At 37.2% G+C, this 57,671-nt stretch carries 49 protein-coding genes (1 of these 49 running past the window's edge); 28 read left to right on the top strand and 21 right to left on the bottom strand.

The genetic code is table 11. The features are described 5' to 3' along the window. Positions 1–27: 27 nt before the first annotated feature. The gene (locus tag FD31_RS07215) at positions 28–639 is read right to left on the bottom strand and encodes an ECF transporter S component (RefSeq protein ID WP_057892099.1); all 612 of its coding nucleotides are present in this window, start codon (positions 637–639) and stop codon (positions 28–30) included. 167 nt (positions 640–806) lie between these two features. Further along, positions 807–1,574, bottom strand: a complete 768-nt coding sequence (gene proC / locus FD31_RS07220) for a pyrroline-5-carboxylate reductase (protein ID WP_083483616.1) — start codon at positions 1,572–1,574, stop codon at positions 807–809. 129 nt (positions 1,575–1,703) lie between these two features. On the opposite strand from proC, the gene FD31_RS07225 reads away from it, so the two are divergent. Beyond that, a complete protein-coding gene (locus FD31_RS07225; protein WP_057892100.1) occupies positions 1,704–2,417 on the top strand; it encodes a DUF975 family protein in 714 nt (237 codons plus the stop codon). A 162-nt stretch (positions 2,418–2,579) separates the two neighbouring features. Here FD31_RS07225 and FD31_RS07230 read toward each other — a convergent pair whose 3' ends face one another. Together FD31_RS07230 and FD31_RS07235 are read right to left on the bottom strand one after the other, a co-directional pair. Next, a complete protein-coding gene (locus FD31_RS07230; RefSeq protein ID WP_057892101.1) occupies positions 2,580–3,107 on the bottom strand; it encodes a GNAT family N-acetyltransferase in 528 nt (175 codons plus the stop codon). 18 nt (positions 3,108–3,125) lie between these two features. After that, positions 3,126–3,884 (bottom strand): MerR family transcriptional regulator, encoded by a 759-nt coding sequence (locus FD31_RS07235; RefSeq protein ID WP_057892102.1) that lies wholly within the window; start codon positions 3,882–3,884, stop codon positions 3,126–3,128. A 131-nt stretch (positions 3,885–4,015) separates the two neighbouring features. Here FD31_RS07235 and thiD point away from each other — a divergent pair, with 131 nt between their 5' ends. The 6 genes from thiD (at position 4,016) to cydC (ending at position 12,313) form a co-directional block, all read left to right on the top strand. Next, positions 4,016–4,828, top strand: a complete 813-nt coding sequence (gene thiD, locus FD31_RS07240; protein WP_057892159.1) for a bifunctional hydroxymethylpyrimidine kinase/phosphomethylpyrimidine kinase — start codon at positions 4,016–4,018, stop codon at positions 4,826–4,828. A 29-nt stretch (positions 4,829–4,857) separates the two neighbouring features. After that, positions 4,858–5,907, top strand: a complete 1,050-nt coding sequence (locus FD31_RS07245; protein ID WP_057892103.1) for a hypothetical protein — start codon at positions 4,858–4,860, stop codon at positions 5,905–5,907. A 484-nt stretch (positions 5,908–6,391) separates the two neighbouring features. After that, entirely contained in the window at positions 6,392–7,834 is a 1,443-nt protein-coding gene (locus FD31_RS07250) for a cytochrome ubiquinol oxidase subunit I (protein WP_057892104.1), read from the top strand. Continuing rightward, the gene (gene cydB, locus FD31_RS07255; protein ID WP_057892105.1) at positions 7,831–8,844 is read left to right on the top strand and encodes a cytochrome d ubiquinol oxidase subunit II; all 1,014 of its coding nucleotides are present in this window, start codon (positions 7,831–7,833) and stop codon (positions 8,842–8,844) included. The genes FD31_RS07250 and cydB overlap by 4 nt, the downstream gene beginning before the upstream one ends. Beyond that, positions 8,844–10,577 carry a thiol reductant ABC exporter subunit CydD gene (gene cydD, locus FD31_RS07260; RefSeq protein ID WP_057892106.1) on the top strand — a complete coding sequence of 578 codons (1,734 nt, stop codon included), beginning with the start codon at positions 8,844–8,846 and terminating at the stop codon, positions 10,575–10,577. The genes cydB and cydD overlap by 1 nt, the downstream gene beginning before the upstream one ends. Beyond that, positions 10,574–12,313 carry a thiol reductant ABC exporter subunit CydC gene (gene cydC, locus FD31_RS07265; RefSeq protein WP_057892107.1) on the top strand — a complete coding sequence of 580 codons (1,740 nt, stop codon included), beginning with the start codon at positions 10,574–10,576 and terminating at the stop codon, positions 12,311–12,313. Before cydD ends, cydC begins: the two co-directional genes overlap by 4 nt. A 94-nt stretch (positions 12,314–12,407) precedes the next feature. On the opposite strand, the gene FD31_RS07270 is transcribed toward cydC, so the two are convergent. Further along, positions 12,408–12,740 (bottom strand): hypothetical protein, encoded by a 333-nt coding sequence (locus tag FD31_RS07270; protein ID WP_057892108.1) that lies wholly within the window; start codon positions 12,738–12,740, stop codon positions 12,408–12,410. Between the two features lie 15 nt (positions 12,741–12,755). Beyond that, positions 12,756–13,727, bottom strand: a complete 972-nt coding sequence (locus tag FD31_RS07275; protein ID WP_057892109.1) for a polyprenyl synthetase family protein — start codon at positions 13,725–13,727, stop codon at positions 12,756–12,758. A gap of 713 nt (positions 13,728–14,440) precedes the next feature. Here FD31_RS07275 and FD31_RS07280 point away from each other — a divergent pair. Beyond that, positions 14,441–15,355, top strand: coding sequence for a 1,4-dihydroxy-2-naphthoate polyprenyltransferase (locus FD31_RS07280; RefSeq protein ID WP_147007341.1), 915 nt, complete (start codon positions 14,441–14,443; stop codon positions 15,353–15,355). On the opposite strand, the gene FD31_RS07285 is transcribed toward FD31_RS07280, so the two are convergent. After that, positions 15,345–16,550, bottom strand: a complete 1,206-nt coding sequence (locus FD31_RS07285) for an acetate/propionate family kinase (protein WP_057892111.1) — start codon at positions 16,548–16,550, stop codon at positions 15,345–15,347. The two genes, FD31_RS07280 and FD31_RS07285, sit on opposite strands and share 11 nt — an antisense overlap. A 126-nt stretch (positions 16,551–16,676) precedes the next feature. Here FD31_RS07285 and FD31_RS07290 point away from each other — a divergent pair, with 126 nt between their 5' ends. From FD31_RS07290 to FD31_RS07315, 6 genes are all read left to right on the top strand, one after another. Next, the gene (locus FD31_RS07290) at positions 16,677–18,593 is read left to right on the top strand and encodes a hypothetical protein (protein WP_057892112.1); all 1,917 of its coding nucleotides are present in this window, start codon (positions 16,677–16,679) and stop codon (positions 18,591–18,593) included. Positions 18,594–18,650: 57 nt separating this feature from the next. Then, positions 18,651–19,583 (top strand): glycosyltransferase family 2 protein, encoded by a 933-nt coding sequence (locus tag FD31_RS07295; protein ID WP_057892113.1) that lies wholly within the window; start codon positions 18,651–18,653, stop codon positions 19,581–19,583. Positions 19,584–20,213: 630 nt separating this feature from the next. Continuing rightward, the gene (locus FD31_RS07300) at positions 20,214–20,801 is read left to right on the top strand and encodes a TetR/AcrR family transcriptional regulator (protein WP_057892114.1); all 588 of its coding nucleotides are present in this window, start codon (positions 20,214–20,216) and stop codon (positions 20,799–20,801) included. A gap of 9 nt (positions 20,802–20,810) precedes the next feature. After that, positions 20,811–21,959 carry a cation:proton antiporter gene (locus tag FD31_RS07305; protein ID WP_057892115.1) on the top strand — a complete coding sequence of 383 codons (1,149 nt, stop codon included), beginning with the start codon at positions 20,811–20,813 and terminating at the stop codon, positions 21,957–21,959. Between the two features lie 85 nt (positions 21,960–22,044). Beyond that, a complete protein-coding gene (locus FD31_RS07310) occupies positions 22,045–23,232 on the top strand; it encodes an NAD(P)/FAD-dependent oxidoreductase (protein WP_057892116.1) in 1,188 nt (395 codons plus the stop codon). A 118-nt stretch (positions 23,233–23,350) separates the two neighbouring features. After that, positions 23,351–24,112, top strand: coding sequence for a DUF1003 domain-containing protein (locus FD31_RS07315; protein ID WP_057892117.1), 762 nt, complete (start codon positions 23,351–23,353; stop codon positions 24,110–24,112). A 70-nt stretch (positions 24,113–24,182) separates the two neighbouring features. On the opposite strand, the gene FD31_RS07320 is transcribed toward FD31_RS07315, so the two are convergent. Further along, positions 24,183–25,358 (bottom strand): ammonium transporter, encoded by a 1,176-nt coding sequence (locus FD31_RS07320; protein ID WP_057892118.1) that lies wholly within the window; start codon positions 25,356–25,358, stop codon positions 24,183–24,185. 173 nt (positions 25,359–25,531) lie between these two features. On the opposite strand from FD31_RS07320, the gene FD31_RS07325 reads away from it, so the two are divergent. Both FD31_RS07325 and FD31_RS07330 read left to right on the top strand, forming a co-directional pair. Continuing rightward, on the top strand, positions 25,532–27,562 hold the full coding sequence (locus FD31_RS07325) for a KUP/HAK/KT family potassium transporter (RefSeq protein ID WP_057892119.1): 2,031 nt from the start codon (positions 25,532–25,534) through the stop codon (positions 27,560–27,562). 148 nt (positions 27,563–27,710) lie between these two features. Continuing rightward, entirely contained in the window at positions 27,711–29,777 is a 2,067-nt protein-coding gene (locus FD31_RS07330) for a HelD family protein (protein WP_057892120.1), read from the top strand. A 33-nt stretch (positions 29,778–29,810) separates the two neighbouring features. Here the strand turns inward: FD31_RS07330 and FD31_RS07335 are convergent, their stop codons facing one another. Beyond that, positions 29,811–30,368 (bottom strand): cysteine hydrolase family protein, encoded by a 558-nt coding sequence (locus FD31_RS07335; protein ID WP_057892121.1) that lies wholly within the window; start codon positions 30,366–30,368, stop codon positions 29,811–29,813. A 210-nt stretch (positions 30,369–30,578) separates the two neighbouring features. On the opposite strand from FD31_RS07335, the gene FD31_RS07340 reads away from it, so the two are divergent. Further along, a complete protein-coding gene (locus tag FD31_RS07340; protein ID WP_057892122.1) occupies positions 30,579–31,121 on the top strand; it encodes a hypothetical protein in 543 nt (180 codons plus the stop codon). Between the two features lie 9 nt (positions 31,122–31,130). Here the strand turns inward: FD31_RS07340 and FD31_RS07345 are convergent, their stop codons facing one another. Further along, positions 31,131–31,448 carry a MazG nucleotide pyrophosphohydrolase domain-containing protein gene (locus FD31_RS07345; RefSeq protein WP_057892123.1) on the bottom strand — a complete coding sequence of 106 codons (318 nt, stop codon included), beginning with the start codon at positions 31,446–31,448 and terminating at the stop codon, positions 31,131–31,133. 67 nt (positions 31,449–31,515) lie between these two features. Further along, a complete protein-coding gene (locus FD31_RS07350; RefSeq protein WP_057892124.1) occupies positions 31,516–32,370 on the bottom strand; it encodes an alpha/beta fold hydrolase in 855 nt (284 codons plus the stop codon). 178 nt (positions 32,371–32,548) lie between these two features. On the opposite strand from FD31_RS07350, the gene FD31_RS07355 reads away from it, so the two are divergent. Beyond that, complete coding sequence (locus tag FD31_RS07355) at positions 32,549–33,253, top strand: glucosamine-6-phosphate deaminase (protein WP_057892125.1); 705 nt, start codon at positions 32,549–32,551, stop codon at positions 33,251–33,253. A 52-nt stretch (positions 33,254–33,305) separates the two neighbouring features. On the opposite strand, the gene FD31_RS07360 is transcribed toward FD31_RS07355, so the two are convergent. Further along, complete coding sequence (locus tag FD31_RS07360) at positions 33,306–34,652, bottom strand: Na+/H+ antiporter NhaC family protein (protein ID WP_057892126.1); 1,347 nt, start codon at positions 34,650–34,652, stop codon at positions 33,306–33,308. Positions 34,653–34,821: 169 nt separating this feature from the next. Between FD31_RS07360 and FD31_RS07365 the strand changes: the two genes are divergently transcribed. Together FD31_RS07365 and FD31_RS07370 are read left to right on the top strand one after the other, a co-directional pair. Then, positions 34,822–35,655, top strand: coding sequence for a hypothetical protein (locus FD31_RS07365; RefSeq protein WP_057892127.1), 834 nt, complete (start codon positions 34,822–34,824; stop codon positions 35,653–35,655). Between the two features lie 215 nt (positions 35,656–35,870). Beyond that, entirely contained in the window at positions 35,871–36,689 is an 819-nt protein-coding gene (locus FD31_RS07370) for a hypothetical protein (RefSeq protein WP_057892128.1), read from the top strand. 23 nt (positions 36,690–36,712) lie between these two features. On the opposite strand, the gene FD31_RS07375 is transcribed toward FD31_RS07370, so the two are convergent. The 9 genes from FD31_RS07375 to rpmH all read right to left on the bottom strand — a co-directional run bounded on the left by FD31_RS07375 (position 36,713) and on the right by rpmH (position 47,268). Then, positions 36,713–37,573: a chloride channel protein gene (locus FD31_RS07375; RefSeq protein ID WP_057892129.1), complete on the bottom strand. Its 861-nt coding sequence runs from the start codon at positions 37,571–37,573 to the stop codon at positions 36,713–36,715. After that, positions 37,545–37,835 (bottom strand): hypothetical protein, encoded by a 291-nt coding sequence (locus FD31_RS07380; RefSeq protein WP_057892130.1) that lies wholly within the window; start codon positions 37,833–37,835, stop codon positions 37,545–37,547. Before FD31_RS07380 ends, FD31_RS07375 begins: the two co-directional genes overlap by 29 nt. Before the next feature lie 389 nt (positions 37,836–38,224). Then, positions 38,225–39,133 (bottom strand): Gfo/Idh/MocA family protein, encoded by a 909-nt coding sequence (locus tag FD31_RS07385; RefSeq protein ID WP_057892131.1) that lies wholly within the window; start codon positions 39,131–39,133, stop codon positions 38,225–38,227. Positions 39,134–39,147: 14 nt separating this feature from the next. Next, the gene (locus tag FD31_RS07390) at positions 39,148–41,682 is read right to left on the bottom strand and encodes an excinuclease ABC subunit UvrA (protein WP_057892132.1); all 2,535 of its coding nucleotides are present in this window, start codon (positions 41,680–41,682) and stop codon (positions 39,148–39,150) included. A 377-nt stretch (positions 41,683–42,059) separates the two neighbouring features. Continuing rightward, complete coding sequence (mnmG, locus tag FD31_RS07395) at positions 42,060–43,955, bottom strand: tRNA uridine-5-carboxymethylaminomethyl(34) synthesis enzyme MnmG (protein ID WP_057892133.1); 1,896 nt, start codon at positions 43,953–43,955, stop codon at positions 42,060–42,062. A 349-nt stretch (positions 43,956–44,304) separates the two neighbouring features. After that, positions 44,305–45,696 carry a tRNA uridine-5-carboxymethylaminomethyl(34) synthesis GTPase MnmE gene (mnmE, locus tag FD31_RS07400; RefSeq protein WP_057892134.1) on the bottom strand — a complete coding sequence of 464 codons (1,392 nt, stop codon included), beginning with the start codon at positions 45,694–45,696 and terminating at the stop codon, positions 44,305–44,307. 146 nt (positions 45,697–45,842) lie between these two features. Next, a complete protein-coding gene (gene yidC / locus FD31_RS07405; RefSeq protein ID WP_057892135.1) occupies positions 45,843–46,685 on the bottom strand; it encodes a membrane protein insertase YidC in 843 nt (280 codons plus the stop codon). Between the two features lie 33 nt (positions 46,686–46,718). Continuing rightward, complete coding sequence (gene rnpA, locus FD31_RS07410) at positions 46,719–47,060, bottom strand: ribonuclease P protein component (RefSeq protein WP_057892136.1); 342 nt, start codon at positions 47,058–47,060, stop codon at positions 46,719–46,721. A gap of 67 nt (positions 47,061–47,127) precedes the next feature. Next, positions 47,128–47,268, bottom strand: coding sequence for a 50S ribosomal protein L34 (gene rpmH / locus FD31_RS07415; protein ID WP_025085419.1), 141 nt, complete (start codon positions 47,266–47,268; stop codon positions 47,128–47,130). Positions 47,269–47,770: 502 nt separating this feature from the next. Between rpmH and dnaA the strand changes: the two genes are divergently transcribed. From dnaA to ssb, 8 genes are all read left to right on the top strand, one after another. Further along, positions 47,771–49,147 carry a chromosomal replication initiator protein DnaA gene (gene dnaA / locus FD31_RS07420; RefSeq protein WP_083483617.1) on the top strand — a complete coding sequence of 459 codons (1,377 nt, stop codon included), beginning with the start codon at positions 47,771–47,773 and terminating at the stop codon, positions 49,145–49,147. A 158-nt stretch (positions 49,148–49,305) separates the two neighbouring features. Then, the gene (gene dnaN / locus FD31_RS07425) at positions 49,306–50,442 is read left to right on the top strand and encodes a DNA polymerase III subunit beta (protein WP_057892137.1); all 1,137 of its coding nucleotides are present in this window, start codon (positions 49,306–49,308) and stop codon (positions 50,440–50,442) included. A 239-nt stretch (positions 50,443–50,681) separates the two neighbouring features. Further along, positions 50,682–50,891 (top strand): S4 domain-containing protein YaaA, encoded by a 210-nt coding sequence (gene yaaA, locus FD31_RS07430; RefSeq protein ID WP_057892138.1) that lies wholly within the window; start codon positions 50,682–50,684, stop codon positions 50,889–50,891. Beyond that, positions 50,892–52,013 carry a DNA replication/repair protein RecF gene (recF, locus tag FD31_RS07435; RefSeq protein ID WP_057892139.1) on the top strand — a complete coding sequence of 374 codons (1,122 nt, stop codon included), beginning with the start codon at positions 50,892–50,894 and terminating at the stop codon, positions 52,011–52,013. After that, a complete protein-coding gene (gene gyrB / locus FD31_RS07440; protein WP_057892140.1) occupies positions 52,013–53,962 on the top strand; it encodes a DNA topoisomerase (ATP-hydrolyzing) subunit B in 1,950 nt (649 codons plus the stop codon). Before recF ends, gyrB begins: the two co-directional genes overlap by 1 nt. Before the next feature lie 16 nt (positions 53,963–53,978). Further along, a complete protein-coding gene (gyrA, locus tag FD31_RS07445) occupies positions 53,979–56,534 on the top strand; it encodes a DNA gyrase subunit A (RefSeq protein ID WP_057892141.1) in 2,556 nt (851 codons plus the stop codon). 758 nt (positions 56,535–57,292) lie between these two features. After that, a complete protein-coding gene (gene rpsF, locus FD31_RS07450) occupies positions 57,293–57,589 on the top strand; it encodes a 30S ribosomal protein S6 (protein ID WP_057892142.1) in 297 nt (98 codons plus the stop codon). A gap of 36 nt (positions 57,590–57,625) precedes the next feature. Then, a protein-coding gene (gene ssb / locus FD31_RS07455; protein ID WP_057892143.1) for a single-stranded DNA-binding protein crosses the window boundary here: on the top strand, positions 57,626–57,671 show its 5' end (the start). 575 nt of this gene lie beyond the right edge of the window; only the first 46 of its 621 coding nucleotides appear in the window; it begins with the start codon at positions 57,626–57,628; the stop codon falls past the right edge of the window.

The following is a 57,671-nucleotide window of genomic DNA, read 5'->3' on the forward strand; positions in this document are numbered from 1 at the left end:
TTCTTGTTCCTGGAGGCGGAACCCCCACTAATTATCCAAAAACTTATTAGACTTCAAAATTGCTGTAGAAATTGCTGGTGCAATAATAATTGCTACGATCATTTCAGGTACCCCGTTTGTCCCGACGATAACCAACAATAATTTATTCAATAAGTCTGTTTGAGTAGCGTAAGCTTGTGCCATAGCACTGGCATACATTATTCTCATTAAACCTAAAACTAAGACAGTATTCGTTAATGACCCTGCTCCTGAGGCAATAGCCATTCCGAGTACTTTTTTATTTGTATGATTTTTGAACCATAAATAAATCCAGCCAGCAATCAAACCGACAATAATTCTAGGTAAAATTGCCACGATTGGATTTGTGAAAACTGTTGTATCAATAATTGATGTTGGACTAGTAAAAGCACGGATAACCGTCCCTATTCCCCAAACTAAACCAACAATTGCCCCATCTTTTGGACCTAACACGATTGCGGCGACAATTACCGTAATATGGATAATTGTGATATTTATAAAGCCAGTTGGAATATATCCCAAAAACGGTACCATTGACTGTACAAAAATTATCGCAATCAACACGCCTAAAATCGCTGTCCGATATGCCTTTCTTCTCTGCAAAATACTTGTACCCCTCATTATGAATTTTCCTTAATTTTAACCGATTGATCATTAAAGAACAAAAAAAAATCTATGAAATAAATTTAGGGTTTGTCTTAGTTTTGGTTATAGGACCAATAAACGACAAAAGGATTAGATAAACTTTTCAGCAAAATTTATCTAACCCTTCTATTTTCAATACCTAACTAGTCATTTTCAGCAGCATCAACGGCTTTGATTACTGCATTTCTAAAGCCATATTCTTCCAAAGCAGCCACGCCACGAATTGTTGAACCACCTGGTGAAGTAACTTCATCTTTTAAGGCTGAGACATTCAAATCTGATTGTTTAGCTAATTTACTTGCGCCAATAGCCATTCCAATCGCTGCATCATAAGCCAATTTACGACTCAAGCCATGCTTTACACCGGCATCACTTAAAGCTTCAATGAAGACATCTAAGAATGCAGGTGAACAGCCAGCAACTGTACCCAAGATACCTAATTCGTTTTCAGGCACTTCAACTAATTGACCTGTATAGCCAAGGACTGAACCAATTTTCTTCTTATCTTCTGGTGTAAAATCATCTGAATAAGTAATTCCGGTGAACCCAGCACCCACTTTAACTGGGGTATTAGGAATAGCATGCGCTACTTTAACATCACCTAAAATTTGCTTGAGATGAGTAACTGAAGCACTTCCGGTAAAGGCAACGATTAGTTTACCAGCAGCAATTTCTTTTAATTCTTTTGCAACACTGCTCAAAGCGTCAGCACCCACAGCGATAAAAATAATCTCTGTATCGGCCAATTGCTTAACCTTCTTGACCATTTGAAAACCTAATTGATCACACAAAAGTTTTGTACGATTTGAACGGCCACCTTTGACGATAATGTCATCAGCATTGTAACCATTCTTTACTAGACCCGTTATAACGGCTCCACCAATACTACCTGCGCCAATAAATCCAATCATAATGTAATTCTCCTTTATCAAGCTTTATATCCATTATATTAAAAGATAATTCCAGAACAAATTAAAAGCAATCATTTTTCTAACGTAAGGAATTCGTGTATCCTTTAAAATACAGAGGGGGTGAACGATATGAAATCATATCGAACACGAGCTGAGTTAAAATACGAGGTTAAAAATTTACTCAGAGGTAATTGGAAAAAAGCCATTTTACTTTATTTAATTCCACTGATTACTTTTATACTTACAACTGGCTACAATAACGGAAACTCCCGTTCCACTTTAAAATACACCGCTTCCAGTTTTGACGTTTGGACTTTTACCAAAGTTCTGTCATCATTTGGAATCGTCAGTTTTCTGCTTAGTTTAATATTCTTACTAATCAACTTATCAGCCAATTTTAGAGCTTTTGACTGGTTAGACGACCCTAAACTTGATTTCGAGCCCATCAAAAGTAACTTCACCTATTTCCGAAGTCCTGATTGGTGGCAACTGATTTTTATTTACGTTATTATCAATATTTTTACATTCCTATGGACTTTGTTATTGGTCATTCCCGGCATCGTTAAGGGTATCGGCTATTCTCAAACTTACCTTGTCTATAAAGATCTGAACGACCGTGGTTTGACTGACGGTTACTCATTAACAACTTATATCACGAAGAGTCAGCAACTAATGATGGGTAATAAATGGCGTTATTTCGTACTTCAGCTTAGTTTCCTTGGTTGGTGGATTCTGGGATTCACCACTTTAGGAATCGGATTTATTTGGATTTTTCCATACTATAAATTAACGATGGTTAACTTCTATCGTGATTTAGTTGAAAAAAATTCGACTTATCTTTAGAGTGGGACAAAATAGGTTCATTCAAGCATTAAGGCAAATAAAAGCAGTAATCCGATTTTGGATTGCTGCTCTTATTTGGTTTAAGCGGAAAAAGCTATGGTTTGTTCCACGTTTATGCTGCATATTTGGAGACAATAATAGTTTTGTCCCAAACTCTTGTTTTTACTTCACGATTGCATACAAATTTGCATCGTGAAATTTACCATTTGAATAAATTTCATCTTTTAATTGGCCTTCTAAAATAAAACCAACCTTTTGTGCAACGGCGTTACTAGCTTGGTTGACTTGCTCTGCCAGTAATTTAATCTTATGCAAGTTCAGTTCATCAAAACCAATTTCGAGTAATTTTTGCAGGCAATCAGTCATAACGCCGTTACCTTGATACTCGCCACCTAGCCAATAACCGACTTCGGCATGTTGGTCATCAGGATCAATATTATGAAGGTCAATCATCCCTACTGCTTTACCATCAATAACAATACTGGCATTCCAAAGTTTATTTTCTTCCATTCGTCCTTGACAATATGTCAAAAAGGCACGTTCATCCTCAACTGATTTGGTGGAATCGCCCCAAGGCATAAACTTAGCTAATTGTGGACGAGTCTTTTCAATTTGATCATACAAGCTTTCGGCATCCTTGGGATCAACCAATCGTAATTTCACATTTGATCGAACGGTCCATTCCTCCATAACATCACCTTCATTTAATTATTTTGTATATCGGTATACCACATCGTGCAATAACTGTACAACATCGGTCTGTGCTTTATCGTTATAATATTTTGCAAACCGAGGGTCAGCCAAGTACATATCGACTAAGCCGCGGTGGGCTGCTGGTTTGTATTCAGGCCAAGTAAATTCAAGCCATTGCTTGTGTGCTTGATAAATTTTTTCAGCCAGTGCCGAATCCAAATTTGGTTGTTTCTTAAATTCAACTAAATATGCAATTAATTGTGCTTCGATTTTTTTCATCGTTTCAAAATCATTTTCACTTAAATTGGCAAACTTTTGATTAGATTGTTGAACCGTTTGTTCACCATATTTTTTTCGAATTTCCGTCCCATAATTAGTTTCGTTCTTAGAAAGTTGTTGTTGTTTAAATGCTTGGAACTTTTCTGTATCTGTCATTGTTATTTCTCCTCGATAATCTTTAATCGTCTGATCAATATTTGTTAGGAGCGTTTCAATCTCGATTTGCTTGTCTAGCAACATTTGGCGTTGGTCTTCAAGAGCCTGCAGGCGTGAAAAATTTGGGTCATTCAAAAGTTGTTTGATCTTTCCAAGCGGAAAATTTAGAGCACGATAATACATAATTTGTTGTAATGTATCTACATTTTTTTCATCATAAATTCGATAATTACTTTTATTAATTTCGTTCGGTTTCAGCAAATCTATTTGATCGTAATATCTCAATGTACGCGTACTAATACCAGCCAATTCAGCTAATTTTTTTATTGTATATTTCATAAGCAACACTCCTAACAATTTGCATTCTAAAGGTTTACGCCACGTCAAGGTCAAGTAAAACCGGTAAAAATTGCCCACATTTTTCATGTTTCCTGTTAAGATAGGGGTTAACAATTATTAGGTGGGTGACTATATTGAATGAATTTACTCAAGTTTTAACTATCGCTGGTTCCGACTCTGATGGAAGTGCCGGAGCACAAGCTGATTTAAAGACATTTATGGCTTGCGGAACATACGGAATGTCCGTATTAACTGCCGCTGTTGCTGGTAATTCATACGGAATACACGACAGTGTAAATATGCCAACTAGTTTTATCCAAAGCCAAATCAAAGATATCAAAGATGACTTTAAAGTCTCAGCTTTTAAGACTGGTATGTTATCTGATTCAGAAATTATTCACACAGTAGCTGAAGAAATCAAGGACAAACCTTTTGGTACATTTGTTCTTGACCCCGTTATTATCACTAAACATGGTGCAATGCTACTCGAAGCCGAAGCTTACCAAACTCTGATCGACGAATTATTCCCACTTGCCGATCTGATTACACCTAATTTCTACGAAGCTAAAAAGCTTTCTGGCTTAGAATTGGAAAATAAAGAAGAAATTATTAAGGCTGCGCATAAATTACGCAAATTAGGGCCAAAAAATATTATGATAAAGGGTGAACATAGTGACGACTCAATTTCTGAAGTTGAAGACTACGTTCTACTAGAAGATGGCCAATCGTTCTGGATCTCTGAACCATATGTAAAAACTGATCACATTAATGGTACTGGTGATACATTGTCATCATGTATTGTTGCTGAAGTTGCTAAGGGTCAAAGTATGGAAGATGCTATCAAAACTGCAAAAACATTTACTTACAATGCTATTAAACATGAAATCGCTGTAGGACATAAATATGGTCCTATTAACCATTTTATAAAGGATGATATACAATAGTATTTGTCAGTAAAATTGGAGGTTTATTTATGGTAAGAATAACAAAAATTTCTGCCGGAATTTTATTACTTATACTATCAATTATTTTAATGATTAAATCAGGCTTTGAAGGCTTCATTGCAGCACTAGTTGGTACTGGTGCAATCGGTGGTGCAGCAGGAATCTTAATGGCTATTACTTACATTATTTCTGCCGCTATTTACATTTTGACCAACCGAACTTACAGTATCGTGCCTGACATCGTCGGATTTGTCATCCTAATCCTCGGTGGCTTGATGGGACTATTCAATGCCAACATGCCTGGAGCTGGCTTTCTTAAAATTTGGGCTTGGGTCGGAATTATTATTGGTGCAATCGATTTAATTATTGTAATTGTCGATATGGTCATGAATCCTGCTCCCGAAGAGGAACCAGAGGAACAATATGACAATAACAATCAATTTAATAATCAACCAAATAATCAGTTCAATCAGCAGCCACAATTTGACCAACAAAATCAATTTAATCAGCAACAAAATTACGGTTATAATTCTTACCAGAACAATAACCAAGGATTTAACCAAAACCAAGGTCAAAATCCTAACCAATTTCAAGCAAATCAAAATGGTCAATTCAATCAACCAAATCAATTTAATCAGCAACAAAACCAAATGAACCAACAACAACCTATGAATCAAAATGGAAATTTCAATAATGGTAACTTTAATCAGCAGCCAATGAACAATAATCAAATGAACAACGGCTACAATAACCAAGGACAATTTCCAAATCAGAATCAAAACATGAATCAACAACCTATGAACCAAAGACGAGGCAATTTCCAACAACCTCAAGTTAATAATCAATTTAACAATCCTAACCAGTACAATAATGGTCAAGGACAGTTCAATCAACCAAATCAAAACTTTGCACCAAATAATCGTAATTTCAATCAACAGCCTAACAATTTGAATAACCAAAACAACCAAGCTAATCAGCAATTTGGTCAAGGCAATCAAATGCAATTGGGTGCTCCACAACAACAACCAAATCAAAATCCTAATAACATGAACCGAACAAGAAGTCGCAGTCATCATTAGGAACTTAAGAGCGTGGAACAAACTAGGTTCATTCGAACATTAAACCAAATAAGAGCAGTAATCCAAAATCGGATTACTGCTCTTATTTGGTTTAAGCGGAAAAAGCTAGGGTTTGTTCCACGTTTATGAAAGCAGTTATGTCACAGCCCCTTTGGCACCATTTTTCTACAAAAATAATGGTATTAATTATTATTATTTTTCTAAAATGGCAACCTTTTCATTTTCGTAAAATTTCTTTATGAATAATGGTCAGAATATCGTTTTGAAACGTTTATATTCTATATATAAGAACAATATATAGATTTATCTTTTTTATTTAACAAGTTCAGTTTTTTTATGACATGAAAGTACTGTGAAATCTGAGTTTTCATGCTGATGGAAGCGATTTTTTCACAAGTATAATTCTTGCTAAACAATTTAATTAATCATATGATAAACCTGTATATATTAGGGTATAAATTTATGTTTTAAGGAGGTTATCACCATGCTCAGTGTTGGTTTAAGCATTGTCTCTTTGGCACGTTTTCAATTTGCTATGACAACTGTCTTCCACTTCTTCTTTGTTCCATTTTCAATCGGAATGGGCTTTCTAGTTGCTATCATGGAAACTATTTACGCTGTCAAAAAAGATAAAGTTTACTTAGATATGGCGAAGTTCTGGGGAAAGATTTTTCTATTGAGCTTTGCTGTTGGTATTGTTACTGGTATTATTCAAGAATTCCAATTCGGTATGAATTGGTCTGAATACTCACGTTTCATGGGTGATGTGTTCGGTGCTCCACTTGCTATTGAAGCATTGTTGGCATTCTTCATTGAATCAGTCTTCATCGGTATTTGGATGTTTACTTGGGATCGTTTCAAACCAGGTGTTCATGCTTTTATGATTTGGATGACTTCAATTGGTACCATGCTTTCAGCTATTTGGATTTTAGCTGCTAATAGTTTCATGCAACATCCTACAGGGTTCAAAATCAATAACGCAACTGGTCGTGTTCAACTGACAGACTTTGGTGCTGTAATTGGCAATCCACAGCTTTGGAGAGTCTTCCCACACGTTATCATTGCTGCCTTTATGACTGCTGCTGTTGTTATTACAGGTATGAGTGCTTATGGACTTTTGCGTAAGAAGAAGAATGAAAATCATTTCTTCAAGACTTCCTTACGTTTTGGTCTTTGGGCAAGTTTAATTTTTGCTATTTTATCCGCTGGTGCCGGAGATCTTCAAACGCAACAAATTATCAAAGATCAACCAATGAAATTTGCTGCAACTGAAGGTATTTACGAAGACACCAAAGATCCTGCACCTTGGACGGTTGTTGAATTAATCAACGCCAAAGATCACAAGGCCAGCGGTCAACTTGAAGTTCCCGGTGTTTTAAGTATCTTGGCTTACCACAGATTAAGTGGCTCAGTTAAAGGTATGAACACTATTAATAAAGAAATGCATGCTAAATACGACAAGCAATTTGGTAAGAATATGGATTACTACGTTCCACCTAAGACTCTTTTCTGGAGCTTTAGAGTTATGACTGGTATCGATGCGCTTATCATGTTGGTTTCACTTGTTGGTTTGATCTTCTCACGTAAGAAGAAAGATACCATTGAAAGCCACAAGTGGATGTTAGTCATCTTGGGTCTATGTATTTGGGTTCCATTTATCGGTAATTCAGCCGGTTGGTTCATTACTGAATTTGGTCGTTACCCATGGATTGTTTACGGACTATTCACAATTGCCCAAGCGGTTTCACCAACTTCAACTGTCGCTACATTACTATTTAGTAATATTGTTTACTTCTTGCTCTTTACACTTTTGGGTGGCGTTATGATTTGGTACAGCAGACAAACACTTCATCATGGACCATATTATGAAGAAGCAGATTCCAAACAAAACGTCGATCCATTTGCAAAGGAGGCGTTTGGAAAATGACACTCAGTACATTATGGTTTATCGTAATCGGACTTCTATTTTCTATCTTCCTTTTCTTGGAAGGATTTGACTTTGGTGTCGGTATGTCAACGCGTTTCTTAGCAAAAGATGACGTCGAACGTGCCGCAATCATGTCAACTATCGGACCTCACTGGGACGGTAATGAAACATGGTTAGTTACTGCTGGTGGTGCAATGTTTGCTTCACTACCTCTCTGGTATGCATCATTATTCTCAGGCTATTACATCCTCTTCTTACTCGTTTTAGTCGGTTTGATTTTACGTGGTGTTTCCTTTGAATTCCACAAGCATGCTGAAACAAGCACTGGTCGTAACCTTTGGATGTGGGCATTCTTCATTGGTAGTATTCTTCCACCATTTTTCCTATGTATGATTCTTTTGAGTATGGTTCAAGGTATTCCAATGAATGCCAATGGTGATGCTTTCCCTAAATTCTTCGACGTTGTTAACTTATTGTCAGTTGTCGGTGGTGTTGCTGGTGTCCTATTATCACTTGTTCACGGACTAAACTTCATCAGATTAAGAATGGAAGGTCCATTACGTGACCGCGCTCGCAATTTAAATAAAATTCTTTATCCAATTCTTTTCCTTGGCGAAGTAGTCTTTGCCGCACTAGTCTTTCTACAAACAGACTTCTTTACGAAGAGATTTACTTCATCACTCATCATCACAGCCCTAATTGTTTTATTCTCACTATTAGGCTACTATGGAGTCCTAAAGAATAGAGAAGGCTGGAGCTTTGCTGGTAGTGGATTATCACTAAGTATGGTCATTGTTCTATTATTCAACGGACTATTCCCACGTGTCATGATTGCTACTAACCCAGCGCACAGTATTTTGATCAAAAATGCCGCTAATTCACAGTACACATTGACGATCATGACGATTGTCGCCGGTATCTTAGTACCAATTGTGGCTATCTACTTCATCTGGTCATACTCTCTATTTACAAAGAGAATAAATCCAAGAGAGAATACGGTGAAATATTAATGATTGATAAGCGTTTATTTCGCTTACCAGGAACAAAAAAACTAATTCTAATGCTTGCAGGGTTAACTCTCTTGCAAGCATTTGTTGTTTTATTCCAAGGTAAGTATTTAGCAGAAGCATTAGTAAATTCTTGGGAACAAAAGTCATTGCAAACGATCATCTATCCGATGGTCCTTTTTGCGTTAGCTTTCGTTCTGCGGCACCTCTTTAATCTAGTAAATACGAAAATCGTTGAAACTTATGCCGGCAAAACATCTGAAAATATCCGTTCTCAGTTGCTCGAAAAAGTTTATACCGCTGGTCCGGAGATGATTTCTGAAGAAGGTACTGGTAATTTAGTAACTTCAGCCCTAGATGGAATCGACTTGGTCGAAAATTATTTCAAATTGATTTTTACTAAACTGATGAACATGTCGATTATTCCACCAGTTTTATTAGTTTATATTTACATGCAAAATGTAGCATCCGGTATCACTTTGACGGTCATTGTGCCCCTAGTCATCCTATTTATGATTATTCTAGGACTCGCCGCCCAGTCAAAAGCGGATGCCCAATACAAACAGTACACAATTCTTTCCAACCATTTCTTAGATGCGCTAAGAGGCTTACCTACGTTAAAAATGTTAGGTCTAAGTAAGCGCTATGCTAAAAATATCTATACCGTCAGTGACGAATATCGCCGACGGACGATGAATACTTTACGGATTGCTATCTTATCGACCTTCGCCTTAGATTGGCTGACAACGCTTGGTATTGCCATCTTGGCTGTCTTTTTGGGTCTAGGCTTAATCAACAATAGCTTTCCACTCTTTCCAGCCTTAGTTACCTTAATTTTGGCACCAGAATACTTCCTGCCATTACGTGATTTCTCCAATGACTATCATGCTACTTTGAATGGTAAAAATGCTTTAAATGCTATTTTTGAAATCCTTGAACGCCCTAGTACTGCCAAAGATGACAATCTAGCTGATTTTACTTGGGATAAAGATGCTCAAGTTGATGTTAAAAATTTACAGTTCACATACAAGGGTTCCGGTGAAAAAGCTGTCAGTCTTGATATAGATCAACTCAAATTAGCTGGGTACCAACGTATCGGCGTTATTGGTAAATCTGGTTCGGGAAAAACAACATTGATTCGGGCACTCGGTGGCTTCTTAGTCCCTGATAGTGCTGAAATTCAAATCAACCAACAAACGGTCCCTAATTTCAAACAAGCTAATTGGCAAAAGAAACTGACCTTTTTACCACAATCACCTTATTTATTCGCCGGTTCAATTGCCGAAAACATAGCTTTCTATCGTCCCCAAGCTTCGATGGATGATATCAAAAAAGCCGCTCATGCGGCCGGTCTGGATGATTTTCTGAATAGTTTGCCTAAGGGATATGAAACACAAATTGGTGAAGGTGGTCGTGGTATTTCCGGAGGTCAACAACAACGAATCATGCTAGCTCGAGCTTTCTTAGCCGATGATCGACACGTTTTGATTTTCGATGAACCAACAGCTCACTTGGACATTGAGACGGAATACGCCTTGAAGAGACCAATGGAAAAGCTCTTCCAAAATCATTTAGTTATCTTCGCAACGCACCGTTTACACTGGATCAAAGAAATGGACTATGTCGTCGTTATGGATAATGGTCAAATTGCCGAACAAGGTACTCCTGCCGAATTAAGCCGTCATAACGGTGCCTATTCTCAACTAATTAATAACATGCGAGGTGATCAACTATGAATTTCTTCAAGACATTCAAACACGATACATGGGTCAAACCATATATCAAACAATACAAAGGATTGTTGATTACTGCGTTGCTTTTAGGATTATTAACATCCTTCTGTGCTGCCGCTTTGATGTTTACTTCCGGATATACGATTGATAAAGCCGCCACACCCCCCGTCAATATTTTATTAATTTACGTACCAATCCTCTTAACACGTGCCTTTGGTATTGGCCGTCCCGTTTTCAAGTATATCGAACGACTTAAAAGTCACAATTGGGTCTTACGCGTTACCTCAGACTTGCGGACACGCCTTTATAAAACATTGGAGAGTGATGCTTCTTTCTTCAATGAACACCACAAGACCGGTGACATTATGGGACTCTTATCAGAAGATATCAGTCACTTACAAAATTTATATTTAAGAACTATTTTTCCAGCTGTTATTTCATACTTACTGACGATTATTGCTTCTTTAGCTTTAGGAATTTTTAATCCTTCATTTGGATTTTTCGTCTTTTTATTGCTGTTTATCGAAGTGTTTATTGTTCCACTTGTCTCAGTTTCGATTGAAAGTGCCCGTCGCGCTTACCAAAAAGAAGTTAAAAGTGACCTCTATGTTCAATTAACTGACAACATCTTAGGCGTTGATGACTGGATCATTTCTGGTCGTAAAGAGGACTTTAACAACCTCGCTGCCAAGAATATTCACGACTTAGATCAATCAAAAAATAAATCCAAAGCATTTCGTCGTAACCGTGATTTCGTTTTACAGTTAGTCTTCGTTGCCTTAGCAATTTGCTTTTTAATTTTCACCAATCTAACAATGACCCATAATCAAGAACAAGCTAATTTCGTAGCTGCCGTTGTCTTAGCCATCTTCCCATTATCTGATGCAATTATTCCCGTCAGTCAAGGATTTGAAGAGTGGCCGACTTATCGAGATTCAATCTTACGATTAAATACTGTTAAGCCAGTTCCTAATACTTTACCGAAACAAGTAGCTTTCAATCCTGATGATTTCAAAGAATTAACACTTGATAAAATAACTTTCGAATACGATTCTGATTCGCCAATTTTGATCAAGAACTTCTCTCAAAAAATCAAACGTGGTGAAAAATTAGCATTGTTAGGCCCTAGTGGTATCGGTAAAACAACCGTTCTACAATTGATTTTAGGTGATTTATCGCCACAACAGGGTCAAATAAAAATCAATGACCTCGATATTTCGCAAATCCAAGAAAATCGGGAAAAAATATTCTCTGTTCTTAATCAAAAACCATTTCTCTTCAATACAACTTTAATGAATAATGTTCGCTTAGGTAATGAACAAAAATCTGATGCAGAAGTCAAAATGGCTCTTGAACGAGTTGGTCTAAAGGATTTAGTCGAATCCTTACCAGACAAATACAATACAATCGTCGGCGAAAATGGTTCCCGTTTTTCTGGTGGTGAACAGGAAAGAATTGCTTTGGCTCGAATTTTACTTCAAGATGCACCAATTGTTTTACTAGATGAACCAACCGTTGGACTCGACCCAATTACTGAAAATGACCTTTTGGAAACATTCTTTAACGTGTTGCACGACAAAACAATTATCTGGGTCACACACCATTTACAAGGTATTAATCACGTGGACCATGTTGTCTTCATGAACAGTGAAAAAATTGAAATGGAAGGTGCACCTGAGGAACTTTATCAGACAAATTCCCACTTTCAAAAACTATATAAAATGGATCAGGGATTATAGCCGTTATAACGCTACATAAGATTAACCACATGGTTGATCTTATTTTTTTACAAAAAAAATAGAGCAGGTTGAAAAATCCCAACTTACTCTTCATCTAATGCATCACTGCTCCATTAATAACACCGATAAAACTATCCTTCAATGACCTACGTGACAACGTTTTGAGTTCATTGATAAGCTCATTTTGTTCCGAACTAAAGTGATATTTTTTACTAACTGCTAAATTCTGAAAAGCTATATTCATGTCAGCTATGGCATCATGAACTTGATTGTATTGTTGACTCACCTTTTCAGGTTGATTAATCATTTTATAAGCTTTTTGAATCTCAGGTTTAACTAACGTATCATCTTTAGCTATTGATTTATCCAACTGTTCCAAAAAATGATTTATTTTTTCAATAAACTCTGTTTTCTTTTTACTATTCATTAATTATTCCCCTAATTATTTAATCCGATTAATCAGCTTTTTTACAACTGCTTTTAAGATTTTTTGATTAGTATTCTTGGGCAATTTATCGATTTCATCTACAGCACGCTTTGTATAGCTCCGTGCAATATCTTTCGCCTGATTTAGATATCCATCGTCAACGACAATATTAGTTGCCTTGAGATCATCATCCGCTGTTAAATCAGTCTTCGACAACACTTCAATTAGTTGTTCATTACCTGCTTCCAATCCCAAAATATAAGGTAACGAGTACACACCATTTTTCAAATCTTCATGGATTGGCTTGCCTGTTTGCGTGGAATTACTGAAGTCCAAAATGTCATCAATAATTTGAAAGGCCATGCCAATGTCATGACCAATGCCTTTACAACGGTCAATCAACTCTTGATTACCATCGCTGACGACAGCACCCATAGCAGCGCTTAAACTGAATAATTCAGCTGTCTTACCTGATATTTCGTGCAAATACATCTCAGTTGTTGCCTTAACATTGAAGTTAATCAACATTTGATCCAACTCACCAACCAAGATTTTTTTCATGCTGAGTGCATTTCTTAAAATATCGATATGGGAACTTAAATTCCGTGAAATTAACTCGAAATATAACGTAAATAAGTAGTCACCCGCATAAATAGCGTTACGACGACCATACTTAGTATGAATTGTTGGTTGCGAGCGGCGTAATGGTGAGTCGTCAATTACATCATCGTGAATCAAAGTTGCCACGTGTAAAATTTCTAAAGAGGCTGCCAACGGGATCAATTCGGCAGTTGAGCGTTTCTTTTCACCAAAGTCACTGAACAGCAAGAAAAAGGCTGGACGCAACATTTTGCCACCTGAAGTTAAATCTACGATCATGGAACTGATATCGAGATTATTTATTTTCACTGCTTGGTGAATGTAGTCAGTCGTTAAATCCAACTTTTCCCCGAGTTGAGGATAACTTTTCCATATTGTGTTCGCCATAAAATATCTCTTACCCCTGTATTACTTTGTTGTATTTTAAAGTAATTTTATAATAATGATCGGTACTAGTAAATTATCTGTTTGTGCCGCCTCCGGTTGCAAGAAATTTAGGCTGCTGTGGGGACCGGTCCGAGCCAAGGTCTCGGACCTCGATTTTGAACTTCGCAAAAATCGCGAATTTCAAAACTCGTCCCGTGGTGTAATGGCTAAAGCCATAACGCCACCTGCACTGCTGCCTAAATTCTTGCAACCTCCGGCTAGGTTTTTAGTTATATATTAATGATTTCTGAAATTGAAAAATAAAAGATAATCAATTTTTAACAAATTATCAGGAAATATTTTAAAAAAATCAAAACAATGATACCTAAAATCATACTAGAATTTCCAAGTAGTCATATAATTAAACAGTTGCCTACGCATGATGTTAGTTAATTTTTTATCGACTTTAATTATCTTTGTATTTTTAAATACAAAAATTGAATTCTAAAAAACTAGTCGGAAGAACCGAGAAACTTAACTGGCAGTGAAAGTGGCGTTAGAGCTTTAGCCCTTACGCCACCGGGCGTGTTTGGAGACTTGCCGATCTTGCAAGGCTTCAAACCGAGGTTCGAGACCGACTTTTGGCTCGAACCGGTCCGCACAGCCAGTTAAGTTTTCTCGGTTCTGGAGGCGGCACAACTAACAAATCTATCAAACTTAAAGGAATGATTTTCTTGAAACCATCTGTATTTTTTGAACTTGTTGAAATTAAAGCTAAAACTGCCAGTGTTTTCCCTTTTTTCATGGGAACTTTGTATTCATATTATCACTGGCACTCTATTAACGCTCTTGATTTGATTCTCTTTTTTATTGCCATGTTTTTGTTCAATATGGCCGTTGATATCAATGACAACTATTGGGATTACAAGAACGCTACTGGTGTTGAAAGTTTTCGTAGAGACACTAACGTTATCGGTGTTCATCATTTAAATATCCATCTAATTGGTTGGCTTGATTTTTCATTTACTGCTATCGCTGCCATTATCGGACTCTTCATCGTTTCCAGAACTGGCTTGCCACTGCTTTATATGGGCATCTTCTCATTTGCTGTCGGCTTTTGTTACGCTGGTGGTCCTTGGCCAATTAATCGTGGACCTTTAGGTGAATTTTTCTCTGGTTTTACGATGGGATACGTTATTTACTTAATCGCTATCTACATTAATGTTGTCAATAATCCTGCTATCGTTTTGGACTTTAAATTTTATGGTGATGCCTTACTATCATCACTCTTAACTGTTTTCGCTATCTCAAATCTTTTATTAGCTAACAACATTGCCGACCAAAAAGAGGACGTTAATTTAGGACGTAAAACGCTCGTTTATTATTTGGGCAAAGCCAATACCATTTTCATTTTGAAATCACTTTACGTGCTTGGTTACTTGGCACTACTATGTTCCGTCATCCTAGGTTTGTTGCCTAAGATGATGCTCTTAACTTTCCTAATCACACCAATTGTCTACAAAAATGCCAAAGCTTTCAGTAATAATCCAATCAAAAAGAAAACTTTCCCTTTGATTATCAAAAACCTTTTACTGATCACTTTGACAGAGACGGTGACATTTATTTTAGGTGTTGTCTTTAATTTTTAACTCCATCAAGGAGTTTGGCGAAACTATATGTATCTTGAGCAATCATTAATTCCTCGTTAGTTGGAATAGTGTATGCTGCAATTTTAGAATCGTCAGTGGTGATTTTGATTTCTTTGCCACGAACTTGATTGTTTTCTTGATCAATCTTCAAGCCCATGAACTCAAAACCGCTGAGGATATCTTCACGTACTTCAGCTGAGTTTTCACCAACACCAGCAGTAAAGGCGATCACGTCAATACCACCCATTTCGGCAATATATGATCCCATGAATTTAATAATACGGTTGCGGTACATTTCCAAAGCTAGCTTAGCACGTTGATTAGTATCTTCTGCGGCTTCAATATCACGCATATCAGGTGATACACCAGAGATTCCTAGTAGACCTGACTTGTGATTTAAGATGTCGATCATATCGTTGATATCAGTAATGTCGAGTTTTCTCATTAAATATGGCAAAATTGAAAAATCAATATCACCGCTACGAGAACTCATCATGATACCTGCTAATGGTGTGAATCCCATTGAAATATCGAAGGCCTTACCATTTTTAATAGCACTAATTGAAGCACCACTACCTAAGTGAAGAACGATGACATTTTTGTCTTTGATTCCACCAGCAACAATTTTATCCAAACGTTGAGCGATATAACGATGACTTGTACCATGGGCGCCATAACGACGAACATGGTATTTTTTATAATCATCCATATCGATACTGTACATGTAATTCTCTTTGGGAATATCGACAAAAAATGATGTATCGAAAACGGCAACTTGAATAGCCTTAGGTACCAATTTTTTGAAAACGTTGATGTAATAAGCTTGAATCTTGTTGTGTAACGGTGCATATTCCGATAAAGCTTCAATCTTATGTAGATTTTCTTCTGTAACGATTTCCGACTTCTTAAACTCTTCGCCACCAGCAACAACACGATGACCAAAGGCTACGATATCTTCAAAACGATCAATGATTTTCATATCTTTTAGGGCATCCAAAATTGACAAAACAGCGACATCATTTGATTTGATAGCTTCTTCGCGCTCAATCTTTTGACCGTTATACTTCAATTTGAACACAGCTTTAGGACTACCCAAGCGATCAATCATACCTGAAGCAATTGTTGTTTTTTCAGGCATTTCAAAAAGTTTCCACTTCAACGTTGAACTACCTGCGTTTATAGCCATAATCTTCATACAAAAACTCTCCTTTTTTCGGTCTAGGTATTCTCTTTAAATAGCTTTATACCAGACTTTACACCAATATAAAAAAATGCTACTCTTTAGTAACTATTATAAGTCTTTTTATGGGGGAATTCATTCGTGAAATTTTTAGATATGCTACGTAAAGTTGATGAGAAACCAGAGCAACCTGCAACACCCGCTCCTGATTCTCCTAAAAAGGACCAAGGTCCTGAGCAAAACGCTTCAGAATCAACTTCTGACAGCCAAGTTGCGACTCAACCAGAAAATAAAAAAGATAATCTACCAATGTCTGTTCATGATAAACGTATCAATATTGAAGAGCAAATGAACGGTCTTTCTCACCAATATGCACAACTTAGAAACGATCTCAAAACGAACCTTTTCACTGAAAAAGATGATTTTGAAGCTAAAAAAGCTACGCTTGATAAGTATCTTAAAACGCTTAAGCGTGATGAAAAGGAATCAAACGATAAGCTTGCCGATACAAAGGCCCAAAACGATGATGCTGCTAAAGAGCACCTCGCTATTGTGAATGCCAACCGTAAAGAACAAGAAGAAAATCTTGCTAAGTTACAATCTGAATTAAACGAATTGAACTCCGAAATCAATACTAAGACTGCTAAATTAGAATCACTTCAAAATGATCTTGCCCATAACGAACAATCTGAAACTGATATGTCTACTTCTATCAAAGAAGAAAAAGACTTACAAAAGATGCTTGCTTTGATGGAAGATCAAAAGAATTCTATCAACACACTTTATGACGAACGAAAAGACCTTAAAGGTCAAATCAACGACGCCCAAGAAGATATCACAAAGCTTAATGGCGAAGCTGATGACCTTAATACTAATATTAGTAAAGTAAACACGCAAATTAACGACTTCAAGCAACAAGCCAACGAAATTGAAGACAAGATGAAGAGTGACCACAATTACCGTATTGAAACAATTGCCGGTTTGGAGCGTCACATTCAAAGTCTTGGTGAAGAACATTCTAAGATTGATGGTGAACTCGGTGAGATCAATGACAACATCGCCTACATCAGCAAATATATTAAAGATGTCTTCCACTCAGCTTACTTAGTTCGTGACGTCTATCTCAACAAAGATAAAGAATATTATGTAGCCGCTGACGATTTTGGTACCGAAGCTGCTCAGAACGATCTTTTCGGTATGGTCAATTACCTTGAAACAAAGCTTTCCAAACCAGTCACAGTTGTATCTACTTTCTATAACAATCACATTCATGAAGTTATCGATGCCAAAGCTAAGGCTGCTCATTTACCAATTCCTAATGTGGTTAACCTCTTTGACCAACTTCAATCAAGTCCTAACCCTACTGACAAAAAGGTGGCAATTCCTGCCAACGAAAGCTGGGTTACTAGAACTGACGTCGAATCACAAGATACTTTCATCTATGATCAAAAACAAACTTTGCTTATGACCGTCGAATACTTTGACAAGAAGATCGATCGCATCAACTATTACAAGAACGATCAAATTGTTAAAACAAATATTTATAACGGTGATGGTCAACTATCATCAACTCAAAACTTTAACAAGAATAAAGAATTGTCAGAACAAAACTTCTATCGTATTGACGGCTCAATCGTTCTAACAGTTATCTTCGAAAAGAATGCTCCTGTTAGCTATCAACTATTCGACAAGAATGGTTTGTTAGAACACGACTTCAACGAAAAATCAGAACTTATCACATGGTGGTTGAAGAGTATCTCTCCAAATACTGAAAATGCCGTCTTTGTTGGTAACAACTCTGACCTATTGTATCAACTCATTATGAGCGTCAATAGTATTGAAAGTGATAATACTATCCGCTTGCTTCAAGATGTTGTTAAGAATATCGATGCTGTAATTGACTTATTAGATAAGAACAACGACATCAAGGATATTTTCGTTCAGACTGATGATGATCTTCACGCAATCGAGAACAAGACTAACCGTGACATTAGTGTTAGTGTCATTAACACATCAAGTAACGGTACATTGTCTCTTCCCGAATCATTAAAAATTTAGTTTAAAACGCTCATTCGTGAGTGTTTTTTTATAATTATTGTGAAAGAGAAAGAAGTTATGAAAACAATATCGATTATCGTTCCGTGTTTTAACGAAGAAGAGACCATCAATATTTATTATGACGCTATGACTAAGCTCAAAGAGCAAACTAATAAATTCAACATTGAATATTGGTTTGTTGACGATGGATCTAAAGACCGTACTTATGCAATTTTAAAAGACTTACAAAAAGACCACAGTGATGAAGTTCATTTCATTTCCTTCTCACGTAACTTTGGTAAAGAGGCTGCGTTATACGCTGGTCTCAATGCTGTAACTGGTGACTACACCGCCGTTATGGATGTTGACTTACAAGATCCTCCTGAAATGTTACCCGAAATGTTTGATCTACTCGAAGAAAAAGAATATGACTGTGTCGGAACTGCCCGAATGGACCGTGAAGGCGAAAATAAAATCATTTCATTTTTCTCTGAAGGCTTTTACAAGGTCATCAACAAAATGTCACAAACCAAAATTATTCCTGGTGCCAGAGATTACCGTTTAATGACTCGTCAAATGGTCGAAGCGATTAAATCAATGACTGAATACAATCGTTTTTCAAAGGGTATCTTTAGTTGGGTTGGTTTCAAAACAAAGTACTTACCTTACAAAAATCGTGAACGTTCAGCAGGAACAACTTCTTGGAACTTTTGGAAATTACTCAAGTATGCCATTACCGGTATCGTTGATTTCTCCGAAGGTCCCCTAATGTTTGCCACATGGATGGGAACAATCTTTTCCATTACTTCAATCGTTGCAATTATCGCCATTATCATCAGAAAGTTCATCAATCCGCTCAGTAGCGTCAATGGATGGGCTTCACTGGTTTCAATCATTTTATTGATTGGTGGAATTCAATTGCTCAGTATCGGTATTCTTGGAGAATACATCGGAAAGATTTTCTTGGAAGTTAAGAAGCGTCCAATTTATATCGTTAAAGATAAAAAATAACAGCAGAGCAGGTTTGCCGGATTGTCGACAAATTGCTTTGCTGTTTTTATTTATGGCCGCCTCCAGGAACAAGAAATTTAGGTCGCTATGGGGACCGGTTCGAGCCAAACTGCGGTCTCGAACCTCGATTTTGAACCTCGCATAGACCGCGAGTTTCAAAACTCGTCCCGTGGTGTAATGGCTAAAGCCATAACGCCACCTGCACAGCGACCTAAATTCTTGTTCCTTCCGGCTAGTTTATTCGTTGTCTTTTGATTCTGAATTATTAGAGTATCAATTCTTACTTGTTCTTAATTTATATTTCACATATCAGGTTAAATTTATTAGATACTGCCCCTAAACTAGTCAGAAGAGCTGAGAAAGTGGTGTTAGGCCAAGTGATTTTTTCGACTTTACAGCACCGGGCGTGTTTGGAGACTTGCTTGCAAGGCTTCAAACCGAGGTCTGAGACCTTGGCTCAGGCCGGTCCGCATAGCCAGAGAATATTTCTCAGCTCTGGAGACGGCATATTTGAAGTTATCTGCCCCTGAAATTTTTCAATATCGAATTACTAATAATCAGATATTATCGCATGATAAACGACTTACATTACTATATAATATAGACGAATAGACTAAGGGGATTAAAAAAATGAATGTACGTGATCAGCAAGCTGAAAATACTAAGAATGCAATTTTAAAGACCGCTGCCGAGATGTTTTTATCACAAGGCTATCAGGCGACCTCAACGCGTAAAATTGCTCAAGAACTCAATATTACACAACCTAACATGTATCACTATTACAAGAATAAAAAAGTGCTCTACGTGAAGGCTATCGAATATGCTGTCAGTGGTTTTAGTGACAATCTTTTAGACGCGTATAAAACTCATAAGGACTTACCTTTTGAAGAATTATTACTTTATATGTCTCAATATATGATTGAAAATTTCCGAATCAATTACTTCGTTATGCGTAACGATATCGAAAATTTCTTCACCGATGAAGAACGTCGCGACCTCAGCAAGAACTGGGATGGCGGTTATTATAAGGTTCTTTTTAATGTCTTCCAATCTCACAAAAGTGAACTCCGTTCTGATTTAGCAATTCCTGTACAAGTCGGAACTTTTTTGACAATGTTACTCCCTTACATTGAATATAACGATGCCAAAAGGAAGCGCAATATTGCTAATCTAAAAACGGTTATCAATATTTTCATCAATGGCATTAAGAAAGAATAGGAATTTGCCATGGAATTTATAACCCTTTTAGCATTAATGCTCTTTTTAACACTCATCGTCAGTCACCTGTTCAATCGTTTAAATTTACCGGCCGTAGTTGGTCAATTAATTTTAGGGGTCATTTTAGGTAAAGGTGTCCTCGACATTGTTAAACCAACTCATGAAGTGGAACTTTTCGCAGATATCGGCGTTATTTTACTGATGTTTCTGGCTGGTTTGGAAAGTGATTTGAAACTGTTGCGCAAGCATCTTTTACCAAGTATCAATGTAGCGATTTGCGGGGTTATTTTACCGGTTGCTCTGACACTGGGAACTGCTTTGATCTTTGGTATCAACCTTAAAGAGAGTATTTTCATGTCCGTCGTTTTCGCTGCTACATCAGTTTCTATTTCAGTTGAGGTTTTAAAAAGTTTGAATTACCTTTCGAGTACTTCGGGGACAGTTATTCTGGGGGCAGCTGTTGCCGATGATATTTTAGCAATCTCAATTTTGAGCGTTATGTCAGGTACTTTAACCGGCGATTTTTCAGCCAAGAAACTCTTGTTACTACTAGCAATGTGGATTTTCTTTGGCGTTTTGATCGTCGTTATGCATAAATGGGCTATTCCAGAATTAATGAAACTATCTGATTACGTTGATGCCACGCATGCTAAAACGATTTTTGCCTTAGTAATTTGCTTTGTGATGGCTTTTATTGCAGACAAAGTGCAATTAGATTCTGTTTTAGGAGCTTTCGTGGCGGGGATTGCTGTTTCTAATGCCGCCGACTATGATGAAAAAGTTAGTCACAACATCGAGTTAATTGGTTACTCAATTTTTATCCCAATTTTCTTCATTAGCATTGGTCTCAATTTGGAATTCGACAGTTTTATTCATGACTTCTGGTTGATTGCCCTCTTTACGATTACTGGAATTGTCGGCAAACTCTTCGGTGCTGGTTTCGGTGCTCGAATTTCTGGCTTCAACATGAAGGATTCTTATGTTATTGGTTCAGGGATGATTTCTCGTGGTGAAATGGCTTTAATCGTTGCTCAAGTTGGCTATGGTGTGAAACTGTTATCAGAAGAATATTATTCTACAGTCATTATCAGCGTCATTTTAATTACAATTATTGCACCTTTCTTTTTAAAGCACTCAATTAGTAAAAATCCTTTATAGCAAATGGTTTTTAGAATCGGCTTGAACGATATATAATGATAACGTAAACATTTAATTTCGGAATAGAAGGAGAAGGTAAGTAAATATGGCACACATTTTAGTATTAGGTGCTGGTTATGGTGGTTTAAGAGCTGCTCGTGATCTAGCCAAAGAAACCCCAGCAGGCACACAAATTGATTTAATTGATCAACATGAAAAGCATGTTGAAAAAACAGCTTTACATACTATTGCAGCAGGAACTAACCGCGCCGATGCAATCAGTTTCGACGTTCGTTCAGTTCTTCCTTCAAATGTGAACTTCATCAAAGCAACTGTTTCTAAACTAGATTTGGATAACAAAACAGTTGAATTTTCTGACCACGATGATATCACATACGACTATATTGTCGTTGCTCTAGGCTTCCGTTCAGAGGACTTTGGACTTGAGGGTGCCAGCGAGAATGCCTTGATCCTTCAAGATCTTGAATCTGCTCAAAATATTTATAAGAAGATCAATGAAAATATTGCTAATTACAAAGAATCTCAAGACCCAGCCGATCTCTCAATTGTCGTTTGTGGTGCCGGCTTTACTGGCGTTGAAATTTTAGGTGAATTAGTTGATACTGTTAAAATTTTAAAAGCTAAATACGAAGTTCCTGAAATTAAGGTTACTTGTCTAGAAATGGCAACAAGAATTTTACCAATGTTTGATGAAAACCTTGCTAGCTATGCAGTTGATTACCTTGATAAGAACGGCATCAAGCTCTTAACGGGTGCTAAGATCAAGAAGATTGAACCAAAGGCTGTTGTCTACATGGATGGCGATACTGAAAAGAGTGTTGCTGGTAGTACAATTCTTTGGACTGTTGGTGTTAGTGGTTCAGACGTTATTAAAGACTCTGGTCTTGAAGCACGTAGAAACCGTGTTATGACAACTGAATTTCTTAACTTAGAAGATCACCCAGAAGCATACTTTATCGGTGATGATTCAGCTATTATCCCAGCTGGTGAAGAACGTCCATATCCTACAACTGGTCAATTAGCTACAGCCGAGGGTGCTGGTGCTGCCTTTAACATCGCCGCCGCCTTGAATGGCAAAGACTTGAAGCCATTTATCTACCACTCAATGGGTACAGTTGCTTCACTTGGTCAAAATCATGGTATTGCTGAAATTACTGATAAGAATCTTAAGTTCAAGGGTCCTATCGCTTCACTACTTAAACATCTTTCAGCTGATCGTGGAATTATGGAAATTGCCGGTATCAAGACAGCAATCCGTAAGGGAACAATTTAATTTAAAAATGATTTTTCTAAAAACTCCCTAACGGGAGTTTTTTTTGCTTTAATTTTTGCCTAAATCTATACTGGGACGTGAATAACACACGTGTCTGAATACTCAAGGAGTGAAAACTATGGCAATTAAAAAAAATCAAATTTGTGCAATCTGCGGTAATCGCTTTACGATTATGGAAGGACTGTTCCTAAGAGATTTAAGTGAACTGTTAAAAGAACAAGTTCTTAAAACCAATAGTTTTGCGAAAGAATCCTCATTTATTTGTCTCAAGGACCTCCAAAAGCTACGTTTGGCACACATGCAGACTATTATTGACCAAGATCTAAAAATTGACCGTGAGATGAGCGACAAACTCAAAAAGGAAATGTCAAAAGATACTTATGTCATTACTAATATCAATGAAACCATTTCAGGAAAACGGACGACTGGTCAGAAATTAGCCGACGCCGTTGCTAAGTTTGGTGGTAGTTGGGGCTTCATCATCGCTTTTACTGTGATATTAGTCGTTTGGATGACAATCAATATTGTCCACCTCTTTGGCGTTAACTTCGATCCGTATCCATTTATACTACTTAACTTATTCTTGAGCTGTGTGGCTGCCGTACAGGCTCCTATCATCATGATGAGTCAAAACCGTCAAGCTGACCGTGATCGGGTTGATTCCGAAAATGATTATAAGACGAATATGAAATCAGAAATGGAAATCCGTCTATTACACGAAAAACTTGATCAAATGAATGAAGTCCAGTGGCCTCATATTTTGGATATGCAAAAGATGCAAATTGAAGTTCTGAGTGAAATCGAAAATGAAATTCAGTCTTTAAAAGCTAGTGACGAAAAGAAACATGACCGCAATACACGGCATCCAAGTCGAGACTAAAAATAAGCCAAGTAATCCAAAATCGGATTACTTGGCTTATTTGCTTTATAACGGTCCTGTTCTTAAGTTTTTAAGCTAACTTTAGATTAGGCAAACCAACATCATCTTTGAAAAACTTCTTTAACCCTTGAGTAATGGCTACTCCGATGATTGAAACAAAAGCAATCGTAAATATTACACCAAACAACTGCAATCCAAACTGTTTCAAACCACCACCATAGAACAAGCCATTCGTTATAACGCTATTGTTAACGGACCTTGTTGCAAAGAGACCAACACAAATTGAACCGATTATCCCACTGACGCCATGGCATCCAAAGATGTCGAGGTAATCATTTAAATGCAATTGATACTTTAAGTAATTCATAAAGTAAAAGCTACCCAGAGCCGAAACTATTCCAATTATGATCGAACCGAAAACTGTCACATACCCAGTACCTGGAGTAATTCCAACTAAACCACAAATACTACCAGTACAAATTCCACTAAGTGTTACCTTGGATTTAAAAATTTGTTCCAAAATAATCCAAGTTATCAATGCCGAACAAGCCGCCACAGTCGTTGTCAAAACAGCATTCATTGTTTGAAAACTAACGTTCAAAGCACTGCCAGCATTGAATCCATACCATCCAAGCCACAAGAGAACTGTTCCCATCAAAATCCACAGTTGATTACCTTGTGCTTGTTCATTGTTGTATTTATAAGGTTCACGCAAGAAAATAGCTAAGATCAACGCTGTGATACCAGCATTAATATGGATCACTGTTCCTCCCGCAAAATCCAAAACACCCATTTTGGCTAGAAAACCAGTCGATGACCAAACGATATGTGCCAATGGATAGTATATAAATAATGACCACAGAATAACAAAGAAAGCGACAAATCTAATTCGAACCCGGCTCGCAACTGCCCCTAAAAAAAGAGCTGGTGTTAAAATAGCGAACATCATTTGAAAAAGTAAATAAATCGCAGTTGGTAATTTAGTTGTGCCATAAGTAGACGATAAGTCTATTCCGGACAGAAACAGATGATTAAAATTACCGATCACTCCGAAATTGTCACCCTCAAATGCGATAGGAAACCCTACTGCTATCCATAACAATCCAGCTAAACCGAACATTAAAAAACTATCAAACAAAATTCTTGTCACATCTTTATGTGGAACAAAACCACTATAAAAGACAGCAATTCCTGGAACCATTAACCAGACCAATATTGTTGAAAGAATCATAAATACAATATCCATAAACATCACACCCTTTGTATAAAGTAGTTCTTATAATTTCGGTATTGTATTACTTTTTTCATTTCATGTATACCAATTTGATTTTTTGATAATCATAATTATTTTTAAATTTCACCAAAAAACTTATAATGGGGTTTGTATAAACAGTCTCTATTTCTAAAAAGGAGATAACAATGAAAAAGAGAAATTCATCATTATCTACCTTGGGTATGTTGATCACCCTCGGCATCGTCTATGGCGATATCGGGACTTCGCCTTTGTACGTTATGAATTCGATTATCAATAGTGCAGGCACAATGGCCGATGCGAAACCCGAATACATTATCGGCAGTGTTTCACTAATCTTTTGGACATTAATGCTCATCACAACCATCAAGTATGTCTTGATTGCTATGAAAGCTGATAATAACAAGGAAGGTGGAATTTTCGCCCTCTATGCTCTCGTTCGATCCAAAGGTAAATGGCTGATAATACCAGCTTTGATTGGTGGTTCCGCTCTTTTAGCCGACGGAACTTTAACCCCAGCTGTTACCGTTACATCTGCCATTGAAGGGATTAAGGGACAGAAATTTGGGAATATTGTCTTTTCCAATAGTCAAACAGTTGTCCTGATTATCGTAACGGCCATTTTATTAACGATTTTTATCATTCAAAAATTTGGGACTGATCGAATCGGTAAATCATTTGGTCCAATCATGCTCATTTGGTTTAGTTTTATTGGACTCGCCGGATTGCTCAACTTAACGAGTGATTTAAGTGTCCTAAAAGCATTATCACCAATTTATGCCATTAAAGTTTTATTTAGTCCGGTTAATAAGGCCGGCATCTTTATTTTGGGCAGTGTCTTCCTAGCCACAACTGGTGCTGAAGCGTTATACGCCGATATGGGTCAAGTTGGCAAACACAATATTTACGCAACCTGGCCATTTGTTTATTTAATGTTGATGCTGAACTATTTCGGTCAAGCTGCTTGGGTCATTAACAACTATCAAAATGGCAAATATAACCAAATTGCTGGACTCAATCCGTTTTACCAAATGTTACCTGACGAGTTTAAAATTTTTGCTATCGTCATCGCCACATTAGCTGCTATTATTGCCTCACAAGCCTTGATAACTGGTTCATTTACCCTTGTCCAAGAAGCAATTGGTTTAAAAATCTTGCCACGGCTAAAAGTTAAATTTCCTGGTCAAGTTCAAAGCCAACTTTATATTGGAACAGTCAACTGGATTCTTTGTGCCATAACTGTCAGTATCGTCTGGGGTTTTGGTTCCTCAGATCACATGGAAGCCGCTTATGGACTCGCTATAACGCTAACCATGTTAATGACTACAATCCTGCTACACCAGTTCTTAATCATGAAAAATCACCATATTTGGGCCAATGTATTTCTGGTCGCCTTCTTTGCGCTAGAAAGTCTATTCCTACTGTCCAGCTTGATTAAATTTATTCACGGTGGCTATGTAACGGTCATTATAACGATGGCCATCCTCTTTATCATGATTGTCTGGTACTTCGGTAACAAACGCCGTGACGCATACATGTCCGAGAGTGAGAATGTATCATTGCTTGATTTCATTCCGCAATTGGAAAAACTAAGCAAAGATGAAGGCATTCCAACGTATGCAACGAACCTTGTTTATATGCTTAAAATGGGGCCTAATTATTCCATTAAACGTTCCATCATCTACTCGATTTTGGACCAAGATCCTAAACGTGCCAAAGTCTATTGGTTCGTGACGGTCAATCAAACTAGTGCTCCTTATGAATGCAACTATTCAATCGACATGTTAAATACAAGAAACGTCGTTAGTGTCACACTAAACCTGGGATTCAAAAAATCGCAACACGTCAATATTTACATTCGTGAAATCATCAATAGCCTGCTAGATCAGCATATTATTGATGACCAAAAGCCAACCTATTCCATGATGCCAGAACGGCGCGTTGGTTCATTCAAATTCGTTATTCAAAATCAACAATTTCAAGACCTTGGGGCTCAAGAATACATGCGCGGTTGGGACCGACTATTGATTGGTGGGCGTCTATTACTTCAAAATATTACGATTCCACCAACACTCTGGTATGGTTTGGAATTTAGTGATGTTGTTGAAGAAAAAGTTCCACTCTTCCTTGGCAGTCACTATGATCAATATTTAACTGAAAAAGAAATCAAACATGCTGTTAAACATCCACTCAAGTAAAAAAGAGACGACCGGCTGGTCGTCTCTTTTATTTATGTCTATTCGTTTCCTCATATATATTATGACTGCTTTTTGACTGTAATACAAGACTGTTATTTAGGGAGTTATCGTATTACTATTAGATACCTAATATCAGGAGGTAGCTATTATGGATAATTCTTTTAAATTAGAACAAGCGCATTTAAAAATGGTCCACGAAACGCTTCAAAATACGCTAGATGAAATTGAACCCTTACTGTCAGCTAATGCCGATCAAGCTAAAAATTTCAAACGAACTGCCGGTAAAGAGACAGCTTTGAACTTCGACAGTTATGCTGATAATTTAGATACCTTCGCCACTATCGAAACAATGAATAAGCAAATCGATGCCTTCAACAATAAACAAACACAACTTCAAAGTATGAAAGCTCGTGTTTTACGGTTATTGCCAGCACCTTATTTTGCTCGGATCGACTTGCAATATCCTGATGAATCAGAAAAGATTCCTTTTTATATTGGAGCGGCTGGTTTCTCGCCTACGCCAGAAGAACCAATGATAATTGATTGGCGCTCACCAATTGCCGATTTATATTACAACAATCAAATTGGTGCTACTAGCTACATTGCTAATGATAGGCAAATCGGCGTTACAGTCGATACCCGTCGTCAATTTTTATTGCACGACGATGTACTAGAAGATATCTTTGATACTGATGTAGCAATTCAAGATCCACTCCTAGTTAAAACTTTACAAGCCAATAAAGATAGTCAAATGACCTCAATTACCGCTACAATTCAAAAGGAACAAAACGTTATTATTCGTGATACTACTAGCCGAGCCCTTCTCGTCAATGGTATCGCCGGCAGTGGTAAAACATCAGTCGTCTTACAACGAATTGCTTATTTACTCTATCATTATCGTGAAAATTTAGTTGCCAAAGACATGCTACTACTAACTCCGAATACCCTTTTCACTAACTATATCCAACAAGTATTACCCAGTCTAGGTGAGGAATCGCCGTTACAAATGACCTTCGATCAATTACTAGGAACATTCAACTCCAGTAAATTTACCGCTCAGACTAGTCACGTTCAAATACTAGCCCAAAGGCTGGATAATTTAACATTAACAAAGGATGATTTCAGTAATATCAGGTTAAATGACGATGCCATTTTCACACAAAACGACATCAAAGATTTATTCGACCAAACATCTGCAACATTATCGTTGGACCGACGAATCACAGCCCTCACAACAGTTATGACAAGTCAGATTGAACAAAAAATAGCGACCGAATCAAATGATGGCAAAATTCAGTCCGAGTTATCCGATTTAACTGACTCTCAACAAGAAAAAATCTTTGGCCGCTTAATCACGCCGAGCTCCGATATTGCCGTTCATAGCGCTACTAAAAAAATGTTGCAGTGGCGCTATCGAAATTTATTAAAGCAAATCGCACAGAAAAATTGGTTGAATTTGAGTCATATCGTCAAAAATACTTTGCATGTCGAAACTATCAATCAACTAGATTACAGTTACACACGTCTGAAACTGTTGAATTTAGCACAAAAGAAGCTTCGATTTGCAATGGTTGATGAAATTCAAGATTACTCGCTAGACCAAATTATTTTCTTGATTACAGCTTTCCCTAAAGCCAACTGGACATTAGTTGGCGACCAATTCCAATCAATTTTGGCAACTGAAAATCCGCTGACTTTTGATAATTTAAAAGATATTTTTGAACAGCATAAGATTAAAGTGACTCAGCGGAATTTATACACCAGCTATCGTTCCAGCGGTGCTATTACTAAAGCTTTTATCAGTCATGGTGCTCCAGGTTTAATTGAAAAAATCACAACTGTTCAAACTGGTGGCGTGCTTCCGCAATGGATTGAAAGTCATAATACCGATGCACTAATCGACAACTTGAGAAAACAAATCGAAGAATTTAATACTGATGAATTGTCAGCTATTATCACCGATGATTCTGCTTTAGCAAGCTTAATTAAAGACAAAATAAAACAGGTAGTTTTGGGCTCGAATGCCGAAAAGCTGCCTGCTAATGGAGTTGTTGCTTTACCTCTAACACTTGCTAAAGGTCTTGAATTTGATAATGTTATCATTGCCAATCTGAATACAGAATATTACCAAGATTCCCAATTTGGTGAGAATCGAATTTATACTGCGTTTTCTAGAGCTTCCAAACAACTCATTATCAATCAGGTTTTAAACTAAACGGCCGTGAGGCCGTTTTTTATTTTGAAAAATTTAGTCGACAATCGTTGCTCCTAAGCTATTTTTGAAATGGCTCAAAGCCCAATCATGTCCCGCCTGATTAAATGAAGCTACTCCATTTTCATGGATAACAATTTGATAATTTAAATTGTATGCATCAATTGCCGTATGCAATACACAAATATCGGTACAAACACCAACTAAGTGTAAAGTATCAACTTTTCTTTCTCGCAAACGTAGGTTCAAATCGGTCCCTGCAAAGGCGCTATAACGTGTTTTGTCGAATAATTTCACCTTTTCACTATCATTATGGTCGTTGAACCAATCATTCAAACCACCATACAGTTCCCGACCCCAAGTTCCTCGCACATTATGGGTTGGGAAAAGCTTTGTTTCAGGATGATATGGGTCATTTTTCTTATGGACATCCGTTGGTAGCCAAACCCAATCTCCGTTTTGAGACATTTCCGTCGCCAAATTAACAATGGATTGTTCAAGATCCTGCCCCGGTTTACCACAAGTCAGGGCACCATCATCAGCCACAAAATCATTGGTATAGTCGATAATTAATAACGCTTGATGTGAAGACATAGTAATTCCTACTTTCTTCTAGTTATTCGGTTATGTTCAAATTATCTAAAATATAGCTACTTGGGGTCAATTTATCTGCATACAAATGTTTCGTTAGAATTTATTATTTTATACATATCGGCAACTGAAAAATCACCTTCTTTAGACAGGTAGAAATTATGATTTATGTTATAATCTCCCTAATAATTGACCAGTTAGGGGCTTGTAATTATGCATAAAAAACAACGGGAATCATTCAATAAAAAATATTTCATTTTTGCCATTATTGGTGTCGTTATTTTTGCAGTTGCCCTATCTTTATTAACATTGAAAGATACTAAAACCAATCAGAAAAAAACAACCGGCCAACCTCAAACTGAATATAAAACTATTAAAAAGAGTTTAGACAAACAGTTCAATCAAAACGGACGGATTGTGGCTATTAAAGAAGAACACAATATCAACGACAGCACCAGCAAACATCCCCACACCGTCATCATCATCAAATTGATCGACAGTCAAACACAGAAATATCTCAAGACAACCTACGAAGCCGTTCAAAATAATCAAGCTACTGATGATCAAAAACAATACATCTATTCCATTCAAAAAATTGTTTCTGATGAAGCTAAGAAACTCCATAACAATGACGACGTTATTCAATTCGTCTATAAAGATGGCAAGAAAAATATCCCTGTTGCTAGTTCACAAAAGAATAAATTCTTGATTCAACCAGTTAAAATAACTCAGCCTAAACAAAAAGCAGCCGCATAGGCTGCTTTTTTACTTTTTAAATCGCTTAGTCAGTTTATCTTCACTTCGTTGTAACAACGTTTCTGGATCAATCTCATATTTACTGCTCATCATCAAAACTTGGTCCAAGACATCGGCCAGCTCTTCTTCAAGATTATCTTCCAATTCAGCCGGCGTCTTTTTCGATTCACCAGGATGATCACGACCAATTTCAATAGCTCGAACAGCTCGTGATAATTCGCCAACTTCTTCAGTCATAAAATTCAAATGAACGAAAGTTGGGTATTGATACCAGCCACGTGCTTTGTAAAATTCAGTTAGCCATGCTTGATGTTCTTTTAAATTCAAAATATTGCTCCTTTAACTGATTACTATTAATTTTTTATATAAAAAAACCTCAGATTTTCTCCGAGGTTTAATTATTATCGACTGATTCTTCTTCTTTAACTGTTGTTTCATCAAACTTGATAATCTTTTGGGCAATCTCTTCCGGTTTTTCCATCATAGCTAAATGACCGACACCTTTGATATCTTCAATTTGTAAATCAGGGACACGACCAATAGTGGCCTTAGCATCCTTAACTCCCTTTTCAGTTAAAACTTGATCTCCATCACTGAACAATGCCAAAGTTGGAATCTTGAATGACCGCAAACGCTTATTCAAAGCCTTCTCTGTCAAATAGTCCATTGACATCTTTTGTAATTTCTTAGCAATCTTACGATCGACCTTATTAGCAGCTTCATCAACTACCTTAGGGTTCTTCAAACTACTACGATCAAAGTTCTTGTCGAAGTACATCCCAGCTTTAACTGGCGATTTTGCCAATTTGCCTAATAATGGAATACTTGCGACAGCCGAATGAGCGTCCATATCAGCGTATTTATCAGTAGCGGGTGTATTTAGTAGGATTAGTTTATTAATCGTAAAGCCACGCATTTCTGCCATGTTTACGGCAACCAAACCACCAACACCGTATCCAAAAATAACTAACTTACGAGTTATCTTTAAACGCGCCATTGCTTCTAATAAATTCCAAGCTTCAGAATCGATTGTGTAGTGATCGTTCTTCGAATTGGAAGATTTGCCCTGACCTAACAGATCAAGTGCAACAATTGTTTGATATTTACTCTTTAAATAGGGAATCATTTCATTGAAATACTCAATTGAACCATTAATTCCGGGTACCAGGACGATGATGCTGTCACTGTCGACGGGACCGATTAGATTTGTATTTACACTACCCTCAGATGTAGATAATATTTTTTCCAAATTATTCTGCCTCTTTAGTTTTTACTCATACTAAAAATATACCTAACTTATGAAGATTTTGCATGGTTTCTAACGTTTTTTAAAATATTTTTATTTAATAGCCTAATTTGATTGACAATTTTACGAAAATGAATTAGATTGGACTAGACCAGAAAGGTAGAGATGGGAGAATAATATAATGAAGATAATTAAAGTTAAAGATACACAAATGGGTGGTAAGGAAGCCTTTAAACTTGTTAAAGCTGACATCGAAAACGGTGCTAAAGTACTTGGTTTAGCTACTGGTAGTAGCCCAATCACACTTTACAACGAAATGACAAGTAGCGACCTTGATTTCTCAAACATGACTTCAGTTAACTTGGACGAGTACGTTGGTCTAAAGGCTGACAACGACCAAAGTTACCACTACTTCATGAAAGAACACCTATTCAGCAAGAAACCTTTCAAGAATTCATATGTTCCCGATGGTTCAAATCCTGATGCTGATGCTGCTACTTCAGCTTACGATAAGATCATTGAAGAAAATCCTATCGACCTTCAAATCCTTGGTATTGGTAGAAATGGTCACATTGGTTTTAACGAACCAGGTTCACCATTAGATGGCAAGACTAGAAAAGTTGGTTTGACAGAATCAACAATCGAAGCTAACACACGTTTCTTCGATGATGAAAAAGATGTCCCACGTTTTGCTTACTCAATGGGTATCGGCTCAATCATGAAAGCTAAGAAGATTGTTCTTCTAGCTTACGGTGAAAACAAAGCTGATGCTATTGCTGCTACTGTTGACGGCCCTGTTACAGAAGACTGCCCAGCCAGTGCATTGCAAAACCACCCTGATGTAACACTTATCATTGATGACGCTGCTGCATCAAAGTTAAAATAATTTAAAAATTAATAAAACCGGTAATCAATTTTGATTATCGGCTTTTTTGTGCTTAATTTACTAAATCTTCTTCAAAATGATCATACCCGTTTTCCGGTGTGACTTTTACCTTAGGGAAATCTAAGAAGACAAACAATAAACTCATAATAAGCGTTAAATAGCAGTACCAAACCCATGGCACAATCGCAATCGGTGAAATTTTTGCCATTCCTCCGGCAACTAATAATTGTCCCGCATACGGAATCAAACCTTGAACGTGCGTCGCAAACATCGACAACAAGGTTGAGACACGAGCACGAGATAATTTAAATTTTCGGCCAATTTCAGTTGCTAATGGTCCAACTGTGATAATGGCAATCGTGTTATTCGTTGTTGCAACACATAATAATGTCACTAAGGCACCGATAGAAAATTCAGCACCATGTTTTGACTTAGTTTGCTTACCCAACGTGTCCATTAACCATTGAATTCCGCCAAGATATTTCATCAATTCGACCAAACCACCAACGATAATCGAAATAATGGCAATGTCTTCCATACTGGCCATCCCTGATTGAACATATTGCATGGATCCAATCAAACTGAAGTCGCCATGGATCACACCAATCACAATTCCTGAGGCTACTCCGATAATCATAACTGGCATAACGTTCAAGCCCACTAATGACAAAACAATGACTAAAATATAAGGAATCAAATCGACCAAATTCCAACTATACGAACCAGTTAAAACCACCGTTTTAATCGGATAAATCGCTAATAAAATAATATTGATAATGATTGCAGGTAAATAAGTAATAATATTTAATTTAAATTTTTCTCGTTGCTCGACACCTTGCGTCTGAACTGAGGCAATTGCAGTGGCGGAAATAAATGACAAATTATCACCAAACATTGCGCCACCAACAACGATTCCTGCCATAAGTGCAGGATTAACTCCAGTTTTGACAGCAACATCAACCGCAACGGGCATTAAAGCAGTAATAGTCCCCATCGAAGTACCCATCGCAAAACTCAAGATACAACCGATAACAAAAATTCCCGGTAAAATCATGTTGGCTGGCAAAATACTCAAGCCCAAATTAGTCACCGACGAGACAGCATGCATCTTGGAAGCTACCCCTTGAAACGCTCCCGCTAGGATAAAAATAACGACCATCATAATCAATGTAGGCTCGCCACCACCTTTGCAAAAGGCCATAACTTTTTCTGAAAATGACATTTTTTTGGTACCCTGTGGTGGTGCAATTCCGAATGCTACCATTGAAGCTAAAATCATCCCCACTAGCAGTGGCATACTATCAAATTTTCCGGAGACGATTCCGGTTAATGCATATAAAATCAAAAATACGATCAGCGGCAGTAACCCTTTAATACTGCCCTTTTTTGTTTCTTTCATTATGAAACTCCATTTATTTCAAAATAATTTTTGGCAAACATACCTTAAAATATTAAGCCACCTCGATTAATTAGACAAGTTATTCCTCAAGGTAACCCGCAACGACATAATGTGACACGTCGTATTGTTACAATTATTTTTGTAATTAAGTTACGGAGGGGAATTATTTATGAAGAAAACATTTTTAATGTTCATGGGGATTTTTGTTTTATTAGGAGTGGCTGGTTGTAGTAATACCACTACCCAATCAACACCAAAATCGCATATAAAAATAGAACACAAACAGTCAAAAACACCATATTATCAAGAACTAACGAAAGCTGATCAAAAAAATGTTAACTTTAATTTCATCGCCGACCAAAATGATTATGGTTATTTTATTTCGGCTAAGGTAACTAATAAGACTAACAAAACTATCAAATTTGACCGTTCTAAATTTGCTTTGAAGCTAGCTGATAAAGATGTTCCAGCTAGTTTAACTGGTGTATTTACTTTAAAACCTAACCAAACTAAAAAACTGTCCGGCCTATTTCAAAAACAAAGTGTTAAAGAACTAATTCAATCTAATAATTTCATAACCTATTCTCACAAAATTAAATTAGCATCTACACGTTCAATGTTTTCAACCGAGGACTTAAATGTTCTAAACCAAACATTTAACACTACTTCGGACCAATCTAATAATACTGAGCAACAAAATGAATCTGATAATAAGAGTGATTCGCAAACTACATCTTCTGACAATAGTTCAACCAATACTACTGAATTAACTGAGGCGCAAGCTCGTCAAAAACTAGCTGGTTACGGTGATACTTCAGATTGGAAAGCTGAACGAGGTGATGGCTGTTGGAACCTATATAATGCTCGCGGTACTTGGACTGTTTATGATAATGGCGATGTTTCTTATCCCGGTGATCGTGCTCTTAACCAATATCTAAAGGATCACCCTGATGAAAATTCCGATGCTGATACTGATGATTCTGACTCTGATGACGTTGAATAATATATAAGCTCATGTATTAAACCTCTTGTATTGGATAAATCCAACCAAGAGATTTTTGTTACACTGAAATATTTTTCCAATAAAACACGAAAACCTTTTTGACAAGGTAATTCTGATTTAAAATAATGATTTTGCTAATACCGCAAGACGACATAATGTGACACATCATATTGATACAATCATTTTTATAATTAAATTACAGGGGAAAATTATTTATGAAAAAAACACTTTTTATGTTAATGGGGATGTTCCTCCTACTAGAATTAACAGGTTGTTCTAAACCGGCTAAAACAACTAATTCAACACACATTCAATCAACACAAAAGGAAGTCGTAGTTAAAAATTATCAGTATTTAAGTAATGAAAACCGCCGAAAAGTTAACTTCCACTTTACAGCCACATTGAAGAATTCTGGCTATACCATCATGACAAAAATCACTAATAACACCAAGCATTCAATCAAAATTAATCAGGCCAAATTTGATTTACAGCTACCTGATAATGAAATATCAACTAAACAAAGCGGCATATTGGTCATAAAACCAAAACAAACTAAGACAATCCAAAATCTTTTCCAAAAATTGACTGTTAATGAATTAGGTCAAACTGATACTTTCATCACTTATGCGCACGATATTAAATTATCAGCCACTCGTTCAATGCTCCCAGCTGAGACTTTAAATACTTCAGAACAATCGACAAGTTCAAACGATGAATCCAATAATAATGAGGATCAAAATCCAAAGTCAGATTCTCAAATTCCAGTTGAGAATCAAGCTACATCACCCACTAATCCTCCAGCCCAAACAAAACTAACAGAAGCACAGGCACGTCAATTTTTTGCTGATTCTGGATATGGTGATACTTCAAAATCCACTGCGGAACGACGTGACGATGGTTGGTATTTCGATGGTGGTCAAGTTGTTTATGACAATGGTTATGTTCTTTATCCTGGTAACTATGCTCTGAACCATTACATGAAAGAATACCCAGATACGGATACAGATGATTCCTATTCTGATGACACTGAATAATATCCATAAAAAAAACTGCTAAATCAATTTACGATTTTAGCAGTTTTTTTGAACCTAATTTTGGTTTTCAAATACATTAATATGGCTACTAGAATAATTATTGGTGTTAGTTTCAAAGGGAAAAATAGCATAATGAAAATTCCTGCGACAACTGGTGAAATTAATTCACTCATAATAGTTGTTGCTACAATGGCAACGATAAACAACCGATCATAACCTGGCAATAATTGTGCCACTGCGAATCCTTCAATCATGGCCGCAAAGGTTATCGGAAAAATATGTCCCCCACGCCAGTTAAAGTTAAGACACCATGCTAAGAAAAATAATTTTAAAAGTCCCATTCCGATTAGAAAGAACGGAGATTTATTAGCCCAATTGCCAATTAATAAATCCAAACTGTGCTGACCTGAGAATAATAAATCCGGTGCGAAAATTGCTATCAGGCTAATACCAATTGCACCTAGACCAACTTTGAAAGATAGAGTTAAATTTATTTTATTTATCCACATGTGGAAAACTTTGTAAAAGTATTTACAGATTTCCCCAAAAATAATTCCGCCAATCATCAAAAGTGGCAGTAGCCAGATATCCACAAGCTGCCAATGTGATGTTCCTAATTTAATAATGAACGATGGTTGATCTGTTTGGCGAATTAATAAAGCAAACGCGAGAATCCCGTTAATAATAAACACTGGATAGAGGATTCGTTTTTGTTTGATGATTGATGGTATTTTCGGCGCGCTAGCGCCGACGTATTTTTGCCGAAATTTGAATGGATTTGAAAGGCGCTTGATTGTTTCCATTAACGGTAGTTTTTTCAATTCTTCATATTGGAAATATAAATAAAGTAATTTATCAGCTTGCCAAATTGAAAAAGACATCATGATAATCAATCGTTTGATTAAGCTTTAATTCATGCATTGAATCCTGCGACGTTTTCGGCAAATCAGGCCAACGTTTTAACAAATAATACAGCAATAAACTACCTAAAAATATCAGTCCAATTTCTAGAATTTGATTATGATTCGACCATACTAATTCAGAAGTAAATCCTTCGAGTACTAAAAATATCGCCGCAATTATGCCAATGATGGCACTTAAGATAAATCCATAAACTACTAAAACAAAACGTTTGATTCCAATCACCCTTTCTTACAATCGCAAGCATTATAACATAGCAAAGTTTACAGTTTTAAAGCGTTATTTATTATGTTGATATATTTTTTTAGACAAAAAAAGAGGAGAAATTTGCACATCTGCAAATTTCTCCATGTGGTAAGGTGCGACGATTTTCCAAACGCTTTCGCGCCAACCTTCTACCCTTACCTCGGTTTGGCACCGTTATGTAGTATTGCACGGATACTATCCATAAGTCAATCTTTTAATTACTTTTCAAAAAAAATCGTATCCGTTTTCAAAGAGAAAAAGGCTGTAACCCTTGAGGCTACGGCCTTTTTCTTTAAATTGTTTCACATGGAACATATTGTATCAAAAACACACGTTCGTCACTATATATAGTGGTACGTTCCAATTAACTATTTTTGTAAAGACTTTACAAGGTTATAACATAACTTATGACTCAAAATAGCTGATTCTGGACTGACTGGATTATCCTTACCTTCTGAAACGGCGTTCAGAAAGGCTCTGATAATTGGATCAAAACCACGTGTAACTAGAGTATTTTCCCAATCAGGCCGTGACGATTGTGTAACGGCCCCTGTTTGGTAAGTTTCTAATAAGTTTAAATTAGTCACGACTTGACGAGTTTTACTACCTTGAACGGTTGATAGTTCCAAGTTACTGCCACCAATCATATTGGTAACGATTTGAGCCTGACTCTTAGCTCCGTTCAAAGTGATATAGCCTTGTTCTAAATTGCCATCTTTAGTAACTAGAAAATTATTAACGGTCTTAACTTTTTCATCCATTAAATAAACAGCTGTATCAACCGAGTGAATCATCAAATCAAAAATGGCAAAGGCAGCTGGTTGAATAGCTTCCTCGCGAATTTTTTCTGAGACGATTGTCCGTTTATCAGCAATTTGTTTTAATTCTTGATTGAATGGAGCAAACCGACGATTAAAACCACATGTTAACAAAAGTTGTTTGTCTGAGGCTAATTTATACAGTGCCTCAACTTCTGATAAATCTTCTGAAACAGGTTTATCGACATAAACATTGATTCCAGCAGTTAATAATTGTTTGATTATTTCAAAATGCGTTTGCGTTGGTGTATGTACGAAAACTGCCAGTGGTTTTTCGGCTATTAACTCGTCCAGTGTTTGATGAAAATGTTTAAAGCCATACTTCTTTTCCAACATCTCACCTTTAGCCGTATTTCTCGTTGTTAAATGCCATTCAAACTTATCCTGTAACGTCGCCATCACCGGTAAATAAGCCTTCTGAGCAATATTTCCTAATCCAATCACACCAATTTTTTCCATAATCTCACCTCAAGTTAATATTCGTTGAACAATTGCAAATGTTCTTTAAGATACTGACCGGTTAAGCTGGCAGGATTATCTGCAACCGTTTTCGGAGTACCCGTTGCAATAATTTTACCACCATTAACGCCACCTTCGGGACCTAAATCATTGATATAGTCAGCATTGGAAATAATATCCAAATCATGTTCAATTACGATAATTGTCGCATGCTTTTTCAACAATTTATTGAAAACATCTAACAACACGCCAACGTCTTTTGGATGCAAACCAACACTTGGTTCATCAAAGATAAATAACTGATTCTTTTGACTACGTTTCATATAAGTTACCAGTTTCATTCTTTGAGCTTCCCCACCAGACAAAGTTGGCGTACTTTCACCCAATTTCAGATAACTCAATCCAATACTGATCAATACATCGAGTGTATTTTTGATATTTGGAACATCTTTGAAAAAGCTAGCTGCCTCTTTAACGGACATATCGAGGATTTCAGCGATGTTTTTACCTTGCCAAGTAATATCTAAAATCTCTTTCTTATAACGATTTCCGTGGCAGACAGGACATGTTTGAACCATATCAGGTAGATATTGAATATCTAACGTAATAACTCCCGTTCCGCCACAATTAGGACAGGCACCTTGTTTATTATTATATGAGAAATAAGTTGGCGTAAATTTCTTAGCTTTGGCTGCTGGAGTTTCCGCAAAGAGTTTGCGCAAGTGATCCAAAATCTTAGTGTACGTTCCAACAGTTGAACGAACATTTTTACCGATTGGCACTGAATCGACTTTGACAATATTTTTAATATCGGCTGTTTCGACTGACTTCACAAATTTAGGTAATTTTTCACCCTCAATTTTATCGGTCATCGCTGGTAATAAACTGTCAAAAATCAGAGTCGTTTTTCCTGAACCCGACATCCCTGAAACAATATTAAGTGACTCTTTGCTAAATTTAGCTGTTAAATCATGAATGTTATAACGGTCACCAATTTCAACACTAATTGTTCCCTTTTGGAATGGTGTGACGGCTTTATGTTTGATAATATCAGCTTCACCGGTCAAATATGGCTGAATCACGGACTCATGATCTGCTTTGATTTGTTCAACTGTACCTTGGCTAATAATTCGGCCACCATCATTACCCGAATCGGGGCCAATTTCAATGACATAATCGGCAGCTGCAATAATACTTGTATCGTGATCAACGACGACCAGCGAGTTACCTAAGCGAACCAATTCACGTAAAATTTTAATTAATCCGGCCACATTAGCTGCATGCAAACCAACGCTTGGTTCATCTAAGACATACAACACACCGGTCATTTGGTTTCGAATCGTTCGTGCTAATTGAATCCGTTGTAATTCACCGGTCGACAACGTATTACCAGCCCGAGAAATTGATAAATAATTCAATCCTAAATCAACGATTGGTGACAATAAATCTAGCAATTCATTAGTTAAGTTTTTCCCCAAAGCTTGCATATCCTCTGGCAACCAATTCATGATATCTTGGCAAAATGCTTGTAATTCTGAAATGGTAAAGTTAGAAACTTCCGCAATATCTTTACCAACTAATTGATTACTAAATAATTTGGGATTAAAACGACTGCCGTGACAAGCGGGACAAACTTTTTCAGAATAAAAGCGTTCCAATCGTGTCAAAGTATTTTCATTTTTAGTACTCTTCAAACTATTTTTCACAGCTGTAACGGCGTTCTCATATAAAGCATTCAATCTAAATGAACGTCCTGTTTTCGTTGGTACTAAGATTTCTTTCTTTTGTTCTGGTCCGTTAATGACAATATCTTTTTCTTTATCTGTTAAATCTTTAAATGGCACATTGGTTCTAACACCGAGCTCCTTGATAATATCCTTTTGTAGTGTTCGACCAGGTAAATTCCATGATCTAATCGCACCCTCATCGATCGATAAGGAATCGTCAGGGATTATTTTATCAAGTTCAATTTCCTTGAGAAAACCAGTTCCCTGACAAGTTGGACAAGCACCATCTGAATTAAAGGCGAAATCCTCCGCTCCAAAGTTCATAAACTTAACACCACAGACAGGACACGTTAGCATGCCCATGTTCTCATCTGAAGTTGGCAAATCCATTGCTTCAGAAATTTTCAAGGTAGGATCTAAACGGTGTCCGTTGGGACAGACAACTGAAGCTAACCGTGAAAACATTAATCTTAAAATATTTAAACTTTCCGTCATCGTACCGACAGTTGAACGCACGCTAGGAACTACGGGACGTTGACGTAAAGCAATCGTTGAAGGTAAATTTTTGATATCTTTAACATCGGAACGGCCAACTTGCGTAATTCTTCTACGCGTGTAGGTCGACAGTGCATTGAGATACTTTCTAGCCCCTTCAGCATAAATCGTATCCATTGCCAAAGAAGACTTTCCTGACCCCGAAACACCGGTGATTGCTACAAATGAATTCAACGGTATATCGACATCAATATTTTTGAGGTTATTAGCATTAGCACCAGTAACTTCAATGTTATCCGGAATGTAATTCTTATGTCTTATAGTCATAATTTCCCCCTCACTCAATGAATCGATTATAACATTGGTGGGTTTATTTTTAATTGGTTAAGGTTTTGATGAAATAACGGCGTTATAGGTAATAGTGTTTAATCGTTATAACGCATATTTTCTATCGTTCACTTTATTTATCACTTGATAATTAAGATATCAAAAAAGCACTCCAATACCTTTCTTGTCGTGGCATTGGGGTGCTTTTGGTTTTATTTAGTTAGTTTTAAATCGGCTGGGCATGCAGTGGGTCTGAAACGAGCTACGACAGGGCAACTCCTTCCGCTTTTCATAACTTGATAAATCGCCCGCAAAATCGGCGTGCAATTCATCAAGTTACGAAAATGCTCGGGAGCTGGGCGCCCTGTCTCCGCTCTCTACTTTTTTGCAATCTTTCCCTGTTCAATATAAACGCTCAAAATTCCAATATCAGCTGGATTAACTCCACTAATTCGGCTTGCTTGAGCTATTGTTTGTGGATTGATCTTACTTAGTTTTTGAACAGCTTCTGTAGCTAGACTGTCGACCTTTGTATAATCAATGCGGTCAGGAATCTTCTTTGATTCCATCTTCTTCAAACGTTCGATGCGCATTTCTTCCTTCTTGATATAACCGGCGTACTTTGTTGCAATTTCTACTTGTTCTGCAACTCGGTTATCAACTGGAAAATCAGCTGCTCCGACCATATCAATAATGTCAGTGTAATGTACTTCTGGTCTTCTCAAGAAGTGATCTGCCAAAACACCATCTTTTAATGGCTTCAAATCATGAGCCTTTAAGAATGGTAGTGCTTGTTTTGGTGTAATCATCTTGTGTGATAAGCGTTCTAGTTCCATTTCAATGGTAGCACGCTTTTCTTTAAAGCCGTTATAACGCTTATCACTAATCAAACCAAGGTTATAACCATAGTCTGTCAAACGAAGATCAGCATTATCGTGACGTAAAATCAAACGATATTCGGCACGACTTGTCAAAAGACGGTATGGTTCGTTTGTTCCCTTAGTAACTAGGTCATCGATCAAAACGCCGATATAAGCCTCGTCACGACGGAGAATAAATGGATCCTTACCTTCGGCACGTAAAGCAGCGTTGATACCAGCCATAAGTCCTTGACCAGCAGCTTCTTCGTAGCCAGAAGTTCCGTTCATTTGACCAGCTGTAAAGAGATTCTTAACAACCTTAGTTTCCAAATTAAGCTTCAATTGCCATGGTTCAATAACATCATATTCAATGGCGTAACCAGGACGCATCAACTTAGCGTTTTCCAAACCAGCAACGGAGTGAAGCATCTTCAATTGGATTTCTTCCGGCATTGAAGTTGAGAAATCACCAACGTAATACTCTTGTGTATCTCTGCCTTCTGGTTCAAGGAAGATTTGGTGACGAGGCTTGTCAGCGAAACGAACAATTTTATCTTCAATTGAAGGACAATATCTTGGGCCAACACCCTTGATAACACCAGAGAACATTGGTGCACGGTCAAGGTTTTCACGAATAATCTTGTGTGTTTCAGCGTTAGTGTAAGTCATCCAACAAGAAATCTGATGTTGAAGATAACTTGAATCTGGTGTCTCAAATGAGAAATGGTTTGGTTCTTTATCACCAGGTTGTTCGATAGTTTCATCAAACTTGATCGTATTTTTGTTAACACGTGGAGGTGTACCAGTCTTGAAACGAGTTAGCTTGAAACCATGCTTTTCAAGATCTTCTGAAAGCTTGATTGAAGGAATACTGTTGTTAGGGCCTGATGAATACATCAATTCACCGATAATGATCTTACCTCGTGATGAAGTACCAGCTGTCAAAACAACTGATTTGGCGTGGTATCTAGCACCAGTTGCTGTAACGATACCTTTGCAGACGCCATCTTCAACGATAAGCTTTTCAGCCATCCCTTGACGAAGTGTTAAATTAGGTTCATTTTCCAAAACATCCTTCATCATACGGTGATACATGTTTTTATCAGCTTGGGCACGTAAAGCACGAACTGCTGGGCCTTTACCAGTATTAAGCATACGCATTTGAATGTATGTCTTATCAATATTGCGACCCATTTCGCCACCTAAAGCATCAATTTCACGGACAACGATACCTTTAGCAGGACCACCAACTGAAGGATTACATGGCATGAAAGCCACCATATCCAAGTTGATCGTTACGAGCAATGTCTTTTCACCCATACGGGCAGCAGCCAAAGCTGCTTCAGAACCAGCATGGCCAGCACCTACAACGATAACGTCATAAGTTTCTGAATCAAATTCCTTAATTTCCATTTCTTACTTCACCTTTACCTAGTTTTACGTGTGGTACTAATTAATTATTATTTTCAATTACATATGCACGGCGCTAGCCGATTTTTAGTATCAATTTGCATTATTAAAGTAAATTCGCCGTTTTTTAGTACCTTTTAGCACTATTCAAAAAATCGAATCCACTAGTCGGAAGAACCGAGAAACTTAACTGGCAGTGAAAGTGGCGTTAGAGCTTTAGCGCTTACGCCACCGGGCATGTTTGGAGACTTGCTTGCAAGGCTTCAAACCGAGGTTCGAGACCGCATTTTGGCTCGAACCGGTCCGCACAGCCAGTTAAGTTTTCTCGGTTCTGGAGACAGCATAAAAACTACTATTTTCCTAAACAGAATTGTGAGAACAATTGTGTAATCAATTCATCTGGATAACTCTCGCCAGTAATTTCCCCGAGAGTGTCCCAGCAAGCCGTCATATCGATTTGTACAAGGTCGATAGGCATTCCTGCTTCAATTCCTGAAATAACGTCATTGAGGCTATTTTTAGCCTTACGGAGCAAGCCAGCTTGACGAGCACTTGTAATAATGACGTTGCTACTGTTGTTATCTTCAATTCCGGCGTTAAATATCTTACTAATTGTTTGTTTAATTGTTTCAATACCATCATTTTTAATGGCAGATGTTTGCAAGATAATATCGTCTGGCTTTAGTTGTACGACTGAACTTGGCGTAATGATTGGCATCAAATCCATCTTGTTAAAAATAACGATACGGCGCTTATCTGCTGTTGCGTTCAATAACTCAATATCGTCTTCTTCAAGTTGACGACTTGAATCCAAAACAAGAATAACTAAATCGGCACCTGCTAAGGCCTTCTTCGAACGTTCAACACCAATTTTTTCAACTTTATCGTCAGTATCACGAATTCCGGCCGTATCAATCAATTTCAATGGCACACCATCAATATTGACGTATTGCTCAACGACATCGCGAGTTGTTCCGGCAACATCAGTTACGATTGCTTTGTCTTCATCCAATAAGCGGTTCAAAAGACTTGATTTACCAACGTTAGGCTTCCCAACGATTGCTGTTGCTAGACCATGTTGTAAAATCTCGCCACTTTCAGCTGTCTTCAAGAGACTGTCAATGCTTGAACTAACTGTATTGGCCTTTTCTAACAACAATTGGGTTGTCATTTGGTCAGTATCGTATTCTGGATAATCAATATTAACCTCAACTTGAGCCAATGAATCCAAGATTTCTTGACGCAAATTACCAATCAAATGATGGAGATTACCATCTAATTGGTTAACAGCGACTTGCATGGCTTTATCAGTTTTGGCACGGATCAAATCCATAACAGATTCAGCTTGGGTCAAGTCAATTCGACCATTTAAAAAGGCACGTTTCGTAAATTCACCAGGTTCGGCCATTCGAGCGCCGTATCCCAACAATAATTGCAGAACTTTATTCGTCGCAACTATACCCCCGTGGGTATTTATTTCAACGACATCTTCACGGGTAAATGTCTTTGGGGCACGCATTACAGAGACCATAACTTCGTCAACTAACGAACCGTTGGCTGGATCAATAATGTGTCCATAATTAATCGTATGACTGGCAACTTTTTCTAAGTCACGTCCTTTAAAAATCTTCATAGCAACTTCAACGGCTTGGTCTCCGGACAAACGTACGATGGAGATAGCACCTTCCCCAGGAGGAGTTGAAATGGCTGCAATAGTGTCATATTCAGTTACTGAACTAGGCATAATAAGCTCCCTTTCTCTATTTTTGAGCATAAAAAAAGTGCATAATCCGCCAATGTTTGACGGAAAAGCACCTTGACTACTTTTCTATATATATAATCTATGAACAATTTCTAAAACATCTTAACGACATTTTTTGCGATTGTCAATTATTTACGATTCTTATAAACACGTTTCTTAGCTTTTCTAAGACGACGTTGTTTTTCTCTCTCAGCCTCTTCAGCTTCGCGTTGTTCACGACGATACTTGAATGGGTTTTGGAAAGCCAATGTCTGAAGTACTTGGAACGCATTAGTGATAACCCAGTAAATTGTAATAGCTGATGGGAATGTCAATGCTGGTACGAAGATAAAGATTGGCATGACCCAAGTCATGATCTTTGTCGTCGCATTTTGTGTTGGTTGTGAGTAGCTGGAAATGTATGTACTTAAGAAAGTAAATACAGCAGCTAAAATGGCCATGATGTAATATGGATCGGCCTTACCAAGTTGCATCCATAAGAATGTACCATCACGTAATTGGGTGGTCTTATAAATGGCTTGATACAAAGCAAACATAACTGGCAACTGAACGACCAATGGTAAACATCCAGCAACCGGGTTTACTCCGGCTTCACTATATAGTTTTTGTGTCTCTTCACGTAATTTTTGTTGTGTATCCGTATCTTTAGCAGAATATTTCTTTTGAAGAGCCTGCATTTGTGGCTGAATCTTCATTTGTTTATTCATACTTCTGATTTGGAACCAGTTAAGTGGCAACAAAATTACTCTAATGATAAGTGTGAAGATAATGATTGCCCAACCATAACTATTGCCAACTAGTGAAGCTAACCAAAGGATAAATTGAGAGAAACTATACAGAATATAGTGATCCCAGAATCCACTACTGTGACTTGTGATTGGCTCGTTTAGGTTTGAACATCCAGCTAAAACCAAGACAACACTAAGTAACAGTGCGATACCTATGTATTTCTTTAAGCTTTTCTTATTCACGTTTGCACCTATAGTTAATTAATATTTTGTACCCTAACTTAATACTTTACCTAATTTCAGTAAATGTACAATATTTTTCTTGGATTCAAACATATCTAAATCTACCGCCGGTTTTCTCGCAATAATCAAGAAATCCAATTCTGCTGGAATATCAGGTTTCAATTCCAAAAGAGATTGGCGGATGTATCTTTTAATACGATTACGTCCTACTGCAGTATGTGAAACTTTCTTCCCAACGGAAATGCCGACACGGAAATGCTTTTGCCCCTCTTTAGGCATCGTGTACAAAACAAAATTGCGATTTGCAACGGATTTCCCATTGGAATAGACATATTGAAACTCATTTTCTTTTTTTATTCGATAACTTTTTCTCATATGTCACCAGACTACTCTCGTTTTGTAATAAAAAAAGACCACCAAATTGTTTAGTGATCCTTCAAAACTAAGCTGATAATACTTTACGACCCTTTTTACGGCGTCTTGCTAAAACTTTGCGACCATTACTTGTACTCATTCTCTTCATGAAACCATGGACGCGTTCACGGTGACGCTTCTTTGGTTGATATGTTCTCTTTGTAGTCATCAATAAACCTCCTGACTCTTAATTATATTTAAAATATTCACTTCTTCAGACAATTGCTTAACTATAATATCATGTTATGCCAACTTTTTAAATAACTAATTTCCTATAAAAGCAAGTTTTTTCTAGAAAGTTTTTCGCAATTTCCATTGTGGATAATTTGTGGAGTCATTTGACAACATATTTTTTCCACAGGACTATAAACAAACTTTTCCAACGTAACTTTTTACTGTGTTTAGGTTTTCCACAGGTGTTGTTGATTTCTTGTTTTTTGTATGTAACAGCCTATTTATAGGCTTTATTTCGGTTGTTAGTTGTGGATAACTATGTGGACAGTTTTTATCAACAGCCTTTTTCCACAAACCTGTGTATTTAGAAAATACCCGCTGTTATTTATCCTAAATTTAAACATGTGTTCTGTGGAAAACTATTTAATAGAATGATAAACTATACTCTGTCATTTTAGGGAAAAAATTATCCACAACCACAGATTGGGGGGAAATAATTGCAAAATATAAATAATTCAATTGATCCAAAGCTAACCGAATTTTGGGATTATTTTACAAATAAACTGAGATCTCAATTAACTTCCGTCAGTTACTCAACTTGGGTTGAAAGTGCTAATCCTTTATATATTGATGGCAATAATATTTATATTTCGGTTCCAACAAAACTACACAAAGATTATTGGGAACGAAATTATACTGAAAAAATTGCTATCTATTCATATGAATTAAATGGAACTGAACTAAATCCGATTATCGAAAATGATGAAGAGAGCGCAAAAAAAGAGGAGCAAACAATTGCTCCTCAAGTTGAACCTACGAACGAGTCAGCTCAACCAAAACATGTCTTTCATAATTCACATTTGAATCCGAAATACACTTTTTCTTCATTTATTGTCGGTAGCGGAAATCAGATGGCACATGCCGCAGCACTCGCTGCAGCTGAAGATCCCGGCGGGGTCTACAATCCACTCTTTATTTATGGTGGCGTTGGTTTGGGAAAGACTCACTTGATGCAAGCTATTGGACATCAAATGATCAAACTCGATCCACTTGCTAAAGTTAAATATGTTACGAGTGAAACCTTCGCTAACGACTTCATCAACTCAATCCAGATGCGGACTCAAGACGATTTCAGACAAGAATATCGCAACGTTGATCTACTATTAATAGATGACATTCAATTCTTTGCTGAAAAAGAGGGTACCCAAGAAGAATTCTTCCATACCTTTAATGAGCTCTATGAAAATGGTAAGCAGATCGTAATGACATCTGATCGTTTACCTAACGAAATCCCTAAATTACAACAACGATTAGTTTCCAGATTTACTCAAGGATTATCAGCTGATATCACTGCACCTGATCTTGAAACTAGAATTGCTATCTTGCGCAATAAAGCTAAAGCAGAACACCTCGAAATTCCTGATGACACGCTTTCTTATATTGCTGCTCAAATTGATACCAATGTTCGTGAACTTGAGGGCGCTTTGATTCGTGTTCAAGCTTATTCGACGACCAAAAATACTGATATTACTAAATCAGTCGCGGCGGATGCGTTGAAGATCTACAAATTATCTAACGACAAAAATGGAATTTCGATTGCGAAAATTCAAAATAAAGTCGCTAAGTACTACCGTGTCACGATCCAGGACTTAAAAGGGAAGAAACGTGTTAAATCAATCGTTGTCCCTCGGCAAATCGCGATGTACTTGTCCCGTGAACTAACCGACAGATCACTTCCACAAATTGGAATGGAATTTGGCGGTAAAGATCATACGACAGTCATGCATTCGTGTGATAAAATATCCGAATTGCTAATTAAAGATGACGATTTGAAGCGGTCTGTCAATGAACTAAAAGATGACTTAAGAAATTAACATGTTTATAACTTTTAATTTTTCCCACAGTTATCCACAGCTGTTAATAACATAAAAAATTCAACTGCTGTCTAACGTTTTAATAGTTTTCCACAGTTTTAACAGTCCCTACTACTACTTCTATCTTTATATTAATTAATTAAAAAAGGGAGTTACCTATGAAATTTTCTATTGATCGATCAAAATTCATTAATCAAACAAGTAACGTTCAACGAGCTATTTCGACAAAGACAACTATTCCTATTTTGACAGGAATGAAATTAGATCTTTCAGAATCAGGCTTAACAATTACCGGAAGCAACTCCGATATTTCAATCACATCATTTATTTCGAAAGACGATGCTGATAATGATTTGAAAATCGAAAGTACTGGTTCAATTGTTTTACCTGCTCGATTCTTTAACGAAATTATTAAGAAACTTCCTGGCGACAATTTTGAACTTGAAGTTTTAAGCAACAATCAAACATTAATTAAATCTGGTGTTTCAGAATTTACTATCAATGGTTTGGATGCTGTTAATTATCCACACCTTCCAGATGTTGAAACTGATAACCAATTAGTTTTACCAACTGATGTCTTCAAAGAAGTTGTTAACCAAACTGTTATTGCTGTTTCAACTCAAGAAAGTCGCCCAGTTCTAACTGGTGTTAACTTCTTAATCACAAGCGAAGGCTTAACAGCTGTTGCCACTGATAGTCACCGTCTTTCACAACGTAGAATCAATATTACAAGTGATGAAGATTACAATTTGATCATTCCTGGTAAGAGTTTGACTGAATTAGTTAGAACTATCAGCGACACTGTTAAAGAAATTTCCATGTCAATTTCTGAAAACCAAGTTCTCTTCAGTTTTGACAACATCATGTTCTATTCAAGATTGCTTGACGGTCGTTATCCTGAAACTGATCGATTGATCCCCGATGAATCAAATACTCGTTTGACATTCGATTCATCCAATTTATTAGCTTCAGTTGAACGTGCCTCACTTCTTTCTCATGAAAGTCGCAACAATGTTATCAAGCTTGAAATCAAAGCTGTGGATAAAAAAGCGACACTTTATGGAAATTCACCTGAAGTCGGAACTGTTGAAGAAGTTCTTGATTGTGAAAATCTTGAAGGTGACGATTTGGAAATTTCGTTTAACCCTGATTATCTAAAAGATGCTTTGAGATCGTTCGGAAGTAACACGACAATCGAAATGAGTTTCACTTCACCATTACATCCATTTACTTTAAGACCAGTAGAAGATCGCGATAATTTTGTTCAACTTATCACGCCAGTACGAACATTTTAATGTGAAATCGCAAAAATAGACTGAACTTTCGGTTCAGTCTATTTTTTTTTGCTATATCAGCCAAAACGCCGTAATTTAGCGTAGAAACTTTTTTGAGATGATTTTAGTGGGTGGATACTTATTATTTAAAAAATTGCTTAAATCGCCTGATATTTAGTTCTAAGTTGTCTTTTATTGTGAAAACAACTATAATATTAGTATGTCATTAATGGATAAATCTAATAAATAGGGTGTTAACTATGTCTGAAAAATTTAAGCTTGAAACTGAATTTATTACTTTAGGTCAACTACTAAAAGAGATGGGTGTCATCGAGACTGGTGGTCAGGCTAAATGGTTTTTACGTGAAAATTCAGTGCTTCTTAATGGCAGTCCTGAAGATCGTCGTGGTAAAAAGTTGCATGTTGGTGATGTCGTTGTCGTCGGTGACCAAACATTTGAAATTGAATAAATGTTTGTAAAAGAACTTAAACTTCAAAATTACCGTAACTACGAATCCTTACAAGTCAATTTTTCACCCGCAATCAATGTATTTTTGGGAGAAAATGCTCAAGGCAAGACCAATTTATTAGAGGCTATGTATTTTTTAGCTTTAACAAGAAGCCATCGAACATCAAATGACAAGGATTTAATCAGGTGGGGCAGTGATTTTGCAAGAATCTCCGGTACTGTGATCAAAGATAATGCCAGTCGACTGAAATTGGACTTGGTCATTAGTAAATCTGGAAAAAAAGCCAAATTGAATAATTTAGAACAACGTAAATTATCCAGTTACATTGGTAATTTAAATGTTGTTCTTTTTTCTCCAGAGGATCTTTCAATCGTGAAAGGTAATCCTGGGATTCGTCGCAAGTTCATTGATATGGAATTTGGCCAAATGTCGGCGCAGTATTTGAAGACAATGAGTCAATTCCGTTCCGTTTTAAAACAACGCAATGCATACTTAAAAAAACTTCAGCATCATCAAGCGAAAGATATGATTTATTTAGATGTTTTATCAGATCAATTCGCAGCGTATTGTGCGGAAGTTGTTTTTTCGCGTTTACAGTTTTTACAAAAGTTACAGAATCATATTGAAAAGATCCATGCAAACATAACTGAGGACAATGAAAAACTCAAAATTGTTTACAATACCTTTTTCAAAACTGACGGAAAATCTCTTGAAAATATCTATGACATTTTCAAAGAAAATTTCAAGAAAAACTACCAAAAAGAAATTCAACGTGGTGTGACGCTGTTTGGCCCGCATCGCGATGATATTAAATTCATGGTCAACGAAAAGAATGTTCAAGATTTCGGATCACAAGGTCAACAACGTTCAGTTGCTTTGAGCTTGAAATTAGCGGAAGTTGAATTGATCAAGGATCAGGTGGGCGATTATCCAATTTTACTATTGGATGATGTTTTATCAGAACTTGATCACAAGCGGCAGACGCATTTGTTGTCATCTATCAAACCAGGGATTCAAACGTTCATTACCACAACCTCGATTGATGATGTCGATCCGGAATTGGTCAAAAATCCTAATATCTTAAATATTAATAATGGCAAAGTTCAACAGGAGGAGATTTAATGGCTGAAGACAGAAAAGCTGAGCTGGAAAAGAAAGAAGAAAAAGTCGAAGAATATGACGCAAGTCAAATTCAAGTTCTTGAAGGACTAGAGGCTGTTCGTAAACGTCCCGGTATGTATATCGGTTCTACTAGTAAACAAGGATTACACCATCTTGTTTGGGAAATTATTGATAATGGTATTGATGAAGCTTTAGCTGGTTTTGCTACAAAAATCGAAGTTACTGTTGAGCCAGATAACTCCATTACTGTTACCGATGATGGACGTGGTATTCCTGTTGATATTCAAAAGAAGACAGGTAAGCCAGCTCTTGAAACGGTTTATACAATTTTGCACGCCGGTGGTAAATTCGGCGGTGGCGGTTATAAAGTATCTGGTGGTTTGCACGGTGTTGGTGCTTCCGTTGTTAATGCGTTGAGTAGTCAGCTCCAAGTTGAAGTTGTTCGTGCCGGCAAACGTTACGGTATCGACTTCGAACGTGGAAAAGTTAAAGATCCAATGCATATCATCGGGGATGCCGGTGAATTTAAACATGGTACACGTGTTCATTTCGTGCCGGATCCAGATATTTTTACCGAAACAACTGTTTACGATGATAAAGTTTTAACAACTAGAATTCGTGAATTGGCTTTCTTAAATAAAGGTTTGAAATTAACTTTTACTGATAAGCGAGCTGATACAGCTGAAAAATTAGTTTTCCACTATGAAGGTGGAATTAAGAGTTACGTTGAATTCATGGATAAAGATAAAGAGGTTCTGTTTGATGATCCGATTTATCTTGAAGGTGTTCAAGACGGTATTACAGTCGAAGTTGCTTTGCAATATACCGATGAATATCACACTAACTTGATGACATTCGCTAATAACATTCACACCTATGAAGGTGGTACGCACGAAGTTGGTTTCAAGACTGCTTTGACACGTGTTATTAATGATTATGCTCACAAAAATAAATTACTAAAAGATACTGAAAAATTGTCTGGTGAAGATGTTCGTGAAGGAATGACAGCAGTCGTTTCAATCAAGCACCCGGACCCACAATTTGAAGGTCAAACAAAGACAAAACTTGGTAACAGTGATGCTCGAACAATCACAGATCGTTTGTTCAGTGAACACTTTATGAAGTTCTTGATGGAAAACCCTAATGTAGCTAAGAAGATCATTGAAAAGGGTTCTCTTGCTACGAAGGCTCGTCTAGCTGCTAAACGTGCGCGTGAAGTAACTAGAAAGCAAAATGGTTTGGAAATCAGTAACTTGCCAGGTAAATTGGCTGATAACTCAAGTAAAGATCCAGCAATTTCTGAATTATTCATTGTCGAGGGTGATTCTGCCGGCGGTTCTGCAAAAACTGGCCGTTCACGTTTGACACAAGCTATTTTGCCTATTAGAGGTAAGATTTTGAATGTTGAAAAAGCATCAATGGACAAGATCTTGGCTAATGAAGAAATTAGAACTTTGTTTACAGCTATGGGAACTGGGTTTGGCGAAGATTTTGATATTGCTAAAGCTAGATACCACAAAGTTATTATCATGACCGATGCCGATGTCGATGGTGCCCACATCAGAACCTTGTTGTTGACACTACTTTACAGATATATGCGTCCGGTTGTTGATGCAGGCTACGTATATATCGCTAAGCCACCTTTGTATCAAGTTCGTCAAGGTAAGATGATGCGCTACTTTGATACAGATAAAGAAAAAGATGATTTTGTTGAACAATTGCCACCAAAACCAGAGCCAAAGATTCAACGTTACAAGGGTCTTGGTGAAATGGATGCGGATCAATTATGGGAAACAACTATGGATCCAGACAAGAGAAGATTGGACCGGGTTAACCTCGATGACGCTATCGAAGCTAACGAAATTTTCTCAATGTTAATGGGTGATAAAGTTGAACCTAGACGTGAATTCATTGAAGCAAATGCGCGTTATGCAGAAGTAGATTATTAGGGAGGATGGCAATTTAATGGCAGAGCATAGAATAGAAAATGTTAACTTGACAGAAGTCATGAAGAATTCCTTTGTTGACTACGCTGCCAGTGTTATCGTGTCACGTGCGTTACCAGATGTTCGTGATGGCCTCAAACCCGTTCATCGTCGTATCCTTTACGGTATGAATGAGTTAGGTGTTACACCTGACAAACCATACAAGAAGAGTGCCCGTTTCGTTGGTGATATCATGGGTAAATATCACCCCCACGGTGATTCAGCTATTTATGAATCAATGGTTAGAATGGCGCAGGATTTCAGTTATCGTTACCCATTAGTTGATGGACACGGTAACTTCGGATCAATTGATGGTGATCCACCTGCTGCTATGCGTTATACCGAAGCAAGAATGAGCAAAATGGCAGTTGAAATGTTGCGTGATATCAACAAAGATACTGTTGACCTTGTTCCTAACTACGATGGTGAAGAAAAAGAACCAATGGTTTTACCAGCTCGTTTCCCTAACTTGTTAGTTAATGGTGCAACTGGTATCGCCGTTGGTATGACAACTAATATCCCTTCACATAACTTAAAAGAAGTTATTGATGCATTGCATATTTTGATGAAAAACAAAGATGCGACTGTTGCTGATTTGATGAAAGTTATTCCTGGACCTGATTTCCCAACTGGTGGTATCATCATGGGTCGCTCAGGTATTAGAAAAGCTTACGAAAACGGTAAGGGAACAATCATCCTCCGTGCTAAAGTTGATGTTGTAACGAAGAAGAGTGGCGCTGAACAAATCATCGTGACTGAGCTTCCATACATGGTCAACAAAGCTAAGTTAGTTGAGCGTATCGCTGAATTAGCTCGTGAAAAGAAGCTTGAAGGTATCACAGATTTAAACGATGAATCCGACCGTGAAGGTATGCGGATCGTTATTGATATTCGTCGTGATATGAGTGCTTCCGTTGTTTTGAATAACCTTTACAAATTGACACAACTTCAAATTTCATATGGTATCAACATGGTTGCCATCGTGGGTAAGACTCCTAAAGTCTTCTCACTTAAAGGCATCTTAGTTGAATACTTGAAGCATCAAGAAGTTGTTATCAGACGTAGAACTGAATTTGAATTAAGACGTGCTCAAGCTCGGGCTCACATCCTTGAAGGATTAAGAATCGCTTTGGATCACATTGATGAAATCATCAAGATTATCCGTGGTTCAGAAACTTCAGCGATTGCTAAGCAAACTTTAATGGATCGTTACAAGCTATCTGACAAACAATCACAAGCTATCCTTGATATGCGTTTGGTTCGTTTGACAGGTTTGGAACGTGAAAAAGTTGAAGCTGAATATCAAGAATTGTTAGTTAAGATTGCTGACTATGAAGATATTTTGGCTAAACCAGAACGTGTCGATAAAATTATTTATGATGAATTGCTTGAAATCCAAGAAAAATTCGGTGATCCAAGAAGAACTGAAATCCGTGCTAGTGAAGTTGCTAACATCGAAGATGAAGATCTGATTGAAGAAGAAAATATCTTGGTTGTTCTAACACACAATGGTTATATCAAACGTTTGTCTGCGGATGAATTCCGTGTTCAAAATCGTGGTGGCCGTGGTGTTCAAGGAATGGGTATTCATGATGATGATTTCATCGAACATATGATTTATACATCAACTCATGACCGTCTCTTGTTCTTTACCAATGCGGGTAAAGTTTATCGTATCAAGGGGTATGAAGTTCCTGAATATGGCCGTACAGCTAAGGGAATTCCAATTATTAACCTCTTGAATATCGAAAAAGGCGAGAAGATCGAAACAGTTATCAACGTCGACAAAGATGTCGATCCAGACAATTCATACTTGTTCTTTGTAACTAAGTACGGAACTGTTAAACGTACACCAGTTAGTGACTTTGCTAATATCAGACACTCTGGTTTACGTGCGATTACTTTGCGTGACGAAGATGAATTGAATAACGCCTTCTTAACTGATGGTAGTAAAGTTATTATCATCGGTACTCACAAGGGTTATGCCGTGACATTTAAGGAAGATGATGTTCGTCCAATGGGAAGAACAGCTGCCGGTGTCCGTGGTATTAAGCTTCGTGAAGAAGATTACGTTGTTGGCTCATCAATTGCTGAAGCCGACCAAGAAATCCTAACTATCTCAGAGAATGGTTACGGTAAGAGAACTGCAGCTACTGAGTACCCAATTAAGGGTCGTGGTGGTAAAGGTATCAAGACTGCTAACGTTACTGAGAAAAATGGACCAATTGCTGGTTTAACAGTTGTTGATGGCGATGAAGATATCATGTTGATCACTGATAAAGGTGTCATGATTCGTTTCGGCGTTCAAAGCGTCTCACAAACAGGTCGTGCAACACTTGGTGTCAGATTGATCAAGGTCGATGATGATTCAATCGTTTCAACAATGGCTAAAATTGCGGACGACGATGCTGATACAGATGAAGATGGTGAATCAGCTCCAACTGACGCACCAGATACAACAACTGATTCAGCTGACTCAAGCAATACAGACGATTCAAATGATTCAACAGACGAAAATACAACTGACAATGAATAAAAATTAATCGTTTCTGCGTACTTTAGATATGTACCTCTATGAGAGGTTACGTGTCAGGCAGAAACGATTTTTTTGTTTGCCGTCTCCGGGTGTGAGAAGAATGATGTATGCTGTGGGACCGCCTGGAGCCAAGGTCTCCAGGCTCGGTTTTGAACTTCGGAAAGTTCACCCGAATTTCAAAACACGTCCGTGGTGTAAGCACTGCTTCGCAGTACTAACGCCACCTTCACTGCATACATCATTCTTCTCACACCCTTCGACTAGTTTGTTGGTTGTAGATTTGGTTGATCTTTGGGATAAAATTAGTCATAGATTTAAATTTATGAAGGGATGATATTAGTAGTTAATTCGAACTTAACTAAATAATGTTAATCCTGAGTAAAATTCAAATTTAGAGGCCAATTCAAATCATATAAATATTCTAGCTGGAGGGGGCAAGTGATGGAGTCCAGCAGTGACAGTGGTGTTAGAGCTTTAGCTCTTACTCCACGGACGTATTTTGAGATTTGCGGTTTTTGCAAAGCTCAAAATCGAGCTTGGAGACCTTGGCTCCAAGCGGTCCCACAGCAGGACTCCATCACTTGCCACCGGAAGCGGCAGTGAACAGTTACAAACCAAGTTTTAAACCCAGAATTTGTCCTAGTATTTTGACTCAACTTATGATAGAATTATCATTCGTGAGTATAAAATGTAGTTAATTTATGCTCCTTGTTCTTTCTTTGAGAAGGAACCATTAGACCATAAGGAGGTGTACAGTCATGGCTGAAGCACATTACGAAATCACATATATCATTAAACCTGATATGGAAGAAGACGCAAAGAAGGTATTGATCGATCGTTTCGATAAGATCCTTACTGACAACGGCGCCAAAGTAATCGACTCAAAAGACTGGGAAAAGAAACGTTTAGCATATGAAATCGCTAATTATAAAGAAGGTATTTACCATATCGTAAATGCTGATTCTGATAACGATGAAGCAATTAACGAATTCGACCGTCTTTCAAAGATTGAAGATAACATTCTTCGTCACATGATCGTTAGACGCGAAGACTAGTCTTGTTTCACGTGAAACAATTAAGGAGGCAGATAAATGATTAATCGAGTAGTTTTAGTTGGACGCCTGACACGTGATCCTG

Origin of the sequence: Companilactobacillus nantensis DSM 16982 (genome assembly GCF_001435815.1) — a bacterium.
GTDB lineage: Bacteria > Bacillota > Bacilli > Lactobacillales > Lactobacillaceae > Companilactobacillus > Companilactobacillus nantensis.

Coding starts and splice junctions, on each gene's coding strand:
- rpmH (WP_025085419.1), bottom strand. CDS start 47,268: ATGACTACAAAGAGAACATATCAACCAAAGAAGCGTCACCGTGAACGC.
- FD31_RS07225 (WP_057892100.1), top strand. CDS start 1,704: ATGAAATCATATCGAACACGAGCTGAGTTAAAATACGAGGTTAAAAAT.
- dnaN (WP_057892137.1), top strand. CDS start 49,306: ATGAAATTTTCTATTGATCGATCAAAATTCATTAATCAAACAAGTAAC.
- FD31_RS07275 (WP_057892109.1), bottom strand. CDS start 13,727: ATGGCGAACACAATATGGAAAAGTTATCCTCAACTCGGGGAAAAGTTG.
- gyrB (WP_057892140.1), top strand. CDS start 52,013: ATGGCTGAAGACAGAAAAGCTGAGCTGGAAAAGAAAGAAGAAAAAGTC.
- FD31_RS07310 (WP_057892116.1), top strand. CDS start 22,045: ATGGCACACATTTTAGTATTAGGTGCTGGTTATGGTGGTTTAAGAGCT.
- recF (WP_057892139.1), top strand. CDS start 50,892: ATGTTTGTAAAAGAACTTAAACTTCAAAATTACCGTAACTACGAATCC.
- proC (WP_083483616.1), bottom strand. CDS start 1,574: ATGATTGGATTTATTGGCGCAGGTAGTATTGGTGGAGCCGTTATAACG.
- FD31_RS07250 (WP_057892104.1), top strand. CDS start 6,392: ATGCTCAGTGTTGGTTTAAGCATTGTCTCTTTGGCACGTTTTCAATTT.
- mnmG (WP_057892133.1), bottom strand. CDS start 43,955: ATGGAAATTAAGGAATTTGATTCAGAAACTTATGACGTTATCGTTGTA.
- mnmE (WP_057892134.1), bottom strand. CDS start 45,696: ATGCCTAGTTCAGTAACTGAATATGACACTATTGCAGCCATTTCAACT.
- FD31_RS07215 (WP_057892099.1), bottom strand. CDS start 639: ATGAGGGGTACAAGTATTTTGCAGAGAAGAAAGGCATATCGGACAGCG.
- FD31_RS07300 (WP_057892114.1), top strand. CDS start 20,214: ATGAATGTACGTGATCAGCAAGCTGAAAATACTAAGAATGCAATTTTA.
- FD31_RS07335 (WP_057892121.1), bottom strand. CDS start 30,368: ATGTCTTCACATCAAGCGTTATTAATTATCGACTATACCAATGATTTT.
- FD31_RS07330 (WP_057892120.1), top strand. CDS start 27,711: ATGGATAATTCTTTTAAATTAGAACAAGCGCATTTAAAAATGGTCCAC.
- FD31_RS07320 (WP_057892118.1), bottom strand. CDS start 25,358: ATGGATATTGTATTTATGATTCTTTCAACAATATTGGTCTGGTTAATG.
- cydB (WP_057892105.1), top strand. CDS start 7,831: ATGACACTCAGTACATTATGGTTTATCGTAATCGGACTTCTATTTTCT.
- FD31_RS07340 (WP_057892122.1), top strand. CDS start 30,579: ATGCATAAAAAACAACGGGAATCATTCAATAAAAAATATTTCATTTTT.
- FD31_RS07270 (WP_057892108.1), bottom strand. CDS start 12,740: ATGAATAGTAAAAAGAAAACAGAGTTTATTGAAAAAATAAATCATTTT.
- FD31_RS07245 (WP_057892103.1), top strand. CDS start 4,858: ATGGTAAGAATAACAAAAATTTCTGCCGGAATTTTATTACTTATACTA.
- FD31_RS07385 (WP_057892131.1), bottom strand. CDS start 39,133: ATGGAAAAAATTGGTGTGATTGGATTAGGAAATATTGCTCAGAAGGCT.
- FD31_RS07295 (WP_057892113.1), top strand. CDS start 18,651: ATGAAAACAATATCGATTATCGTTCCGTGTTTTAACGAAGAAGAGACC.
- FD31_RS07230 (WP_057892101.1), bottom strand. CDS start 3,107: ATGGAGGAATGGACCGTTCGATCAAATGTGAAATTACGATTGGTTGAT.
- cydD (WP_057892106.1), top strand. CDS start 8,844: ATGATTGATAAGCGTTTATTTCGCTTACCAGGAACAAAAAAACTAATT.
- yaaA (WP_057892138.1), top strand. CDS start 50,682: ATGTCTGAAAAATTTAAGCTTGAAACTGAATTTATTACTTTAGGTCAA.
- rnpA (WP_057892136.1), bottom strand. CDS start 47,060: ATGAGAAAAAGTTATCGAATAAAAAAAGAAAATGAGTTTCAATATGTC.
- gyrA (WP_057892141.1), top strand. CDS start 53,979: ATGGCAGAGCATAGAATAGAAAATGTTAACTTGACAGAAGTCATGAAG.
- cydC (WP_057892107.1), top strand. CDS start 10,574: ATGAATTTCTTCAAGACATTCAAACACGATACATGGGTCAAACCATAT.
- FD31_RS07305 (WP_057892115.1), top strand. CDS start 20,811: ATGGAATTTATAACCCTTTTAGCATTAATGCTCTTTTTAACACTCATC.
- rpsF (WP_057892142.1), top strand. CDS start 57,293: ATGGCTGAAGCACATTACGAAATCACATATATCATTAAACCTGATATG.
- FD31_RS07360 (WP_057892126.1), bottom strand. CDS start 34,652: ATGAAAGAAACAAAAAAGGGCAGTATTAAAGGGTTACTGCCGCTGATC.
- FD31_RS07370 (WP_057892128.1), top strand. CDS start 35,871: ATGAAAAAAACACTTTTTATGTTAATGGGGATGTTCCTCCTACTAGAA.
- FD31_RS07390 (WP_057892132.1), bottom strand. CDS start 41,682: ATGACTATAAGACATAAGAATTACATTCCGGATAACATTGAAGTTACT.
- FD31_RS07315 (WP_057892117.1), top strand. CDS start 23,351: ATGGCAATTAAAAAAAATCAAATTTGTGCAATCTGCGGTAATCGCTTT.
- FD31_RS07375 (WP_057892129.1), bottom strand. CDS start 37,573: ATGATGTCTTTTTCAATTTGGCAAGCTGATAAATTACTTTATTTATAT.
- FD31_RS07235 (WP_057892102.1), bottom strand. CDS start 3,884: ATGAAATATACAATAAAAAAATTAGCTGAATTGGCTGGTATTAGTACG.
- FD31_RS07325 (WP_057892119.1), top strand. CDS start 25,532: ATGAAAAAGAGAAATTCATCATTATCTACCTTGGGTATGTTGATCACC.
- FD31_RS07355 (WP_057892125.1), top strand. CDS start 32,549: ATGAAGATAATTAAAGTTAAAGATACACAAATGGGTGGTAAGGAAGCC.
- FD31_RS07285 (WP_057892111.1), bottom strand. CDS start 16,550: ATGAAGATTATGGCTATAAACGCAGGTAGTTCAACGTTGAAGTGGAAA.
- FD31_RS07365 (WP_057892127.1), top strand. CDS start 34,822: ATGAAGAAAACATTTTTAATGTTCATGGGGATTTTTGTTTTATTAGGA.